Annotated in this window: 55 protein-coding genes and 1 pseudogene (2 of these 56 only partly in view); 32 read left to right on the top strand and 24 right to left on the bottom strand. The window is 70.9% G+C overall.

All coding sequences use genetic code 11. The features are described from left to right. From ACIQK6_RS24735 to ACIQK6_RS24725, 3 genes are all read left to right on the top strand, one after another. Positions 1-196, top strand: the 3' portion of a protein-coding gene (locus ACIQK6_RS24735) for a hypothetical protein (RefSeq protein ID WP_244290766.1). 89 nt of this gene lie to the left of the window's left edge; 196 of the gene's 285 nt are visible here — the last part of the coding sequence; the start codon falls outside the window, past its left edge; it ends in the stop codon at positions 194-196. Positions 197-330: 134 nt separating this feature from the next. Then, the gene (locus tag ACIQK6_RS24730; protein ID WP_329099400.1) at positions 331-1,596 is read left to right on the top strand and encodes an Ig-like domain-containing protein; all 1,266 of its coding nucleotides are present in this window, start codon (positions 331-333) and stop codon (positions 1,594-1,596) included. Between the two features lie 143 nt (positions 1,597-1,739). After that, the gene (locus tag ACIQK6_RS24725; protein WP_329099399.1) at positions 1,740-2,699 is read left to right on the top strand and encodes a GNAT family N-acetyltransferase; all 960 of its coding nucleotides are present in this window, start codon (positions 1,740-1,742) and stop codon (positions 2,697-2,699) included. A gap of 60 nt (positions 2,700-2,759) precedes the next feature. Here the strand turns inward: ACIQK6_RS24725 and ACIQK6_RS24720 are convergent, their stop codons facing one another. Further along, positions 2,760-3,683 (bottom strand): helix-turn-helix transcriptional regulator, encoded by a 924-nt coding sequence (locus ACIQK6_RS24720; protein WP_402695466.1) that lies wholly within the window; start codon positions 3,681-3,683, stop codon positions 2,760-2,762. Between the two features lie 164 nt (positions 3,684-3,847). Here ACIQK6_RS24720 and ACIQK6_RS24715 point away from each other — a divergent pair, with 164 nt between their 5' ends. Further along, the gene (locus tag ACIQK6_RS24715; protein ID WP_402695465.1) at positions 3,848-4,939 is read left to right on the top strand and encodes an NAD(P)-dependent alcohol dehydrogenase; all 1,092 of its coding nucleotides are present in this window, start codon (positions 3,848-3,850) and stop codon (positions 4,937-4,939) included. 66 nt (positions 4,940-5,005) lie between these two features. Here the strand turns inward: ACIQK6_RS24715 and ACIQK6_RS24710 are convergent, their stop codons facing one another. The 5 genes from ACIQK6_RS24710 to ACIQK6_RS24690 all read right to left on the bottom strand — a co-directional run bounded on the left by ACIQK6_RS24710 (position 5,006) and on the right by ACIQK6_RS24690 (position 10,389). Beyond that, a complete protein-coding gene (locus ACIQK6_RS24710; protein WP_329099396.1) occupies positions 5,006-5,605 on the bottom strand; it encodes a hypothetical protein in 600 nt (199 codons plus the stop codon). Next, the gene (msrA, locus tag ACIQK6_RS24705; protein WP_030011412.1) at positions 5,602-6,270 is read right to left on the bottom strand and encodes a peptide-methionine (S)-S-oxide reductase MsrA; all 669 of its coding nucleotides are present in this window, start codon (positions 6,268-6,270) and stop codon (positions 5,602-5,604) included. The genes ACIQK6_RS24710 and msrA overlap by 4 nt, the downstream gene beginning before the upstream one ends. A gap of 73 nt (positions 6,271-6,343) precedes the next feature. Then, entirely contained in the window at positions 6,344-7,504 is a 1,161-nt protein-coding gene (locus tag ACIQK6_RS24700; RefSeq protein ID WP_329099395.1) for a hypothetical protein, read from the bottom strand. Next, positions 7,501-9,078 carry a M48 family metallopeptidase gene (locus ACIQK6_RS24695; protein WP_402695464.1) on the bottom strand — a complete coding sequence of 526 codons (1,578 nt, stop codon included), beginning with the start codon at positions 9,076-9,078 and terminating at the stop codon, positions 7,501-7,503. The genes ACIQK6_RS24700 and ACIQK6_RS24695 overlap by 4 nt, the downstream gene beginning before the upstream one ends. Positions 9,079-9,282: 204 nt before the next feature. Continuing rightward, positions 9,283-10,389 (bottom strand): hypothetical protein, encoded by a 1,107-nt coding sequence (locus tag ACIQK6_RS24690; RefSeq protein WP_329099393.1) that lies wholly within the window; start codon positions 10,387-10,389, stop codon positions 9,283-9,285. Between the two features lie 74 nt (positions 10,390-10,463). Between ACIQK6_RS24690 and ACIQK6_RS24685 the strand changes: the two genes are divergently transcribed. Further along, the gene (locus tag ACIQK6_RS24685; RefSeq protein ID WP_189733055.1) at positions 10,464-11,621 is read left to right on the top strand and encodes a cystathionine gamma-synthase; all 1,158 of its coding nucleotides are present in this window, start codon (positions 10,464-10,466) and stop codon (positions 11,619-11,621) included. A gap of 328 nt (positions 11,622-11,949) precedes the next feature. Here the strand turns inward: ACIQK6_RS24685 and ACIQK6_RS24680 are convergent, their stop codons facing one another. From ACIQK6_RS24680 to ACIQK6_RS24670, 3 genes are read right to left on the bottom strand one after another with little or no spacing between them, the layout of a single operon-like run. Further along, a complete protein-coding gene (locus tag ACIQK6_RS24680; protein ID WP_402695463.1) occupies positions 11,950-12,204 on the bottom strand; it encodes a hypothetical protein in 255 nt (84 codons plus the stop codon). Beyond that, positions 12,201-12,629 carry a sigma factor-like helix-turn-helix DNA-binding protein gene (locus ACIQK6_RS24675; protein ID WP_329099391.1) on the bottom strand — a complete coding sequence of 143 codons (429 nt, stop codon included), beginning with the start codon at positions 12,627-12,629 and terminating at the stop codon, positions 12,201-12,203. Before ACIQK6_RS24675 ends, ACIQK6_RS24680 begins: the two co-directional genes overlap by 4 nt. A gap of 57 nt (positions 12,630-12,686) precedes the next feature. Further along, positions 12,687-13,208: a MarR family winged helix-turn-helix transcriptional regulator gene (locus ACIQK6_RS24670; RefSeq protein WP_030009956.1), complete on the bottom strand. Its 522-nt coding sequence runs from the start codon at positions 13,206-13,208 to the stop codon at positions 12,687-12,689. A gap of 173 nt (positions 13,209-13,381) precedes the next feature. Here ACIQK6_RS24670 and ilvA point away from each other — a divergent pair, with 173 nt between their 5' ends. From ilvA to ACIQK6_RS24655, 3 genes are all read left to right on the top strand, one after another. After that, on the top strand, positions 13,382-14,614 hold the full coding sequence (gene ilvA / locus ACIQK6_RS24665; RefSeq protein WP_329099390.1) for a threonine ammonia-lyase: 1,233 nt from the start codon (positions 13,382-13,384) through the stop codon (positions 14,612-14,614). A 192-nt stretch (positions 14,615-14,806) separates the two neighbouring features. Beyond that, positions 14,807-15,841, top strand: coding sequence for an ATP-binding cassette domain-containing protein (locus tag ACIQK6_RS24660; protein ID WP_329099389.1), 1,035 nt, complete (start codon positions 14,807-14,809; stop codon positions 15,839-15,841). Beyond that, on the top strand, positions 15,838-16,713 hold the full coding sequence (locus ACIQK6_RS24655) for an ABC transporter permease (RefSeq protein ID WP_329099388.1): 876 nt from the start codon (positions 15,838-15,840) through the stop codon (positions 16,711-16,713). Before ACIQK6_RS24660 ends, ACIQK6_RS24655 begins: the two co-directional genes overlap by 4 nt. A 139-nt stretch (positions 16,714-16,852) precedes the next feature. On the opposite strand, the gene greA is transcribed toward ACIQK6_RS24655, so the two are convergent. Next, on the bottom strand, positions 16,853-17,350 hold the full coding sequence (gene greA, locus ACIQK6_RS24650; protein ID WP_329099387.1) for a transcription elongation factor GreA: 498 nt from the start codon (positions 17,348-17,350) through the stop codon (positions 16,853-16,855). A 169-nt stretch (positions 17,351-17,519) separates the two neighbouring features. After that, entirely contained in the window at positions 17,520-17,933 is a 414-nt protein-coding gene (locus ACIQK6_RS24645; protein ID WP_329099386.1) for a DUF4307 domain-containing protein, read from the bottom strand. 107 nt (positions 17,934-18,040) lie between these two features. On the opposite strand from ACIQK6_RS24645, the gene mca reads away from it, so the two are divergent. After that, on the top strand, positions 18,041-18,922 hold the full coding sequence (gene mca / locus ACIQK6_RS24640) for a mycothiol conjugate amidase Mca (RefSeq protein ID WP_329099385.1): 882 nt from the start codon (positions 18,041-18,043) through the stop codon (positions 18,920-18,922). Positions 18,923-18,924: 2 nt separating this feature from the next. Further along, positions 18,925-19,176, top strand: coding sequence for a hypothetical protein (locus ACIQK6_RS24635; RefSeq protein ID WP_329099384.1), 252 nt, complete (start codon positions 18,925-18,927; stop codon positions 19,174-19,176). A gap of 162 nt (positions 19,177-19,338) precedes the next feature. Here ACIQK6_RS24635 and ACIQK6_RS24630 read toward each other — a convergent pair whose 3' ends face one another. Then, complete coding sequence (locus tag ACIQK6_RS24630; RefSeq protein ID WP_402695462.1) at positions 19,339-22,590, bottom strand: tetratricopeptide repeat protein; 3,252 nt, start codon at positions 22,588-22,590, stop codon at positions 19,339-19,341. Positions 22,591-22,790: 200 nt separating this feature from the next. On the opposite strand from ACIQK6_RS24630, the gene ACIQK6_RS24625 reads away from it, so the two are divergent. After that, entirely contained in the window at positions 22,791-23,519 is a 729-nt protein-coding gene (locus tag ACIQK6_RS24625; RefSeq protein WP_329099382.1) for a DUF4344 domain-containing metallopeptidase, read from the top strand. Positions 23,520-23,625: 106 nt separating this feature from the next. Here ACIQK6_RS24625 and ACIQK6_RS24620 read toward each other — a convergent pair whose 3' ends face one another. Both ACIQK6_RS24620 and ACIQK6_RS24615 read right to left on the bottom strand, forming a co-directional pair. Then, a complete protein-coding gene (locus ACIQK6_RS24620; protein WP_329099381.1) occupies positions 23,626-24,045 on the bottom strand; it encodes a PIN domain nuclease in 420 nt (139 codons plus the stop codon). Continuing rightward, positions 24,045-24,287, bottom strand: a complete 243-nt coding sequence (locus ACIQK6_RS24615; protein ID WP_266353134.1) for a type II toxin-antitoxin system VapB family antitoxin — start codon at positions 24,285-24,287, stop codon at positions 24,045-24,047. Before ACIQK6_RS24615 ends, ACIQK6_RS24620 begins: the two co-directional genes overlap by 1 nt. Positions 24,288-24,473: 186 nt before the next feature. On the opposite strand from ACIQK6_RS24615, the pseudogene ACIQK6_RS24610 reads away from it, so the two are divergent. From ACIQK6_RS24610 to ACIQK6_RS24545, 14 genes and pseudogenes are all read left to right on the top strand, one after another. After that, positions 24,474-25,274, top strand: a pseudogene (locus tag ACIQK6_RS24610) (thioredoxin domain-containing protein); the annotation flags it as partial. Positions 25,275-25,331: 57 nt separating this feature from the next. Next, positions 25,332-26,990 carry a recombinase family protein gene (locus ACIQK6_RS24605; protein WP_402695461.1) on the top strand — a complete coding sequence of 553 codons (1,659 nt, stop codon included), beginning with the start codon at positions 25,332-25,334 and terminating at the stop codon, positions 26,988-26,990. Positions 26,991-27,794: 804 nt separating this feature from the next. Further along, a complete protein-coding gene (locus ACIQK6_RS24600; RefSeq protein ID WP_329099379.1) occupies positions 27,795-28,058 on the top strand; it encodes a hypothetical protein in 264 nt (87 codons plus the stop codon). Then, a complete protein-coding gene (locus tag ACIQK6_RS24595) occupies positions 28,039-28,560 on the top strand; it encodes a DUF6879 family protein (protein WP_329099378.1) in 522 nt (173 codons plus the stop codon). Before ACIQK6_RS24600 ends, ACIQK6_RS24595 begins: the two co-directional genes overlap by 20 nt. Positions 28,561-28,563: 3 nt before the next feature. Further along, a complete protein-coding gene (locus ACIQK6_RS24590; RefSeq protein WP_402695460.1) occupies positions 28,564-29,418 on the top strand; it encodes a helix-turn-helix domain-containing protein in 855 nt (284 codons plus the stop codon). An 88-nt stretch (positions 29,419-29,506) separates the two neighbouring features. Beyond that, positions 29,507-29,701 carry a hypothetical protein gene (locus ACIQK6_RS24585; protein WP_329099376.1) on the top strand — a complete coding sequence of 65 codons (195 nt, stop codon included), beginning with the start codon at positions 29,507-29,509 and terminating at the stop codon, positions 29,699-29,701. After that, complete coding sequence (locus ACIQK6_RS24580; protein ID WP_329099375.1) at positions 29,701-29,958, top strand: hypothetical protein; 258 nt, start codon at positions 29,701-29,703, stop codon at positions 29,956-29,958. Before ACIQK6_RS24585 ends, ACIQK6_RS24580 begins: the two co-directional genes overlap by 1 nt. 90 nt (positions 29,959-30,048) lie before the next feature. Further along, positions 30,049-32,112 (top strand): thioredoxin domain-containing protein, encoded by a 2,064-nt coding sequence (locus ACIQK6_RS24575; protein ID WP_402695459.1) that lies wholly within the window; start codon positions 30,049-30,051, stop codon positions 32,110-32,112. Positions 32,113-32,353: 241 nt separating this feature from the next. Continuing rightward, positions 32,354-33,694, top strand: coding sequence for a glycosyltransferase (locus tag ACIQK6_RS24570; protein ID WP_329099373.1), 1,341 nt, complete (start codon positions 32,354-32,356; stop codon positions 33,692-33,694). Beyond that, the gene (locus ACIQK6_RS24565) at positions 33,691-35,409 is read left to right on the top strand and encodes an ArnT family glycosyltransferase (RefSeq protein WP_402695458.1); all 1,719 of its coding nucleotides are present in this window, start codon (positions 33,691-33,693) and stop codon (positions 35,407-35,409) included. The genes ACIQK6_RS24570 and ACIQK6_RS24565 overlap by 4 nt, the downstream gene beginning before the upstream one ends. A gap of 6 nt (positions 35,410-35,415) precedes the next feature. Continuing rightward, the gene (locus ACIQK6_RS24560) at positions 35,416-36,585 is read left to right on the top strand and encodes a glycosyltransferase (protein ID WP_402695457.1); all 1,170 of its coding nucleotides are present in this window, start codon (positions 35,416-35,418) and stop codon (positions 36,583-36,585) included. A gap of 23 nt (positions 36,586-36,608) precedes the next feature. Further along, the gene (locus ACIQK6_RS24555) at positions 36,609-39,053 is read left to right on the top strand and encodes a galactose oxidase-like domain-containing protein (protein ID WP_329099371.1); all 2,445 of its coding nucleotides are present in this window, start codon (positions 36,609-36,611) and stop codon (positions 39,051-39,053) included. 166 nt (positions 39,054-39,219) lie between these two features. Then, positions 39,220-40,323 carry a M4 family metallopeptidase gene (locus tag ACIQK6_RS24550; RefSeq protein WP_402695456.1) on the top strand — a complete coding sequence of 368 codons (1,104 nt, stop codon included), beginning with the start codon at positions 39,220-39,222 and terminating at the stop codon, positions 40,321-40,323. A 3-nt stretch (positions 40,324-40,326) separates the two neighbouring features. Continuing rightward, on the top strand, positions 40,327-40,593 hold the full coding sequence (locus tag ACIQK6_RS24545; protein WP_329099369.1) for a protealysin inhibitor emfourin: 267 nt from the start codon (positions 40,327-40,329) through the stop codon (positions 40,591-40,593). A gap of 94 nt (positions 40,594-40,687) precedes the next feature. Here ACIQK6_RS24545 and ACIQK6_RS24540 read toward each other — a convergent pair whose 3' ends face one another. Next, complete coding sequence (locus tag ACIQK6_RS24540) at positions 40,688-41,392, bottom strand: hemolysin III family protein (RefSeq protein WP_402695455.1); 705 nt, start codon at positions 41,390-41,392, stop codon at positions 40,688-40,690. Positions 41,393-41,612: 220 nt separating this feature from the next. On the opposite strand from ACIQK6_RS24540, the gene ACIQK6_RS24535 reads away from it, so the two are divergent. Continuing rightward, complete coding sequence (locus ACIQK6_RS24535) at positions 41,613-43,469, top strand: phosphoenolpyruvate carboxykinase (GTP) (RefSeq protein WP_329099367.1); 1,857 nt, start codon at positions 41,613-41,615, stop codon at positions 43,467-43,469. A gap of 80 nt (positions 43,470-43,549) precedes the next feature. Here ACIQK6_RS24535 and ACIQK6_RS24530 read toward each other — a convergent pair whose 3' ends face one another. The 4 genes from ACIQK6_RS24530 to ACIQK6_RS24515 are packed head-to-tail and all read right to left on the bottom strand — an operon-like array spanning position 43,550 to position 48,042. Further along, positions 43,550-44,161, bottom strand: a complete 612-nt coding sequence (locus tag ACIQK6_RS24530) for a hypothetical protein (RefSeq protein ID WP_329099366.1) — start codon at positions 44,159-44,161, stop codon at positions 43,550-43,552. Then, complete coding sequence (locus ACIQK6_RS24525; protein ID WP_402695454.1) at positions 44,148-45,767, bottom strand: substrate-binding domain-containing protein; 1,620 nt, start codon at positions 45,765-45,767, stop codon at positions 44,148-44,150. Before ACIQK6_RS24525 ends, ACIQK6_RS24530 begins: the two co-directional genes overlap by 14 nt. Beyond that, a complete protein-coding gene (locus ACIQK6_RS24520) occupies positions 45,764-46,951 on the bottom strand; it encodes a toxic anion resistance protein (protein WP_402695453.1) in 1,188 nt (395 codons plus the stop codon). Before ACIQK6_RS24520 ends, ACIQK6_RS24525 begins: the two co-directional genes overlap by 4 nt. Beyond that, the gene (locus ACIQK6_RS24515; protein ID WP_329099363.1) at positions 46,948-48,042 is read right to left on the bottom strand and encodes a hypothetical protein; all 1,095 of its coding nucleotides are present in this window, start codon (positions 48,040-48,042) and stop codon (positions 46,948-46,950) included. The genes ACIQK6_RS24520 and ACIQK6_RS24515 overlap by 4 nt, the downstream gene beginning before the upstream one ends. A gap of 143 nt (positions 48,043-48,185) precedes the next feature. Here ACIQK6_RS24515 and ACIQK6_RS24510 point away from each other — a divergent pair, with 143 nt between their 5' ends. Then, a complete protein-coding gene (locus ACIQK6_RS24510) occupies positions 48,186-48,608 on the top strand; it encodes a hypothetical protein (protein ID WP_329099362.1) in 423 nt (140 codons plus the stop codon). A gap of 45 nt (positions 48,609-48,653) precedes the next feature. Here the strand turns inward: ACIQK6_RS24510 and ACIQK6_RS24505 are convergent, their stop codons facing one another. From ACIQK6_RS24505 to ACIQK6_RS24495, 3 genes are all read right to left on the bottom strand, one after another. Further along, positions 48,654-49,304 (bottom strand): RDD family protein, encoded by a 651-nt coding sequence (locus ACIQK6_RS24505; protein WP_329099361.1) that lies wholly within the window; start codon positions 49,302-49,304, stop codon positions 48,654-48,656. A 210-nt stretch (positions 49,305-49,514) separates the two neighbouring features. Continuing rightward, a complete protein-coding gene (locus ACIQK6_RS24500; protein WP_329099360.1) occupies positions 49,515-49,910 on the bottom strand; it encodes a hypothetical protein in 396 nt (131 codons plus the stop codon). Positions 49,911-50,033: 123 nt separating this feature from the next. Then, positions 50,034-51,245 (bottom strand): pyridoxal phosphate-dependent aminotransferase, encoded by a 1,212-nt coding sequence (locus ACIQK6_RS24495; RefSeq protein ID WP_189733007.1) that lies wholly within the window; start codon positions 51,243-51,245, stop codon positions 50,034-50,036. Positions 51,246-51,546: 301 nt separating this feature from the next. On the opposite strand from ACIQK6_RS24495, the gene ACIQK6_RS24490 reads away from it, so the two are divergent. From ACIQK6_RS24490 to ACIQK6_RS24480, 3 genes are all read left to right on the top strand, one after another. Next, the gene (locus tag ACIQK6_RS24490) at positions 51,547-51,702 is read left to right on the top strand and encodes a hypothetical protein (protein WP_329099358.1); all 156 of its coding nucleotides are present in this window, start codon (positions 51,547-51,549) and stop codon (positions 51,700-51,702) included. Positions 51,703-51,715: 13 nt separating this feature from the next. Then, positions 51,716-51,949, top strand: a complete 234-nt coding sequence (locus ACIQK6_RS24485) for a hypothetical protein (protein ID WP_329099357.1) — start codon at positions 51,716-51,718, stop codon at positions 51,947-51,949. A 1,106-nt stretch (positions 51,950-53,055) separates the two neighbouring features. Beyond that, a complete protein-coding gene (locus ACIQK6_RS24480) occupies positions 53,056-53,532 on the top strand; it encodes a macro domain-containing protein (protein ID WP_402695452.1) in 477 nt (158 codons plus the stop codon). A gap of 11 nt (positions 53,533-53,543) precedes the next feature. Here the strand turns inward: ACIQK6_RS24480 and ACIQK6_RS24475 are convergent, their stop codons facing one another. Then, positions 53,544-53,903, bottom strand: a complete 360-nt coding sequence (locus ACIQK6_RS24475; protein ID WP_402695451.1) for a hypothetical protein — start codon at positions 53,901-53,903, stop codon at positions 53,544-53,546. Between the two features lie 188 nt (positions 53,904-54,091). Between ACIQK6_RS24475 and ACIQK6_RS24470 the strand changes: the two genes are divergently transcribed. Continuing rightward, positions 54,092-54,643 (top strand): GNAT family N-acetyltransferase, encoded by a 552-nt coding sequence (locus ACIQK6_RS24470; protein WP_329099354.1) that lies wholly within the window; start codon positions 54,092-54,094, stop codon positions 54,641-54,643. A gap of 18 nt (positions 54,644-54,661) precedes the next feature. Here ACIQK6_RS24470 and ACIQK6_RS24465 read toward each other — a convergent pair whose 3' ends face one another. Then, positions 54,662-55,114, bottom strand: coding sequence for a nitroreductase/quinone reductase family protein (locus ACIQK6_RS24465; protein WP_402695450.1), 453 nt, complete (start codon positions 55,112-55,114; stop codon positions 54,662-54,664). A gap of 106 nt (positions 55,115-55,220) precedes the next feature. Here ACIQK6_RS24465 and ACIQK6_RS24460 point away from each other — a divergent pair, with 106 nt between their 5' ends. Beyond that, positions 55,221-55,792 carry the 5' portion of a LysR family transcriptional regulator gene (locus ACIQK6_RS24460; protein ID WP_329099352.1) on the top strand. The gene runs 370 nt beyond the window's last position, so 572 of the gene's 942 nt are visible here — the first part of the coding sequence; it begins with the start codon at positions 55,221-55,223; its stop codon lies off the right edge, out of view.

The raw sequence follows: 55,792 nt of genomic DNA, 5'->3' as shown, positions 1-55,792 counted from the left end.
GTCCGCCGTCCGCGAGGACGAGTCGGAGGCCCTCGCCTACCTCGTCGACCCCACTGACCTGGTCGTGGACATCCCCGGGGTGGAGCTCGCCCAGGCCTCTTGGAGCAGTGAGCCCGTCGAATACGACCCCGAGTCCATGGAGTGGGACCTGGACGAGGAAGATGGGGACTTCGACGAGGAACCCGACAACGCCTGACCGTGTGGTGGACCACATCCCAACGGAATGTGGAACCGGCCGGCGCCGTTAACGCGTTGTCATGACCAGGCAGGGGGTGCACCCCCTGCCCGGCCCACCCCGGGGACGGCCAGCCTCCGGGGGATCCGGCAACGATGGAGTGGCGTGTGAGGACGGACAGTATGCGGCGGAACAGGTCCCTGGTGGCCATATCCGCCGTGCTCGGTGGGGTACTGATGCTCACGGCGTGCGGCGGCGGAGACGACGCGAAGCCGAAGGGCTCCGAGGCGAGCAAGGCCGCGGATGTCGACGCGGCGGCCGCCAAGGACACCTCCAAGGCCAAGATAACCATCACGCCGAAGGACGGGGCCACGAACGTCGGCCTCAACGACGCGGCCAACGTGGCCGTCGCCGACGGCACCCTCACCCTGGTCGAGCTGAAGACCAGCGAGGGCACGGCCGTGGCCGGCAAGATCGCGGCCGACGGCAAGAGCTGGAAGCCCGACGCCGCGCTGAAGCGCTCCACCAAGTACGCCCTGGCGGCGACCGCCAAGGACGCGGACGGCCGCGAGGCCCACGAGAACGCCTCCTTCACCACCATCTCCCCGGAGAACAGCTTCGTCGGCTCGTTCATCCCGGACGACGGCCAGACGGTCGGCGTGGGCATGCCGGTCTCGATCACCTTCAACAAGCCGATCCAGGACAAGAAGGCCGTCCAGGCGGCGATCTCGGTCAGCTCCAGCAGCGGCCAGGAAGTCGTCGGCCACTGGTTCAGCGCGCAGCGCCTGGACTTCCGCCCGGAGAAGTACTGGCAGGCGAACTCCACCGTCACCATGAAGCTGGCGCTGGAAGGCGTCCAGGGCGCTCCCGGCGTCCAGGGCGTCCAGAACAAGACCGTCACCTTCAAGATCGGTCGCAGCCAGACCTCCCAGGTCGACGTGAAGACCAAGAAGATGACGGTCACCCGGGACGGCGCGGTCATCAAGACCATCCCGATCTCGGCTGGCTCCCCGGACAACCCGACCTACAACGGTCAGATGGTGATCTCCGAGAAGTTCAAGGAGACCCGGATGGACGGCTCCACCGTCGGCTTCAAGGACAGCGAGGGCAAGGGCGAGTACGACATCAAGGACGTCCCGCACGCCATGCGCCTGTCCCAGTCCGGCACCTTCCTCCACGGCAACTACTGGGGAGCCGACTCGGTCTTCGGCAGCGCGAACACCAGCCACGGCTGCGTCGGCCTCAACGACGTCAAGGGCGCGGGCGACCCGAACCAGCCCGCCGCCTGGTTCTACGACAACTCGCTCATCGGCGACGTGGTCGAGGTGATCAACTCCCCGGACAAGACCATCAAGCCCGAGAACGGCCTCAACGGCTGGAACATGGGCTGGGCGGAGTGGAAGGCCGGCTCGGCCGCCTGACCTCCAGCACGCGCACGAAACACGGACGGCGGGGACCCCTCACGGGATCCCCGCCGTCCGTGTTTCGTGCGCGGCGCCGGGCCGGGGCGACGTGGCCGAAAAGCGCCCCGCGCCGGCCCCGGGGCGCGTCTAGTGTCGGCGACATGATGATCCACTCCCTCGACCTTCCTCCGTCCGACGACGCGATCGACGCCTGGCTGGCGGTGCTGACCGACGCCGCGGCCGCCGATCTGCCGCAGCTGCCCGTACCGTCCCGCAGGGAGGTTGTCGGGCGGCTGTCCGTCAGGCCGGCGCGCGGCCGGCCCGTGCTCTGGACGACGGACGGGGGCGCGGGCGTAGCGGCCCTGGTCCTGTTCACGGACGAGGGCAACACGCACACCGCGTTCCTGGACGTGCTGGCCGTACGGCCGCAGGAGCGGCGCCGGGGCGTGGGCACCGCCCTGTGGGAGCGGGTCCGCGAGGAACTGCTCGCGGACGGCCGGACCTCGGTCGCCACCCTGCTGGATCTGGGGGGACCGGGGCAGGCGTTCGCGGAGTCGCTGGGGTTCGCGAAGGTCCTGCCCATGACCTGGTACGAACAGGAACTCCCCGCCGACCGACCCGCGCAGGTCCCGGCTACCCCCGGATACGAGCTCGTCACGTGGCACGGCCTGGTCCCCGACGCCTGGGCGCCGGCCGCCGCCGCGGCCCACGAGGCGATGGAGGACGCGCCGAGCGGGGACATGGACGAGCGGATCCAGGCCTGGACGGCGCAGCGGCTGCACGCCGTGCAGCAAGTGATCATCGACCGGGGCGGAGAGCTGATCACGGTCGCAGCCGTGACCGGGGCCGGCGAGGTGGCGGCGTACACCGAACTCGTCCTGCCGGACCCCTCCGGCCCGCGCGCCCTCCAGTACGACACGGTGGTCGTCCCCGGCCACCGCGGCCACGGCCTCGGCCGCGCCGTGAAACTGCGCATGGCGGCCGACGCAGCCGCACGTCACCCGGCGCTGCGCCGCATCGCCACGACGGTGGCCGACGCGAACACCCAGATGCGGGCGGTGAACGAGTCCATCGGCTACCGGCGGGGGCGGGAGGCGGGCATCTTCCAGATCAAGCTGTAGCCGGATCCGGGACGCCGCCGACCGCGCCGGTCACCGTGCGGGCGAGCGCCCCACCGGTGGTTACGCCGAGCGCGCGGGCGCCTGCCCGGGGGCCTGCCCGGGGGCCTGTCCGGGCGCCTGCGCGGCCGGCGGCGCGGCCGACGGGGCCGACCACGACGCCAGCAGGCGCAGGGCGTCCGCCGACGGGGAGCCGGGGGCCGCGTGGAAGGTGACCAGCGACTGCGCCGGGTCGTCCGGGAGCCTCAGCGTCTCGAAGGACAGCCGCAGCTCACCCACGAGCGGGTGCCGCAGCACCTTCTCCCCGTGCGTCTTGCCCGCCACCGTGTGCGCCGCCCACAGCCGCCGAAACTCCTCGTTCTTCACCGACAGCTCCCCGACCAGCGCCGACAGCTGCTCGTCGTCCGGGTTCTGGCCGGCGTACATCCGCAGGTTGCTCACCACCTCGCACGCCCGGCACTCCCACTCCCCGTACAGCTCCGCCGTCGCCGGGTCCAGGAACACCAGCCGCACGAGGTTGCGCTCGGCGGCGGGCAGCGCCCCGAAGTCCCCGAAGACCGCGGCGGCCAGCCGGTTCCAGCCGATGACGTCCTGTCGGTGCCCCACCAGGTACGCCGGTACGCCGCACATCGCGTCCATCAGCGTGCGCAGCTCCGGCCGCACTTGCTGCGGGCGCCGGCTGTGGCGGCGCCGGTGCGCCTTCGGCCGCGCCAGGTCCATCAGGTGGGCCCGCTCGCTCCCGTCGAGGCGCAGGGCCCGCGCGAGCGCGTCCAGGACCTCCACCGACACGTTGTGCCCGTCGCGCTGTTCCAGCCGCGTGTAGTACGCGACCGACACACCCGCCAGCTGCGCCAGCTCCTCCCGGCGCAGCCCGGGCACGCGCCGGCGGCGCCCGTGGTCGGGCAGGCCCACGTCCTCGGGGCGCAGCCGCGCACGGCGGGAGCGGAGGAACTCGCCGAGGCAGGCTCGCTGATCAAGCTGGTCCATTCCGCAAGTATCCCCGGGCGGTGCGCCGGGGGGCAGCCGTGAGCCTGACCCCGCCAGGGGTAGGTTCGCCGGTCGTAGGCAGGACAGGGGGATGGCTGTCCGTCGCACGGACCGGCAGCGTGGGGGTTACCGCAGAGGCACGACCCCGTTCGAGGAGCACCCCCATGTCCGTCACCCACGCCACCCAGGGCACGCAGGCCACCCAGGCCACGCAGGGCACGCAGGTCGCCGCGTACGCCGCCCCCGCCGCCAAGGCCCCGCTGGAGCGCACCACCATCACGCGCCGTCCCGTCGGCGAGCACGACGTCCTCATCGACATCAAGTACTCCGGCATCTGCCACTCCGACATCCACCAGGTGCGCGACGGCTGGGGCGAGGGCATCTACCCGATGGTCCCCGGCCACGAGATCGCCGGTGTCGTCTCCGAAGTCGGTGCGGCCGTCACCCGGTTCTCCGTCGGGGACCGGGTGGGCGTCGGCTGCTTCGTCGACTCCTGCCGCACCTGCGCGTACTGCCTGCGCGGCCAGGAGCAGTACTGCGCCGAGGGCATGACCGGCACCTACAACGCCCTCGACCGGGGCGGCGAGCCCACGTACGGCGGCTACTCCACCCACCTCGTCGTCGACGAGAAGTACACCGTCCGCATCCCCGACGGTCTCGCCCTCGACGTCGCCGCCCCGCTGTTGTGCGCCGGCATCACCCTCTACTCCCCGCTCAAGCACTGGCAGGCGGGACCCGGCAAGCAGGTCGCGGTCGTCGGCCTCGGCGGCCTCGGCCACATCGGCGTGAAGATCGCGCACGCGCTCGGCGCGGAGGTCACCGTCCTGTCGCAGACCCTGCGCAAGAAGGAGGACGGCCTGAAGCTGGGCGCCTCCCACTTCTACGCCACCGGCGACGAGGCCACCTTCGAGGAACTGGCCGGCCGCTTCGACCTGATCCTGTCCACCGTCTCCGCGCCGCTCGGCCTGGACGCCTACCTGGGCCTGCTGAAGGTCGACGGCGCGCTGGTGAACGTCGGCGCTCCGGAGGAGCCCGTGGCGCTCAACCTCTTCTCCGTCATCGCCGGCCGCAAGACCCTCGCCGGATCGATGATCGGCGGGATCGCCGAGACCCAGGAGATGCTGGACTTCTGCGCCGAGCACGGACTGGGCGCGGAGATCGAGCTGATCGCCGCCGGGCAGATCAACGAGGCGTACGAGCGGGTGCTGGCGAGCGACGTGCGCTACCGCTTCGTGATCGACGCGTCGACGATCTGACCCCGGGACGGGACGCGGCGGGCGGGGCGGCCGGCGGCCGGCTGGAGTCACCCGTTCCGCGCGGCCTCAGTACCCCTTGGGGTGCGCGGACAGCCAGTCGGAGTGCCGCCCGCGCATCAGGTCCCGCTCCTGCCGCGTGGCGAGGACGACATCGGCGCCGCCGTCGTACGGGTGGTGGATGCGGGTGAGGTCCGGGTCCGTCACGAAGATGCCGGGCAGCGTGTCGTCCGCGACGGCGCGCAGAAGCGGGTCGAGGCAGCCGCGCCGCCAGCGGCGACGGTCGGCGTAGAAGTACCAGCGCGTGTGGAAGGCCGGATCCGGGTCGTCGGCGTCGTCCAGGGTCGTCCACAGCGTGCCCTCCGGGTGGAGGGCAGCGCGGCGTGCCGAGTGGGCCGTCGGCTCGGACGGGTCGGCCCAGTCCGTGGTTACCACGTACGCTTCGCCGCCCGCGAAGAGCTCGTCCAGAACCGTGTTGTACCGGTCCAGGAGCACCGCGTACTCTGCCTCGCCGTCCGGGTAGCGCTTTGACTCCGGCAGGCTGTGGAAACGCACCCACCGGTCGGCGTACACGGTCTTCAGCTCGTGCGGCAGCAGCGGGCCGGGCGGCCTGTGCCGCTGCCACACACGGGTCAACCCAGCGTGCGCGGGGTCGACGGGGGCGCTCACGCCCCGGGGGCCTTCGCCACACCGATCGGGCAGGACACGCCCGTGCCGCCGATGCCGCAGTAGCCGCCCGGGTTCTTGTCCAGGTACTGCTGGTGGTGTGCTTCCGCGGGCCAGAAGGGGCGCTCCGCCGCCGGCAGCACCGCCGTGGTGATCGGTCCGTAGCCCGAGGAGGCCAGGACCTGCTGGTAGGCCGTGCGGGAGGCCTCCGCCGTCGCCTGCTGGTCGGGGGAGTGGGTGTAGACCGCCGAGCGGTACTGGGTGCCGACGTCGTTGCCCTGGCGGAAGCCCTGGGTGGGGTCGTGGGACTCCCAGAACAGCTTCAGTAGCGCCGCGTAGGAGACCTGCGACGGGTCGAAGACCACGCGGACCACCTCGGTGTGGCCGGTCAGACCCGAGCAGACCTCCTCGTAGGTCGGATTCTCGGTGAAGCCGCCCTGGTAGCCGGCCAGCGTGGTCCACACCCCGGGGGTCTGCCAGAACTTGCGCTCCGCACCCCAGAAACAGCCCAGACCGAAGTCGGCGACTTCCAGGTGCGCGGGGTAGGGGCCGGACAGCGGGTTGCCCAGCACGGTGTGCCGGTCGGGCACGGCGAACAGCGGCTCCGCGCGGCCCGTCAGGGCCTCCTCGCGGGTGGGGAGCTCGGGCGTACGGCGGTACGAGAACATGGATTCCCTCCTTGTGGGAGTGACAACGTGCGGAGGGCGGGCCGGGATTCCCCGACCCGCCCTCCGCCCGCCGTTACGGCTCCAGACCCGGCGTGACCACGCGCACCGCCCAGTCCCGGGCGTGCACGTAGCGGGACTTCGGCCAGTAGCGCCAGGGCATCGCCCCGATGTGTCCGTCGATGTGGCGGAACTGCTCGACCGCCTCCGCGTCCCGGTCCTGCCAGAACAGGAACCACGCGAGCGGGTGGCGCAGCCGGATCGACCGCCGGTCGTTCGGATCGGCCGCCGCCAGGTCGACGAGGGCCGCATCGACCGCCGCGAGGACCTCGGGCTCCTTGAAGAAGGTCTCCGGCTTGAGGTCCGACTCGTGCAGCTCCTGCTCGACGAAGGCGATGAGCGGCAGCACGGACAGCAGCTCACCCGGCTCGGCCCCGGCGGCGCACTCGCGGGCGAAGGCGAGCGCCCGCTCGTGCGAGCCGCGCCACTTCTGGCTCCAGTACTGCATGGCGTTCGTGTGGGCCGACAGGTTCTTCGGGTCGCGCTTGATGATCTGCGACCACAGCTGCTGGTACTCCTCGTGCGAGTAGCCCAGGCCCTGGCTGATGGACTGCTCCACCATGTACGGAACCGGGTCCGCGGGGTCCGCCAGCCGCTGGGCCTCCCGCGCCTGCTCCTGCGCCTTGAGCAGCAGCTCGCGGAAGATCCGGAACTGCTCCTGGGTGGTGTGGCTGGCCCGCGCCGAGCCCCGCACGTTCCACGCGACGAGGACGCCCGTGTCCGCGTTCACCAGCGCTGCGGACGGGTCCGACGGCCTGGCCGCGCGCCAGGCCAGCAGCCAGGCGTCGTCCTCGGCAGCCAGCTCGGACAGGGGGCGCATGCGCTGCCAGCGCTCCTCCCAGTCCTGCCCGGCCGCCTCCAGATAGGCCGCGGCCGCTTCCCAGTCGCCGCCCTTGACCGCCGCGACGGCGGCGGTCTCCTCGGGCGACACGGGCCACGCGTTGTCCGTGTCGAGCTCGTCCTCCGGCACGAAGCCCAGCGCGACGACCGCTGCGGCCTGCTCGGCCTTCCGCTTCGCCTTGATGGAGGACGTTTCGGCGTTCGTGGCCTCGGTCCGGCCCTCGATGACGGCGATCTCGGCCTCCAGCCGCTTCGCCTTGCGGATGAAGTAGACGCCGCGCAGGACCTTGAACGCGCCGAACAGCAGCACGGCGCCCAGGATGTAGAGGCCGATCACGGGGCAAGCACCAGCTTTCGCAGGGGTTCGGTGTCGGGCAGGTCGGCGACGGCCGCGTCCAGGGCGGCGCCCAGGCGGTCCTGGAAGCCGTCGGCCGGGTAGCTCAGCGAGGCCGACTCGGACCAGGACAGCTGCCAGCGGGCGGCGCCGCGCGCCGTCAGCTCGACGGTGACCAGCTGGTTCAGCGTGCGCCGGACCACCGGGCGGGCGAACTCGCGGGCCGTGCGGCCGGTGGCGGCCTGCGCCTCCTCGGACTTCGGGAACCGGTCGGCGATGCGCCAGCGCACCGCCGGGTCGGCGTCGAACGCGTCGAGCACGGCATCGAGCCCGGGGCCGGCGCCCTCGGCGGCGAAGGCCTCGCGGATGTCCTCCGCGCCCTCACCGACGTACTTGGTCATGGACTCGTGGACGAGGTCCGCCCAGTCGACCCGCTTGAGCGCGAGCGCCTCCGGGCTGAGGACGGCCGGCTCCAGCGCGGCCAGCGCCGCGTCGGCGTCGGCCAGCAGCTCCAGGGCCGGCCGGGTGGCCTGACCGCCGCGGCCGTCGTCGGGCAGGGCCTCGATGCGGGCCACGCGCTCGGCGAGCGCGGGGTGGGAGTCGTAGGGGGAGGCGGGCTCGGTCGACAGTTCCTCGCGCAGCTCGTCCAGGTCGGCCGAGCGCGCCGCCAGGAGCCGGCGCAGGCCGCCGAAGACCTCGCCCGGCTGGGGCAGCAGGCCGGCATTGACGCCGAGGGTGGCGTAGGAGCCCATGTAGAAGTTGTGCGCCGAGCCGAGGGCGTTCAGCTCGCGGAGCGCGGACGCGGCGGAGTCGCGGCCGGCGACCCGGACCGAGGCGAGGTCGGCGGCGAGTTCCTGGCGGCGGGAGGTGGAAAGGGTGGCGCGCATGTAGAAGTTGCCGTACGCGATGTAGATCTTGGCCATGGCGCGGTACATCGCACCCTCGCCCGTGGTGTCGACGCCCTTGGCCTTCTTGCCCTTGGCGATCCGCTTCTCGTCCTTGCGCTCCTGCTTGGCGCGCTCCTTGGCCACCTTCTTGTCGGCACGGTCGTGGAAGTAGCCGATGGTGCGGATCAGCTGGCCGCGGCCACGGGCGATCAGCGGGGTCAGGCGCGTGTCGAAGTTGGCGTAGTGGCCCATCTCGTGGGCGAGCACCGCGCGCAGCTGCATCTCGTCCAGGCCCGTCATCAACGGCAGGCCGACGTAGAGGCGGCGGGTGCCGGGCCGCAGGCCCAGCAGCTTGGCGTCCTCCTCGACGGCCGCGTTCACCTCGTCGATCAGCACGATCTCGTCGGGAGCGCGGGTGCCGACCTGCTGCGCGATGTCGCGTACGACCGCCCACAGTTCGGGCTCCTGCGCCTCGCTGACCGTGATGCCGGCCAGGGGCTCGTCCTTCGGGGTGCGCAGCATGAACAGGCCGCGCACGATCGGGACGGCGAGGACGACGGAGACCAGCAGCAGCTTGAACACGATCGGGCCGTGCAGCGTGGTGACGACGGCGTAGTCGATGCCGCCGAGGGCGGCCAACAGGAACACGCCGAGCAGGTAGAAGCCTGCGAGCAGGACGAGAGCGCGCAAGGCGCGCAGTGAAGCGCCCATATGGACAGATCCCCCCACGGGATGAAGATGGTGCTGAAGCAGGTGGCACAGGTGGCAGGGCAGAAGGCCGCCACCGCCGCATCATGCGGCCTGTGATTACTTACGGCAACTTTATTGGCCGAAGCTTCGGTCCATCCCGTGGGGCGGGGGCCGCGGCGGGGCACTCCGCGACCCACCCGTACGCTACTGCGCCAGCGTCGCCGGCGACCCGCCGTTGGCCTCGTACCCCGCCACCGCCAACGCCCGGTGCACCGCGTACGCGGCGGCCGGGTTCGGCGCCTGCGTCCACGGCAGCGCGCCCACGTAACCGTCCACGTGCCGCACCTGCTGCATGGCCTCCGCCCACCGCTCCATGCAGACCAGGAACATCAGCAGCATGTGCCGCACGTGCGCCACCATCGGGTCGTCCTGCCGCGCCGTGTGCACCGCGTACAGCGCGCCCTCCACCGCCCGCGTGACGACCGCGCCCCGGAAGAAGCTCGGGCTCAGCACGATGTCCGGCTGGTTCTCGTGTAGCGCGAACAGCGGCAGGGCCGCCAGCAGCGATCCCTGCGGGGCCCGCGCCGCGGCCGCGTGCGCGAAGGCGTCGGCCTGCTCCCGCGAGCCGTGCCACTGCGCACCCCAGTAGTGCAGCGCCGCGAGATGGGCGCCCATGTGGCCCGGGGCCCGGTCCATGACCTTCGCCCACAGCTCGTCGAACTCCGCCTCCGGGTACGCAAGTCCGCGCGCGATCGCCAGCTCCGTGATGTACGGGACCGGGTCCTCAGGGGCCAGCAGCGCGGCCTTGCGGCACGCTTCCCGGGCCTCCTCCAGGATGATCCGGTGGTCCTCCGAGCCGACCCCGCCCGAGTGCCGCCACGCCTGCTGCACCAGCAGTTCCGCGTGCACCTGCGCGCCGCCCGGGTCCTCATCGGCCTCCAGCCGCCACGCCTTCAGCCACTGTGCGCCCGTCCCGGGCTGCGCCATCAGTTCCAGGGCCGCGGCCCCGCCGAGGGCCTGCACGCGCTGCCAGCGCCGCTCGCCCTCCCGCGGGGTCCCGGCGAGCAGCTGCGAGGCCGCCTGCCATCCGCCGGTGCGGCGCACGTTGTCGAGGGCGGCCATCAGGTCCTGGTCGGGCCCGGGGAGGCGGACGTCCAGCTCTTCCTCCCGGTCGAATCCGTAGTTCGCCGGGTCGGCGGCGTCGGGGCTGGTCGGCGAGACCAGGCGAATGGCACCGCGCCGGCGCCGTATGTACGGACTGAGCACGAGCATGATCAAGAGCATCCCGAACACCACCCACAAAATCTCCATGCTTCCAGCGAACCAGACCGAGGGGGGAGCAGGCCAATAGGGGGCCCGGTACCGGGCGGGCATAGCATCGGACCATGAGCGACGACAGCCACGAGCACCAGAGCTTCGAGACCCGCGCGATCCACGCGGGCAATACGGCGGACCCGCTGACCGGCGCGGTCGTGCCCCCGATTTACCAGGTTTCCACCTACAAGCAGGACGGCGTCGGAGGGCTCCGCGGCGGCTACGAGTACAGCCGCAGCGCCAACCCGACCCGGACCGCGCTGGAGGAGAACCTCGCGGCCCTGGAGGGCGGCCGCCGCGGTCTCGCCTTCGCGTCCGGACTCGCCGCCGAGGACTGCCTGCTGCGTACGCTGCTCGCCCCGGGCGACCACGTGGTCATCCCGAACGACGCGTACGGTGGAACGTTCCGCCTCTTCGCGAAGGTCGTCTCCCGCTGGGGCGTGGAGTGGTCGGTGGCCGACACCTCCGACCCCGAGTCGGTACGGGCGGCCCTCACCCCGAAGACGAAGGTCATCTGGGTCGAGACCCCCTCCAACCCGCTGCTCGGCATCACCGACATCGCCGTGGTCGCCGACATCGCGCGCTCGGCCGGCGCCAAGCTGGTCGTGGACAACACCTTCGCCTCGCCGTACCTCCAGCAGCCCCTGGCGCTGGGCGCGGACGTCGTCGTGCACTCGCTGACCAAGTACATGGGCGGGCACTCCGACGTGGTCGGCGGCGCGCTGGTCGCCGCGGACGCGGCGCTGGGCGAGGAGCTGGCCTACCACCAGAACGCGATGGGCGCGGTGGCCGGGCCGTTCGACTCCTGGGTCGTGCTGCGGGGCATCAAGACCCTGGCCGTGCGCATGGACCGGCACGCGGAGAACGCGGGCAAGATCGTCGAGCTGCTCAAGCGCCACCCGAAGGTCACCAAGGTCCTCTACCCGGGCCTGCCCGAGCACCCGGGTCACGAGGTCGCGGCCAAGCAGATGCGCAACTTCGGCGGCATGATCTCCTTCCAGGTCGCCGGTGGCGAGGAAGAGGCGGTCGCGGTCTGCGGCCGCACCAAGATCTTCACCCTGGCCGAGTCCCTGGGCGGCGTCGAGTCCCTGATCGAGCACCCGGGCCGCATGACGCACGCGTCGGTGGCCGGCTCGGCCCTGGAGGTCCCGGCGGACCTGATCCGCCTGTCGGTCGGCATCGAGAACGCCGATGACCTCGTGGCGGACCTGACCCAGGCCCTGGGCTAGTCCTGCCCCCCCGCCGGGCCCCACCGGGGCCCGGCGCCCCCTCCCGGCTCCTGACGGGCCCACCCCAGCCTCGCCGGGGGGTGGGGGGGGGGGGGGGGGGGGGGGCCCGGGGCGCGGGGGGCGGGGGGGGGGGGGGGGGGGGGGGGGGCGCGGCCCCCCCCCCCCCCCCCCCCCCCCCCCCCCCCCCGGCGAGGCTGGGGTGGGCTCGGCGGAGCAGGGAAGGGGCCGGTGGGGCTGGGGTGGGCTCGGCGGAGCAGGGAAGGGGCCGGTGGGGCTGGGGTGGGCTCGGCGGAGCCGGAATCGCTCGGCGCCGCCGGGTGGGGTGGGGTTACCAGCCTTGGAGGGGTGGGGAGACTCCGCTCGGCGGGGTGAGCCAGGGGCGGGTCAGGGAGGCCCACACCACGAAGACCACCGCGGCAGCGAAGAGCACGGCCCAGCCGAACCGCCGCAGCGCCCGCCGCCGGCGCAGCAGCCGGTCGCCCCGGGCCGCGGCACCCGCCGCGAGCCCCGCCGGCACCGGCGGGTACGGGCCCTCCAGGAGCCTTTTGACCTGGGCTTCCTTCCGGTCCGGGAGTCCGCTCACGCCGCCTCCCGGTTCCTCAGCGCGTCCACGGCCCGGTTGCACAGCACCCGTACCCGCTCCACCGGCATCCCGAGCTGCGCCGCCGTGACCTCCTCCGCGACCCCTTCGTAGAGCCGCAGGACGAGTACGAGCCGCTCCGGTGGGCTCAGCACCGCCAGCACCCCGGCCCCTGCGCCACCGTGATGGCGCCAGCCGGTCCGGGCGAAGGCCGTGCACAGGTCCTGGCGGGTGAAGTCGTACGGGTCGTCCCCGCGCAGGCGCCGCCAGTTCGCATACGTGCGGGCCAGCGCGCCCGCCAACAGCCGCCGGGCCGACTCCGGTTCACCGGTCAGCAGGACCGCGACATGCAGGAGACGCCCGGCCGCACCCGCGACGAAGGCCTCGAACTCCGCGTAGGAGCCCGCCTGTTGATCAACCGCCCGCATAGTCCACATAGTGCGGGCAGCGGGGCCGCTCAGGTCAAGAGGCCGGACCGACTCCGCTCAGGAGGCGGGACCGGCTTCGGCCACGGCCGCCATCAGTTCCGACAGCGACAGGTTGAAGCGCGTCAGCAGACCGGTGAAGGACTCCCGCTCGCCCTCGCTCCAGCCCTCCGTCACCCGCGCCATCAGCTCGCGCCGCGAGGAGCGGACCTCCTCCAACCGGGCCAGCCCCCGCGGGGACAGCGCGAGCACCACGGCCCGCCCGTCCTCGGGGTGCGAGGTCCGCTTGACCAGACCGCTGTCGACCAGCGGCGCGACCTGTCGGGTCACCGTGGAGGAGTCGATCCCCATACCGCCGGCGAGCGCCTTCACGCCCATCGGGCCCTCCAGGTCGAGCCGGTTCAGCAGCAGGTAGGCGGCGCGGTCCATCGAGTTGCGGGCCTGGCCCACACCGCCCAGACGGGTCTGCTCGGCACGGCGGGCGAAGACCGCCACCTGGTGCTGGAGCGCGTCGAGGAGACCGGCTCCGGCGGGCGCGTCCGGCGCCGCGGGCAGATCGGAATTGGCCGGGGTGGAAGGCATGGCCGTGGGCTCTCTTCGCGTGGGTCCGACAAGGATGGGGGACAGAGTACGCGGCCGTGCGGCGGCTCGTACGCCTCGTACGAGAACTGGTACGGCCGGTTCGGGCTCCCGCCCCGCAGGTGTCCCGGATGGCGAGATATCGCCCCTCCCGTGCGCCCTGCGAGACTGGCGGCATGAACTACCGCGTGCCCCAGCCCGTCCCCCAGGTCATCCTCGACGACGTCCGGGGGGCCCAGAAGATGCTGTCCGGCGTCTCGCGGGTCACCGCCATGGAGGGCAGCCGGCACCTCTCCGCACTCACCGGCTCCCCGGTCCACCTCAAGTGCGAGAACCTCCAGCGCACCGGCTCCTTCAAGCTCCGCGGCGCCTACGTGCGCATCGCCGGCCTGCGCCCGGAGCAGCGGGCCGCCGGTGTCGTCGCCGCGAGCGCGGGCAACCACGCGCAGGGCGTGGCGCTGGCCTCCTCCCTCCTCGGGGTCCGCTCGACCGTGTTCATGCCGGTCGGGGCGCCGCTGCCGAAGGTGGCCGCGACCCAGGAGTACGGCGCCGACGTGCGCCTGCATGGGCAGGTCGTCGACGAGACCTTCCTGGCCGCCCAGGAGTACGCGGACCGCACCGGCGCGGTGTTCATCCACCCCTTCGACCACCGCGACATCATCGCGGGCCAGGGCACGGTCGGCCTGGAGATCCTGGAGCAGTGCCCGGAGGTGCGGACCATCCTCGTCGGGATCGGCGGCGGCGGACTCGCGGCCGGTGTCGCGGTCGCCGTGAAGGCACTGCGGCCGGACGTGCGGGTCATCGGGGTGCAGGCGGCGGGCGCGGCCGCCTACCCGCCCTCGCTCAAGGCCGGACATCCGATCTCGATCGACGAGCCGAACACGATGGCCGACGGGATCAAGGTCGGCCGCCCCGGAGACATCCCCTTCCACATCATCGGCGAGCTCGTCGACGACGTGCGCACGGTCTCCGAGGACGCCCTCTCCAGCGCCCTGCTGCTCTGCCTGGAGCGGGCCAAGCTGGTGGTCGAACCGGCCGGGTGCAGCACGGTCGCGGCCCTGCTCAGCGAGCCCGAACTGTACGGCGGCGGCCCGGTGGTGGCCGTCCTGTCCGGCGGCAACGTCGATCCCCTGCTGCTCCAGCGGATCCTGCGGCACGGCATGGCGGCGGCGGGCCGCTACCTCTCCCTGCGGTTGCGCGTGGCCGACCGGCCGGGCGCCCTGGCCGGGCTCCTGGCGGTGTTGTCAGTGGTGGATGCGAACGTGTTGGACGTGAGCCACGTGCGGACGGACCCGCGGCTGGGGCTCACGGAGGTGGAGGTGGAGCTGCAGCTGGAGACGAAGGGCCCGGAGCACTGCGCCGAAGTCGCGCGTTCCCTGCACGCCGCGGGATACAAGGTGATGAGCTAGGGAGGCATCCCTGGCCGTCCGCGGTCGTGCTGCGGCCGTCCGCGGTCGTGCCTTTGCCGCGCGCCCTGCCGTATCCGACCGCCCGGACATCCCCCGTTCGGCCGAGCAGGACCTGCTCGGCACTCATAGGATTTGCGTAGAAATGCCCTGAATATCCTGATTCTACTGGCCCGATCCACTGGGAGAATCCCTATGCCAGGCGCTATCTACGCCGAAGGTCTGGTCAAGACCTTCGGCGATGTACGGGCTCTCGACGGCGTGGACCTCGACGTTCCCGAAGGCACCGTCCTGGGTCTGCTCGGCCCGAACGGTGCGGGCAAGACCACGACCGTACGCGTCCTGACCACCCTCCTGCGGCCCGACAGCGGCAAGGCCGTCGTCGCCGGCATGGACGTGCTCAGCCACCCCAACGAAGTCCGCCGCGCCATCGGCCTCTCCGGCCAGTTCGCGGCCGTCGACGAGTACCTGACCGGCCGCGAGAACCTCCAGATGGTCGGCCAGCTCTACCAGATGAAGGCCAGGGCGGCCAAAGCCCGGGCCACCGAACTCCTCGAACGCTTCAACCTCTCCGACGCCGCGGACCGCACGGCCAAGACGTACTCCGGCGGCATGCGCAGGCGCCTGGACCTCGCGGCCGCCCTCGTCGTCAGCCCGCCCGTGATGTTCATGGACGAGCCGACCACCGGGCTCGACCCCCGGAACCGCCAGCAGCTGTGGGGCATCATCCAGGAACTGGTCGCCGGCGGCACCACCCTGCTCCTCACCACCCAGTACCTGGAGGAGGCCGACCACCTCGCGCACGACATCTGCGTGGTCGACCACGGCAAGGTCATCGCCCGCGGCACCTCCGACCAGCTCAAGGCCCGTACCGGCGGCGAGCGAGTGGAGGTCGTCGTCCACGAGCGGCAGCACATCGCCACCGCGCGCGAAGTGCTCGCCGGCTTCGGCAAGGGCGAGACCACGGTCGAGGAGCACACCCGCAAGCTGACCGTGCCCGTGTCCGGCGGCGCCAAGCTGCTCGCCGAGGTCATCCGCGAACTCGACGGCCGGGGCATCGAGATCGACGACATAGGCCTGCGCCGCCCCACCCTCGACGACGTGTTCATCTCCCTGACCGGGCACGCCGCCGAACGGGACGCTGAGGAGAACGGCGACGAGAGCGGCGCCGCGCCGGCCGGTCCCGGTACCAAGGGCCGCAAGGCGGCCCGCAAGGAGGCGGCGAAGTGACCCTCACCTCCCCGACCCCGGGCGCTTCCCCGCACCGCGAACTCGCGGCGCCCCGTCCGCGCGGCGGCGTCGTCCAGAGCGTGAACGACTCCCTCGTGATCGCCAAGCGCAACCTGATCCGGATGTCCCGGATCCCCGAGATGATCATCTTCGGCGTGATCCAGCCGGTGATGTTCGTCGTCCTGTTCAGCTACGTCTTCGGCGGCTCGATCAGCGTCGGCGGCAGCACCTCACCCGCCGCCTACCGCGAGTTCCTGATGGCGGGCATCTTCGCCCAGACCGTCACCTTCGCCACCGCCGGCGCGGGCGCGGGCATCGCGGACGACATGCACAAGGGCCTGATCGACCGCTTCCGCTCGCTGCCCATGGCGCGCGGCGCGGTCCTCACCGGCCGCACCCTCGCAGACCTCGTCCAGACCACGTTCACCCTGATCATCCTGGCGATCGTGGCCCTCCTCGTCGGCTGGCGCACCCACACCAGCCTCGGCGAGGTCCTCGCCGGCTTCGGCCTGCTGCTCCTGCTCGGCTACGCCTTCTCCTGGATCGGCGCCCTGATCGGTCTGTCGGTGCGCACCCCCGAGGCGGCCACGTCGGGCGGGCTGATCTGGCTCTTCCCCTTGACGTTCATCTCGAACGCCTTCGTTCCGGCCGAGAACATGCCGCCGTTCCTGCGCACCATCGCGGAGTGGAACCCGTTCAGCGCCACCGTGCAGGCGGCCCGCGAGCTCTTCGGGAACCTTCCGGAGGGCTATCCGGTCCCGGACGCCTGGCCGATGCAGCACCCGATCACGGCGTCCATCCTCTGGTCGGTGCTGATCGTCGTGGTCTTCCGGTCCCTGTCGGTGCGCAAGTACCGCTCGGCGACCGCGTAGGACCCGTACGGACGCCGGACGCCGGGCACGCCGGGCGCGTCGGGCGCCCGTACCGACAACAACGCGCGATGCCCGGCCGGAAGGGTCCGGCCGGGCATCGCGCGTCGTCGATCAGGAAGAAATCGGTGACCTAGGGTGATCAGCCGGTGAAGGGCTTGACGTCCAGGATCTTGACCGAGGCCTTCTTGCCGTTCGGCAGTTCGTATTCGGCGTTCTCGCCGATCGCCTTGCCCAGTACGCCGCTGCCCAGCGGGGACTGGGGGGAGTACGTCTGGAAGTCCGAGGACGCGTACTCGCGCGAGGCGAGCAGGAACTCCATGGTGTCGTCCTCGTCGCCGTCGAAGGCGATCTTGACGAGCGTGCCGGGGGCCACCACGCCGTCCGACGCGGGCGCAGTGCCGACCTTGGCGTTCTCCAGGAGCTGCGTGAGCTGGCGGACCCGGAGCTCCTGCTTGCCCTGCTCCTCCTTCGCCGCGTGGTAACCACCGTTCTCGCGCAGGTCGCCCTCCTCGCGGGCGGCTGCGATCTTCGTGGCGATCTCTGTGCGGGCGGGACCAGAGAGGTAGTCCAGCTCCGCCTTCAGCTGGTCGTACGCCGCCTGGGTCAGCCAGGTGACGCTTTCGCTCGTCTGGGTCACGGGTGCTCCTCGTCGGTACAGGGGACTACTGGCCGCCAGCGGCGGACGAAACCACGAGCCTAACAATTCGGGAAGAAAAGGGGGAGGACCCCAGAGGCTCATTGCCTCGTGGGACGCGACTTCAATCCTCTTTCGGACCTCTACGGACCACTACGGACCGTTACGGACCTCAGTGGGCGGAAGGCGCCGGCTGGCAGCCGACCAGCTCGATCATCGTCGCCCGGCTCGTGGTCTTCAGGGTGACGATCTCGTCCACCCGCGACCGGTCCTGAGCGAAGGTGAAGTCCGCGCGCCCCACCTCGGCGTGCGCCTCGTCCTGGGAGCTCAGGGAGCAGACCCCGGTGACCGAGGCTTCCTTGCGGACCTCCAGGTGCACCTTCACCTCGGTGTCCGAAATCACCTGGAATTTAATCACTTCGGCGCTCACGCTCTGTCCCGCGACGTAGTCCCAGCCGATCCAGCCGATCACGCCCAGCATCGCCGCACCCAGCAGCGATCCGATGATCTTGAGCTTCCGGTCCGCACGCTCGTCCGCCGACCGGCCGTACCGGCCCTCGGGCAGTCCCTCGCGCACCGCGCTCATGATCGTTCCTCTCGCCGGGGACGGCTGGGTCACCCCTGGAATTTTCCGCCCCCCGGTTCGGTCACTATAGGAGCTGAGTGTCGCGCCGAATCGCAGAGGATCCTGTTTTGACCGAGCAGCTTCGACTGATGGCCGTCCACGCCCACCCCGACGACGAGTCGAGCAAGGGCGCGGCCACCATGGCCAAGTACGTGTCCGAGGGGATTCCCGTGCTGGTCGTCACCTGCACCGGTGGCGAGCGCGGCTCGGTCCTGAACCCCAAGCTCCAGGGCGACAAGTACATCGAGGAGAACATCCACGAGGTCCGCGCCAAGGAAATGGACGAGGCGCGCGACATCCTCGGCATCGAGCAGGAATGGCTCGGCTACGTGGACTCCGGCCTGCCCGAGGGCGACCCGCTGCCCCCGCTGCCCGAGGGCTGCTTCGCGCTCGCGGACGTCCACGAGGCCGCCGGCGAGCTGGTGAAGAAGATCCGCGCCTTCAAGCCGCAGGTCATCACGACCTACGACGAGAACGGGGGCTACCCGCACCCCGACCACATCATGACCCACACGATCTCCATGCTGGCCTTCGAGAGCGCGGCCGACACCGAGAAGTACCCGGAGAACGAGTACGGCCAGGCCTACCAGCCGCAGAAGCTCTACTACAACCAGGGCTTCAACAAGCCGCGCACCATCGCCCTCCACGAGGCGCTGCTCGCGCGCGGCCTGGAGTCCCCCTACGGGGAGTGGCTGGAGCGGTGGAAGGAGTTCGAGCGCAAGGAGCGGACCCTGACCACCCACGTGCCCTGCGCCGACTTCTTCGAGATCCGTGACAAGGCGCTCATCGCGCACGCCACCCAGATCGACCCGGACGGCGGTTGGTTCCGCGTCCCGATGGACATCCAGAAGGAGGTCTGGCCCACCGAGGAGTACGAGCTTGCGAAGTCGCTCGTCGACACTTCCCTCCCCGAGTCCGACCTCTTCGCGGGCATCCGGGAGAATGCGTAGCTATGAGCGCTACGCAGGCAGCACTGACCCAGCTCCTTCCGCTGGCGGGTGACACCTTCGACAAGAACAAGGTGACGCCCGGCCTCCTCGGCTTCATCGTGTTCGCGGCCCTCGCCGTCGGCGTGTGGGCCCTGATGAAGTCCATGAACCGGCACATGGGCCGGGTGAACTTCGAGGAAGCCCCGGAGCCGGCCGCCCCGGCCGCCCCGGCCGCCCCGGCCGCCTCCGGCACGGACGGCACGCGGGCCCCGTAGGGCCGGGCGGAACCGTCGTGCGTCCGCCGTCACCCGCCCGGGAAACCGGCGGGGCGGCGGCGCCCCCCGAGGACCCGGCCGCGCCCGGGCCGCCGCTCCCGACCCTCCGGTCGCCGCCGGCTCCCCCCGGCGGGGACGGCGGCCCGTCGGGACGCGAGCGCGTCAGGCCCGCGGGACCCCCATGACCTCCCGCGAGTGCAGGTTCGGGACCAGGCCGAGCCGCCACGCCTGCCAGCCCTCCGCCGGATCCACCCCCCGGCCCAGGACCACCCCGTAGGTCTCCAGGCAGTCCTCCAGCCGGCCGTCCCGCGCCGGATGCGGCGCCTGCGCCAGGCGCCCCAGCTCCGCCCGCGCCTCCTCCGGCGCCGCCGGCACCGCGTACGGCAGCATCGTGCACCGCAGGAACCGCGCCCAGTCCTCCCCGCGCCGGTCCCCGTACGCGATGAACAGCCGCACCGCCTCCTCGCACAGACCCAGCGCCTGTGACAGCCGGCCGTTGCCCGCGTCGATCACCGCCAGCTCCAGACACGTCCACGCCTCGCCGTGCGCCAGCCCGATCCGCCGGAAGTCCGCCCGCGCGTCCACCAGCAGCTGGCGGGCGAAGCCGGAGTTGCGCAGGTTCCCCGTCTGCGCCGCCCGCTGGTCCCGCGTCACCCGGCCCGAATGGTGGCGGGCGTACGCCAGCCCGTACACGTCCCGCATCCGCGAGAACATCGTCCGCGCCCGCTCCAGCTCCCGTACCGCCTCGTCGCGCTCGCCCCCCACCTCCAGCGCCTGCCCGAGGTAGTACTGCGTCCACGCCTCCCCGCGCGCGTCCTCCGCCTCCCGGTGCCGCGCCAGCGCCTCCCGCAGCCCGTCCACCGCCGGCCCCGGATCCCCGTCCACCACCCGGGCCCGGCCCAACTGCGTCAGCGCCCACGCCTCACCACGGTCGTCGCGGGTCCGTCCGTACAGGTCCAGGGCCAGCCGCAGCTCGACCTCCGCCCGCTCCACGTCCCCGAACCGCAGGTGCACCTGACCCAGCTGGAAGTGCGCCCACGCCTCCCCGTGCACGCTCTCGCTCTCCCGGTGCAGGGCCAAGGAGGTCTCCAGCAGCCGCGCCGCCTCCGCCAACCGCGCCCGGTCCCGCTCCACCGCCGCCAGCGCGTGCAACCCCCACGCCCGGTCACCCGCCAGCTCCGGCGGCTCCTGCAGCACCAGCGCCTCCCGGATGCGGACCGCCGCCTCCGGAAGATTGCCCTGGTGGTGCAAGGTGATCCCGAGCGAGACCAGGGCCATCGCGGCCGCCGCCTCCTGATCGGCCTCCATGTACTGGTCCACCACCGAAGTCAGCGTGGAGCGGGCCTTGTCCAGCTCGCCCAGCTGGCGCGCCGCGATGCCGGTACGCCACTGCACCGACCGCACCAGCCTGCCCTGCTGCCCCTTCAGCCCGTTCTGGCCCGCCGCCACCACCTGCGTCAGCTCATCGATCTCACCCAGCCGGTACAGGTCCCCGCGCAGCAGACAGAAATCGCACAGCGCACCCAACAGATCCAGCACCGCCTGCTGATCCACCCCCTCCGAATGCCGCAGCGCCGCCGTGATGAAGCTCGACTCGTCGTCCAGCCAGCGCAGCGCCGCATCCAGCGAGGTGAAACCGTGCCCACCGACCGGCCCCTTGAGGAAGGTGTTCGCCCGCGTCGACATCTTCCCGTCGACCATCCGGATCACCGAGTCCGCGAGCCGCGCGTAATCGCGGATCAGCCGCTCGTGCGCCGCCGCGGCCTGCGCCCGGTCCTCGTCCGCCGCCGACCGTGCCGCCGCGTACGCCCGCACCGCGTCGTGCATCCGGAACCGCTGGCCGCGCACCCGCTCGATCAGCCCGGCCTCCCACAGCTCCTCCAGCATGCGCAGCGCCGCCGCCTCCGGTACGTCCGCCAGCGCGGCCGCCGCCGCACCGCCCAGCGACGCCCGCCCGGCCAGCGGCAACCGCCGCAGCAGCTGCCGGGCGGGTTCGGCCAGCCGCGCGTCCGCCGCCCGCAGCGCCGCCTCCACCGGGTGCGCCACCTCCCCGCCGGCCAGCGCCCGGCCCCCGCCCGCCAGCGGAGCCAGCAGCCGCAGGGCGAGCGGTAGCCCGCCGCTCAGCTCCACCACCGCGGCCGCGTCCTCCTCCGCCGCGCCCGCCAGCCCCGCCACACCCTCCTGCGGTGCCCGGAGCAGCTCCGCCGCCTCCTGCGGCGCCAACCGCTCCACCGGCAGCTGGTACACCCACGCCGCCAGATCCGCCGGCAGCTCCAACGGCTCCCGCGCCGTCACCAGCACCAGGCTCTCGGAGCGCTCCGGAACCAGCATCCGCACCTGCGCCGCGTCCACCGCATCGTCCAGCAGCACCGTCACCGCAAGCCCCTGGAGGTGTTGGTGGTACAACTCGCCCAGGCGCCGCACCTGCTGCTCCGCCGACGCGCCCTCCCGGAACAGCAACTGCTCGCGGGGCGCTCCCAACCGGTTCATCAGGTGCAGCAGCGCCTCCCGGGTGGCCAGCGGAGCCTCCCCGAACGCCTCCCCGGCCGAACCGCCCCGCAGGTCCACCACGCACGCGCCCCGGAACTGGTCCCGCAGACCGTGCGCCGCCCGCAGCGCCAGCGCCGTACGACCCACCCCCGGCTCACCGTGCAGCACCACCACCACCGGCCGGGTCTCCGTGCTCGCCCGGGCCGCCTGCACCCACTGCGCGATCCGCGTCAGCTCCGACCGCCGCCCCACGAACACCTCCGCCGGAGCCGGCAGCTGCCCGAAGGAATGCTCCAGCGCATTGCGCCGCCGCGCCTCCGCGCTGCGGTCCGTACCCCGCAACCGCGGCGCGGGCCGCGGCGCCGGCCGGGCGACGGCGGGCCGGGCCGCCCGGGCCGCCGCGGCCACCGCACGCTGCTGCTCCAGGAACGGCCGTATCCCGCGCACCTCCAGCGCCGACAGCCACTGCAGCCTCAACTGCTCCGGCCCGCCCGGCCGGCCCCGTTCCCCGGCCCGCCGGTTCGCGGCCGGCAGGTGTAGCGCCGTCACCTTCACCGCGGTCGCCACCGCCCCGGAGATCCCCACCACGGCCCCCGCGGTCAGCGCCGTACCGGCCGCGACCCCCAGCGACAGGTCCGCGCCCACGGCCGTGGCCGCCGCGACCGCCGTCACCAGCAACGCCGTGGAATGGTCGCCCCGCCGGAAGGCCTCGCCGAGCGACTGGTCCCCGGCCGCCGACTCGTCCAGAGCCCGTACGTACGCCTCGTACTCCGGCGCCGCACTCGCGGCGAGCGCGTCCAACGCCTCCCGGCCCCGAGCCAGTAGCGTCGCCCGGTCGATGCCCGTACCCGGCCCCCGCTGCGCCGTGTCGTCCACGGCCCGCTCCAACAGCCGCTCGGCCTCACCGCGATGGCTGTCCCGCATCGGCATCCCCCTCAGAGAGCTCCGGCAACGAGCCCCAAGTGTCCTGCGGGACTCCTCCGAGCGCGAGGGAATCTGAGCTAGTTCAGAGGGAAGTGTGCACTCTCTCCTACAGTCGGGTCGAAATCAGTCAACTGGCATATCCGGAGGGCAATATGACGCTACATCGCTTACGTGCCGCGTTGGTGTCGACCCTGTGCGCGATGACACTGCTGCCGGCGCTGTCCGGATGCGAAACCCCGCCGCCCGCACGGGGCTTCGTACCCCGTCACGAGGAACCGGCCGAAGCCGACCGCGCCAGCGCCGACTTCCTCCAGCGGAGCAAGCTCCTCGAGCTCGTCACCGCCGACCTCAACGCCTACCTCGACGTCCCCGACCCGATCACGGTCGTCGCCCGGTCCTGCGCCGGCGAGGGCAGCGGCTACGACCCCGCGAACCAGCAGATCGAGCTCTGCTACGACGACCTGACGGAGGACCGGAAACTGTTCGAAGAGGCCGACCGCGGCCCGGCGGACGAACCCCTCTCCGAGGTCGTTCGGGAGACCCTCCACCACGAGGCGGGCCACGCCCTCATCGATGCCCTCGACCTCCCCGTGCGCGACCGGGGCAGGGCCGAGGAGGACGCCGCCGACCGCTTCGCCCAGCTGATGCTCCTGCGCGCCCCGGAGGGCGACCACGCCCTGCTGACCGCCGCCCGCGCCTACGACCTCGCGGCCGCGGCCGACCCCGCCCCGGCCCCCGACGACGAACACGCCCCGGACCCGGCCCGCGCGGAATCCCACCGCTGCGCGGCCTACGGCCACGCCCCGGCCCGCCACCCGGACCTCGCGACCCCGGCCCGCGCGAACTGCCCGGCGACCTGGACCGCCACCCACGACACCTGGACCGCGGACCTGACCCCGCTGCTGCGGAAGGGGGCGACGGCCGGGTAGCGAAGCGCACGCCGGGTGTCCGGGTCCTCGTCAGCCAGACGATTGCCGATGCCGGGCCCGCAGGCTCCCCGTAGGCCAGTGGTATCCATGGCGATCTCGGCGCCGTTCAGCGGTCGACGCTGCCCGGCGGCACGACCCATTCGGTGGGTTGGCCGGTGAGTGAGGCGATCATGTCGAAGTCGCCGTCGTAGTGGAGGACGGTCAGCCGGTTCAGTTCCGCTGTGGCGGCGATGAGGAGGTCGGGGAGCGACAGCGCCCGGTGGAACCCCGCGTTGAGAGCGTGGCGCTGCACCTCCAGTGCGCGGGTGAAGGTGTCGTCGCCACTGGAGAGGTAGTCGAAGGCGTGGAGCCAGGTGCTGATTCGTGTCGCCTCGGCGGTGTCCCGGGCCGAGTGGATCATCTCGTACTCGGTGGGTTGGCAGACTGCGAGCAGATAGCGCTCGTGGAGGGGCTTCAGCACCTCCCGCACGCCGGGCTTCGTCCAGCGCGCCAGAGCTGATTTGTCGATCAGGAAGCGGCCCTGCATCAGGCGGCCCGGCCGCCATCGCGCTTCAGGGTGCCGTCGGCGTTGCGGGGGCCGGTGCTCTCGATGATCTCGCTGAAGTCGAAGTCGCCGGCGTCCATGGCGTCGAAGCCCTCTTGCCGAAGGTGCCGTTTGACGGCGTCTTCCATGGCGAGCCGTACGGCCTGGGCCTTTGTCTTGGTGCCGAAGATGCGCATTGCCTCGGCGACCATGGCCTCATCAAGGTCGATGACTGTCCTTGCCATGCCGGCCTCCTCGGTGATCAGATACACCAAACGATATCATCTTTGCTTGAATGGCGATATCGTTTGGGGGTGGGCCGGGTGCGATCCAGTTCACCGCGCAAGCTGCAGCAGGTGCGGACTCGACATGGGTACGGGCTGCCCGGCGCCCTTCGGAGCTGATCCGTTCCCGTGCGGCAGGATGGGCCCATGTCGAACCGCCTCGCGAACGAGACCTCTCCCTACCTCCTCCAGCACGCCGACAACCCCGTCGACTGGTGGCCGTGGTCGCCCGAGGCCTTCGCGGAGGCGCGTGAGCGCGGGGTGCCCGTACACCTCAGCGTCGGGTATTCGAGCTGCCGCTGGTGTCATGTGCTCGCCGGCGAGAGCTTCGAGGACGAACTGACCGCCGCCTACATGAACGAGCACTTCGTCAACATCAAGGTGGACCGCGAGGAACGCCCCGACGTCGACGCCGTTTACATGGAAGCCGTGCAGGCGGCCACCGGGCAGGGAGGGTGGCCCATGACCGTCTTCATGACCGCCGACGCCGAGCCCTTCTACTTCGGGACCTACTTCCCGCCCGAGCCCCGGCAGGGGATGCCCTCCTTCATGCAGGTGCTCGAAGGGGTGCGGACCGCCTGGGTGGGGCGGCCCGAAGAGGTCGCCGAAGTCGCGCAGCGGATCGTACGCGACCTGGCCGGGCGGGAGTTGGACTACGGGAAGGCCGGGACGCCCGGGGCCGAGGAGCTCGCGCGGGCGCTGCTCGGGTTGACGCGGGAGTACGACGCCGTGCACGGCGGATTCGGCGGGGCGCCGAAGTTCCCGCCGTCCATGGTGCTGGAGTTCCTGCTGCGCCACCACGCGCGCACCGGGTCCGAGGGCGCGCTCCAGATGGCCGCGGACACGTGCGAGGCGATGGCGCGCGGCGGGATCTACGACCAGCTCGGAGGCGGGTCCGCACGGTACTCCGTGGATCGGGAGTGGGTAGTTCCGCACTTCGAGAAAGTAGCCGTCTAAGGTCCATTACTTCCGTACCATCTCCCCTGAGAACAGAGGGGGGTTGTGGTGCGCGAGGATCACGCGACGCTGGTTGGGTTGGGGCTCAGCCCTGAGGACCTGGAAGCCCTGGGACTGGACAAGCCCGCGACGGCCGAGCCGTCCGGACTCATGGACGCCTACCTGCGACGAAGCAACAAGAAGGAAGACCTGGCCACGCTGCGGGGGCACTTGCGGGACGTGGTGCGCTGGGCGCAGACGAACGGACTTCAGATCCGGCACGTCTGGTTTGAACAACTCTCGGCTTCCAAGACCTACGTAAGACGCCGGGAGTTCGAGAAGGCCACCCAAGCGATCGTGGACGGTAAGTCCAAGACGCTCGGAGTGTGGAAGACGGACCGCTTCGACCGGCGCGGTATGGGAGCGGTGGGCCGGATGCTCGACGAGTTCGACCGCCGGCAATCCCGGCTCGTCTCCGTTTCCGAAGGGCTGGACTCATCACAGGGTGGCCGCATGGTCTTCGCGATCCTGAGCGAACGCGCCAGGGAGGAAGCGAAGGACATAGCGAAGCGCGTGAAGATCGGCCATGACTCGCACAAGGCGGAAGGCCGAAGGGGAACGGGCAGGCCCCCGTTCGGTCTCTACAGCGCGCCCGGAAGCGGCAAGGTCGAACCCCATCCCGAAGAGTACGACACAGCCCGCAGGCTGGCGGACCTCTTGCTCGACAAGAAGACGACGAAGGACACCGCCCACCAACTCAACGAGGAGGGGTACCGGACCCGAAGCGGTGCCACCTGGTCGCCCACGGCGGTGAGCAAGCTGGCTCAGTCGCCGCTCTTCGCGGGCATGGTTCCGGTCCGGCGGCGCAAGACAGACGAGCACGGCAACCCCTTGGACAGTTGGGAGGGGTACGGCGAGCCTCTGCGCAATGAGAAGGGCGAAGTCATCATGTGCGGCAAGGGGGTCGTGACGCCGGGCGAGTGGTTCAAGATCAAGGCGCTCATTGCCGAGCGGACCGACGAACGGTGGGCGAAGGGGAAGCCGGAAGCGAAGTATCTGGGCACGGGGAGCTACCGATGCGGGCGGCTACGGGACAAGAAAGGCGCGGGGGAACTTGAGTCGTGTGGTGGCTCGATGAGCCACCGTGGCGGGCGCTACCGGTGTGAGGTCCGGCAGACGCGGGGCAAGTCCATCTGCGAGGGAGTGGTGACCCTCGCCGACCGCATCGACCACGCGGTCGGACAGGCCTGGATCCACCACATCACGGCCCTTGAACCTGGTGACCCGGTGGTCATCGAGATAGCCCGCCGGTGGCTCGCCTTCGCAGACCCCGAAACGCAGGCGAAGAAGGACGAGGCTCAGAAGGCCCTTGAGGCCGCCCAGCGGCGCGTGAAGAAGCTCGAAGACGACTTCTACGTGTACGGGAAGATGGACGAGGAGCGCTTCGAGGAGCTGAGCGAAGGGCAGCGCGCCGTTATCGAGAGCACCACCGCGACCCTTGAGGCATTGGACGCGGAGGCAGATCTCTCGCCCCTCACACAGGTCGACACCCTGCGTGAGGCGTGGGAAGCAGCGGATATGGCGGACAAGCGGATGCTCCTGAAGTGCGCCCTTGGGAAGAAGGGCATCACAGTCAAGCCCGCCGCGCGGCAGGGGGACCACACCCCGATTTTGGAACGGCTTGAGTTTGACTGGCTGTCGAAGAAGGACACAACCACCGAGAAGTGAGTTCGACGCACAAGGCTGGACCTTCAGGCCTGGCCTCTTCTTCCTTTCCGGCGGGCAATCTGCTCACCAGTCTCTGAGTGAGGGAGTCTGCGCCCCATGCGAGCGTACTGGGACAGCGCGGATGAGTCCGATGCCTCTCCGCGTGGTGACGAAGTGGCGGAATGACGGTTTGGTTCTGTTCCATGCACAGAACTAAAACACCATCTATAAGAGGTAACCCGGATTCAGGGTCACTTCATCACTTCGTCACCGCTCGCGCTTCCCGCCGCTCAGCCGCTGCCCCGGCTGCCTTGCCCGCCGCGAAGAACGCTCGGACGCATGGGCTGCCCACAGTGTTTGGCGCGAGCCTGCAGGTAGGGGGAGAGCGGCCCGGAAGTTCCCGCGCGTGCCCGCCAGCGATCCCGGCCCCAGCTTGGAAAACGCGCGCTGGGTGTGACGCCTTTTTTGGGCGCTATCCCTTGCTGCGACTGGGAAAGGCCTGATTCGCGCATCGGAGAAAGACGCTCTTTAGGGGGTCGATCAGTCCCGCTAAGCACACCCCAAGCCCCCGATAGCTGCCCCTTGTCGGGTGGTTGTCGGGGGCTTTCGGGGTTTCTGGGGTTCGATTTCAAGGGTGCACGCGGGGCCAGCTGGGGGAGACCTCCGTGTTCCCGAGGGTTTCACCTCGTTGGGCTCGCGGCGGCCTCGTCCCAGGGCGACGGGGCAATCAAGTGCCGGTATCTGAGGCGGTCTTGACGGGCACCTCCTGGTGAGTGAGAGTCATGCAATCGGCGGCAATCCGATCGACGCAGGGAGAGGGCAGCCATGAAGCTCAGGTTCCTCGGGATCATTCCGAACACGCCCGTTGACGACTCGCCCACCATCTGGCTGGACGAGGACACGGGGGATCTGCTGATCCAGTCGTATCGGGCCACCGAGGAGGAGGTGAAGGCATGCCAGGAGATCGGCTCCATCCCCGGTCACAGCACGGACGTGCCGGATCACGAGACGATCATTCGGCTCCCCGCTGTGATGCTGAAGTACATCCCCCGACCGGAGGACGGCAACGGTGAAGTACCCCGTACGTGACGGGATTTCCAAGGCGCGGCGCTCCGCCGTGCACCTGGAGATGCGCGACAGCTACACCCCGGACGATCCGGAGTTCGCCCGTTGGCGCGCCGGCCATCGGTACAACGGCGACCCGGCCAAGCTGCCGGACTGGTGGGGTACGTGGCGTGACCTAGTGGCGGAGACGACAGCGCGCGGAGTCGTCATGCGGCGGGCCCGCATCGTTTCGGAGCCGGTAACGGACTACATCAGGTATGAGCACGACATGACGTTCGCCAACGTCGCAGCGGGTGAGCTGGTCCGCTGGCTGCCCCGGCGTCGTGCCGCTGACGTCCCCTTGCCGGGAACTGACCTGTGGATGTTCGACGGCGAGTCCGTGCTATTCACGTACTTCTCTGGCGTCGGGGAAGTTGTTGACCGCGAGTGGCGGACTGAGCCGGCCGTCTGCGAACTCGTCTCATCCGCATTTGAGTTGGTGTGGCAGCGGGCTACGCCTCACGAGGAGTACAACCCGGTTCAGTGAGTCATGCCCCAATCAGCATCATCTAGCGTCCAGCAAGCCCGGCAGTTCCTTGCCGACCGCCTACGCGAGGTGGTCAAGGATGCCGGGCTTGACGGCAAAGACTTGGCCGCGCTGTGCGGCTGGCACCCCTCCAAGGTGTCTCGGATCTCGACAGCGAAGACGCAGCCCAGCGAGGACGACATTCGCGCGTGGTGCGCAGCTTGCGGCGCTCAGGACCAGACTGAGGACCTGATTGCCTCTCTACGGGCCGTTGAGGGCATGTGGGTGTCCTGGCGTCGGATGGAGCGCACCGGCCTACGACGGGCGCAAGAATCCTTGCGGCCACTGTTCGAGCGCACCCGCTGGTTTCGGGCCTACTCCTCCTGGCTCGTGCCCGGCCTGATCCAGACGTACGGCTACACCGAAGCTGTCTTGCGTGCTGTCCAGCGACGCCGCGTGCCAGTCGATGACGTGGCCGACGCTGTGGCCGTTCGCATGGAACGGCAGCGGGTGCTCACCGAGGGGCAACGCCTTTTTGCTTTCCTGGTGGAGGAGTCCGTGTTGAGGAACGGCTACGGCGACGTCGACACCCAAGCGGAACAGCTAGAGCGCCTTCTCTCCCTCGCTGAAGGCGAGTTGCCCAACGTGACCTTGGGCGTGGTCCCGGCGCAGCTCGGGCGGGCACGTATGCCCGTTGAAGGGTTCTGGATCTACGACAAGGCGCAAGTGAGCGTTGAGCTTGTGTCCGGCTACCTCACGATCACGCAGCCCAGCGAGGTAGCCGCCTACGCCGACACGTTCGCCACGCTGGCCGACATGGCCGTCCACGGCGACAAGGCCCGCGCGCTGCTGGCCAGAGCGCGTGACTCCCTCGTGTAATCAGCACGCAATCACGTGCAATCGGCTGTGAGCCGAGGCGCTGCCGTTCCTAGCGTTGTCGCCAGACGGACGATGCGAAGGGGGCGGCATGAGCGAGCCAAGAACGTATCCGAGTGCCTCAGTGACTTTGCCGCTGAGGCTGGGCCCGGACCCTGCCCCCGTGCCGGGGTGCGCTGGGTGCACGGAGCTGGCCAACGTTCGTGATCGGGCGCGTGCCGGGGGCGACCTGACGACCGTGACCGACTGCAACGTTTACTTGCGGCGGCACCCCGAGGGGCACTGATGGCTCGCACAGTCATGCGCTACGTGGACCACACCATCAGACACGTGCCGGACGGCGGGATCACCGCACAGCTCTTCTGCATGGCCGTGGGATGCGGCGAAGATTCCGGCCCTCAGGGTGTTCCGGATGACGCTCAGGACTGGGCCTTGCGGCACACGGGCCGGACCGGTCACGGTCTGTTCCGGCGCGAGTACACCGACCATGCGCGCGTGAACCGCGCCGACCAAGACCCCGGCCCGCAGAGCGACGGTGAGTAAGACAGCTCAGCGGGTCGGCACCGGCCCCGGTCGTGTGCTGCCCCTGTGGCGCATGGGCGGGGCGGAGGTGGTGTGCGCAAGGATGGGGGTATGCCGAACCGACTTGCGCAGGCCACATCCCCGTACCTCCTCCAGCACGCGGACAACCCCGTCGACTGGTGGCCATGGGAGGCCGGCGCGTTCGAAGAAGCCCGGCGGCGCAACGTCCCCGTGTTCCTGAGCGTCGGCTACAGCGCGTGCCACTGGTGCCATGTCATGGCGCACGAGTCCTTTGAGGACGACGCCGCCGCCGCGTACATGAACGAGCACTTCGTATCCGTCAAGGTGGACCGTGAAGAGCGGCCCGACGTGGACGCCGTCTATATGGAGGCAGTGCAGGCCGCCACGGGACAGGGCGGCTGGCCCATGTCCGTCTTCATGACGCCGGACGGGGAGCCGTTCTACTTCGGCACGTACTTCCCGCCGGAGCCCCGCCATGGGATGCCGTCCTTCCGGCAGGTACTCGAAGGCGTCCACAGCGCGTGGACGAGTCGGCGCGACGAGGTGGGCGAAGTCGCCGCGAAGATCACCAGGGACCTCGCCGGGCGGGAGCTGAGCATCGAGTCCGCAGGGTTGCCTACCAACGAGACTCAGGCCCTGGCGCTCCTCCAGCTGACCCGGGACATCGAGCCCGCGAGCGGCTGGTTCAAGGGAGACACCAAGTTTCCGCCGTCGATGGTGGTCGAGTTCCTGCTGCGGCACCACGCGCGTGCCGGCTCCGTGGCAGCGCTGGAGATGGCCGAGGGGCTGTGCGGCGCGATGGCTCGTTCGAGCCTGTACGACCAGGTGGGAGGCGGGTTCCACCGGTACGTACTCACGCCTCGCCCGGATGGACCTTTGGTCCCGCACTTCGAAAAGATGCTCTACGACAACGCGCTGCTCTGCCGGGTGTACGCGCACCTGTGGCGCGCAACCGGGTCCGAGCTCGCGCGCCGGGTCGCGCTCGAGACCGCCGACTTCATGGTCCGGGAGCTGCGCACCGACCAGGGCGGCTTCGCCTCCGCGCTCGACGCCGACAGCGAGGATCCGCTGACCGGGGAGCACGTGGAGGGGGCCTACTACGCCTGGACGCCCGCCCAGTTGCGCGAGGTGCTGGGGGAGGGCGACGGGGATCTGGCCGCCCTGTACTTCGGGGTGACCGAGGAGGGGACCTTCGAGCACGGGACCTCCGTGCTGCAGCTGCCCCAGGACGGGCCCGCGGTGGAGGCGGACAGGCTCGCCGGGATCAAGGAGCGGTTGCTGGCCGCGCGGGTCCGGCGGCCCGCGCCCGGGCGGGACGACAAGATCGTCGCCGCGTGGAACGGGCTGGCGATCGCCGCGCTCGCCGAGTGCGGGGCGTACTTCGAGCGGCCCGACCTGGTGGAGCGGGCGACCGAGGCGGCCGATCTGCTGGTGCGCGTGCACCTGGATGGCCGGGCGCGGCTGTCGCGCACGAGCAAGGACGGGCAGGTCGGCAGCAACGACGGGGTGCTGGAGGACTACGGCGACGTGGCGGAGGGCTTCCTCGCGCTGGCGTCCGTGACCGGCGAGGGGGTCTGGCTGGAGTTCGCCGGGTTCCTCGTGGACCTGGTCCTGGACCGGTTCACCGCCGAGGACGGGTCGCTGTACGACACGGCGCACGACGCGGAGAAGCTCATCCGCAGGCCGCAGGATCCGACGGACACGGCCGCCCCGTCGGGGTGGACGGCCGCCGCGGGCGCGTTGCTCTCGTACGCGGCGCACACGGGATCGGAGGCGCACCGTACGGCGGCGGAGCGGGCGCTGGGGGTGGTGCAGGCGCTCGGGCCGCGGGTGCCGCGCTTCATCGGGCACGGGCTGTCGGTGGCCGAGGCGCTCCTCGACGGGCCGCGCGAGGTGGCGGTCGTCGGCCATCCGGAGGACCCTGCGCTGGCGCTGTTGCACCGGACCGCGTTGCTGGGGACGGCTCCCGGGGCAGTGGTGGCGGTCGGCCTGCCGGGTGCGGCGGACGGTGATGGCGGCGAGTTCCCCCTTCTTGCCGAGCGCACACTCGTGCGCGACCTCCCGACGGCGTATGTGTGTCGACATTTCGTCTGCGCGCGGCCTACGACGGATCCGGTCGAGCTGGCCGAGCAGTTGGGTGCGATTTGCCCCTGAAGCTGCCGGAGTACCGTCAATTCCGGTTGCACACACATGAGTTGAGAAACGTGCTTTTTATCTGCGATGCGGCTGAGTGTCATGTTCACTGCCTAATCTCTTAGCTTCGGGAGTTACCGAGACTGCGCACTGGGGGGTGCGCGCAAGGGGGAAGCGGGGGCGGCGGGCCGGGGGGCCCGCCGTGCGCCCCCGGGGGGTTTGCTGATCGCCGCCGGGGGGCGGCGGGTCTGTGGGGGACCTTTTGTACACATCTGTGTTCATCGCTGTGATTTCCCTGGCGCTCTTCTGGATGGCCGCCTTCACGCTCTGGTGGCAGATGCACGCGTGGCGGACCCCCGAGGTGCTCGCCTCCACGCGGTTCGACCGCCCCGACGGGGAGGGCCGCCTCGCCTTCTCGCTGTTGCTCCCCGCCCGGCACGAGCAGGCGGTCCTGGAGCACACCATCGACCGGCTGTTGGAGTCGAGCCACACCGACTACGAGATCATCGTGATCGTCGGACACGACGACCCCGGGACGGCCGCCGTCGCCGAACGGGCGGCCGCCCGCGCGCCGGCCCGCGTCCGCGTGGTGGTCGACCACCACGAAACGAAGAACAAGCCGAAGGCCCTCAACACCGCCCTCCCGTCCTGCCGCGGTGACATCGTCGGAGTCTTCGACGCCGAGGACCAGGTCCACCCCGAGCTGCTCGCCCACGTCGACCACGCCTTCCGCTCCACCGGCGCAGACGTGGTCCAGGGCGGGGTCCAGCTCATCAACTTCCACTCCAGCTGGTACAGCCTGCGCAACTGCCTGGAGTACTTCTTCTGGTTCCGCTCCCGGCTGCACCTGCACGCCGAGAAGGGCTTCATCCCGCTCGGCGGCAACACCGTCTTCGTACGTACCGAGGTGCTGCGCGAGGCCGGCGGCTGGGACCAGAACTGCCTCGCCGAGGACTGCGACCTCGGGGTACGGCTGTCGTCGGTCGGCAAGAAGGTGGTCGTCGCCTACGACTCCGACATGGTCACCCGCGAGGAGACGCCCGGCTCGCTGGTGAGCCTGCTCAAGCAGCGCACCCGCTGGAACCAGGGGTTCCTCCAGGTGTACCGGAAGAAGGACTGGCAGCAGCTGCCCGGGCGCGGCCAGCGCTGGCTGGCCCGGTACACGCTGATGACGCCCTTCATGCAGGCCGCGTCCGGAGTGATCATTCCGCTCAACTTCGCCGTCGCGGTCCTCCTCGACGTGCCCGTCGGCATCGCGATCATCACCTTCCTCCCCATGATCACGGCGTTGGTGACCTTCGTGTTCGAGATCGTCGGCCTGCACGACTTCGGCCGCCAGTACGGTCTGCGCGTCCGACTCGTGCACTACGTCAAGCTCGTCGTCGGCGGCCCGTTCTACCAGGTGATGCTCGCGGGTGCCGCGATCCGTGCGGTCTGGCGCGAGCAGCGCGGCCGCAACGAGTGGGAGCTCACCAGCCACACCGGCGCCCATCTGACGGCGACCGGCACCGCGCCGGCCACCGCGCCCGCGCCCGTCCCCGTCACCGCCGCATCCGGTGTCGTCTCCGCTTCCACCGCGATCCGAGAGGACAGCCGCCAGTGACCGCCATCCTGCCCACGGCCACTGATCCCCAGCCCGAGACCGAGCCCGAGACCGAGACCGGGACCGAGCCCGAGACCGGGACCGGGACCGGGACCCGTACCGGCCCGGCCCGGCGGTCGCCCGCCGGCGGCCTCGGGGTGCGCCCGGCCGCGCCCGCCCGGCCGCTCGTGCGCTTCCGCTCCTCCCGCCCCGACCTGCTGCTGTGCGGCGCCCTGGTGCTGGTGATCGTGCTGGTCCAGGGCTGGAACATCACGAACTTCCCGACCCTGAGCGACGACGAGGGCACCTACCTCGCGCAGGCCTGGGCCGTCCAGCAGGGCGACGGCCTCGCCCACTACACGTACTGGTACGACCATCCGCCGCTCGGCTGGATCCAGGTCGCGGGCCTGACGTACCTGCCGTCGCTGTTCGTGCCCGACTGGATGACCGTCGCGCCGATGCGGTTCTCTATGCTCGCCGTCTCCGCCACCAGCTCCGTGCTGCTGTACGTCCTGGCGCGCCGGCTGTGGCTGCCGCGCTGGGCGGCCGGGCTCGCGACGGCCCTCTTCGGGCTGTCGCCGCTCTCCGTGGTCCTCCAGCGGGAGATCTTCCTCGACAACCTCGCCGTGATGTGGATGCTGCTGGCCTTCTGCCTCGCCGCGTCCCCGAGCCGCCACCTGTGGCACCACTTCGGCTCCGGATTGGCGGCCGCCACCGCCGTCCTCACCAAGGAGACGATGCTGGTGGTGCTCCCGGCGCTGTTGGTGACGATGTGGCGCCACAGTCACCGCGACACCCGCAAGTTCGCGGTCACCGGAGCGATCACCGCCTGCGCGCTGATCGGGCTGTCGTACCCGTTGTACGCCCTGCTCAACGGCGAACTGCTGCCCGGCTCCGGGCACGTGTCGCTCATCGACGGCATCACCTACCAGATGGGTCGCGAGGGCTCCGGCTTCATCCTCACGCCCGGCTCCGGCTCGAACGGCGTGTTCCGCTCCTGGCTGTACTACGACACCGTCCTGCCGCTCGGCGGGCTGGCCGGCGCCGTCCTGCTGCTGGCCACCGTCCGGTGGTCGGTCACCGCCCGCGCGCTGGCCGGCCCCGCGCTCGCCGCCGTGATCCTCGCCGCCGTGGCGATGCGGCCCTCCGGCTACCTGCCTGCGATGTACGTGATCCAGGCGCTGCCCTTCCTCGCGCTGGTCCTGGCCGGGGGCGCGGCCAGCACCACGCACGCCGTGCTGCGCCGCCGCCGCGGCCCCGGGGAGCGCAGGCCGCTGGTACGGGCGCGCTGGGCCCTGCTCGGCGTGCTCGCCGCGTCGGCCGCGGTGTACGTGCTGCCGCGCTGGTACGACGGCAACCGCACCGCGCTGACGGTGGACGCGAACGCCCCGTACCGGCAGGCCGCGGCCTGGCTCGGCAGGGAGGTCGCCGATCCGGCGAACACGCGGGTGCTGCTGGACGACGCGCTCTGGCTGGACGCGGTGCACCACGGCTTCGAGCCCGGCCCCGGCGCGATCTGGTTCTACAAGGCGGACCTCGACCCGGCCGTCACCAAGACCCTGCCGCGGGGCTGGCAGGACATCGACTACGTGGTCTCCTCGCCCACCGTGCGCCGCGACGCGGTGAACCTGCCCCACGTGAAGGCGGCGCTGGAGCATTCGGCGGTGGTGGCGACCTTCGGGTCGGGCGAGGACCGCATCGAGATACGCCGGACCGACCGTACGAGCGGGAGCTGAGCGCGCATGAGCGAGGACCTGGGGCCCCTCCGTGCCCCGATCGATGCGGACCTCACCCTTCCGCAGGCGGTGACCGGCAGCGTCACCCTCATCATCCCGACCTTCAACGAGGCGGGGAACATCGCCGAGTTGCTGCGCCGGCTCGGTGACGCCCTGCCCGATCCCGCAGACCTGTCCTGCGAGGTGCTGTTCGTGGACGACTCCACGGACGACACCCCGGCCGTCATCGAGAAGTCCGCCGCCGACCACCCCTTCCCGGTGTCCGTCCTGCACCGGGAGACGGCCGACGGCGGGCTCGGCGGCGCCGTAGTCGAAGGGGTCAAGCGCGCGGACACCGACTGGATCGTCGTCATGGACGCCGATCTCCAGCACCCGCCGCACCTGGTCCCCGAGCTCGTCGGCGAGGGCGTGCGCACCGGCGCAGACCTCGTCGTCGCCTCCCGCTACATCAGCGGCGGCAGCCGGGCCGGGCTCGCCGGGAGCTACCGCATCGCCGTCTCCCGCGCCGCGACCTGGCTGACCAAGGGGCTCTTCCCGCGCGCGCTGCGCGGGATCAGCGACCCGATGAGCGGCTTCTTCGCGATGCGCCGCTCCGTCGTCACCGCGGAGGCCCTGAAACCGCTGGGCTACAAGATCCTGCTGGAGCTGGCGGTGCGCTGCCGCCCCGGCAAGGTCGCCGAGGTGCCGTTCGTCTTCCAGGACCGCTACGCGGGGGAGTCGAAGTCCACCGCCCGCGAGGGCATGCGCTTCCTCGCCCACCTCGCCTCGCTGCGCTCGGCCGCCCCGCTGGCCCGCATGATCGGCTTCGGGCTGATCGGGCTCTCCGGCTTCGCCCCGAACCTGGCCGCGCTCTGGCTGCTGACCCGCGCGGGGATGCACTACCTGCCGGCCGAGATCGTCGCCAACCAGGCGGGGGTCCTGTGGAACTTCCTGCTCATCGAGACCCTGCTCTTCCGCGATCGGCGCCGGCACCGCCACTGGGCCGACCGGGTTGGACGCTTCGCGCTGCTCGCCAACGCCGATCTGCTGCTGCGCATCCCGCTGATCGCGGTGTTCGTCGCCGAGCTCGGGATGGAGGTGCTGCCCGCCACCGCCCTCGCGCTGGTGACCACCTTCGTCCTGCGGTTCGCGGCCACCGAGGCCCTCGTCTACCTACCTCGCCACAACAGGAGTTGAGCCGCACAGAAAGGAACCTTTCGATGCGTCTGACGATCCGTCGGAGGGCAGGGCGGCGGGCCGCCCTGCTCGCCGTCGGGGCGATGACCGCGAGCCTGCTGCTCACCGCACCGCAGCAAGCCACGGCCGGTCCGCCCAATCTGCTCTCCAATCCCGGTTTCGAGACCGCCGGATCCGCCGGCTCCGACATGCCGTCCTGCTGGTCGAAGTCCGGCTGGGGCGACAACGACTTCACCTTCTCCACCGTCGCCGACGCGCACGGCGGCACCAAGGCGATGAAGGTTTCGCTCACCCGCCGCGTGGACGGCGACCGCAAGGCGCTGGTCACGGAGAACAGCACCTGCGCCCCGACCGTCACGCCGGGCAAGCAGTACGACCTGTCCGCCTGGTACAAGTCGAACACCCCGGACGTGTCGGTGACCGTGTTCCGCCGCGACACGACGGCGGGTTGGCAGTACTGGACCGACCTGCAGAACCCGCCCGTCAGCGCGGCCTGGGCGCGTACGGAGGTCCGCACACCGGCCGTTCCACCGAACACCGACAAGATCGCGTGGGGCCTGTCGGTCTACGGGGTGGGCACGCTCACCACCGACGACTACGCATTGGAGGAGGTGGGCGCCGTCCCGCCGCAGCCGTCCTGTTCGGGGACCGCGGAGGAGTGCGCCAAGGGCAAGTGGCAGGTGATCCCGGCGCAGAACCCGGTGCGTTCGATGCACGCGGTCGTCCTGAACGGGGGCACCTCCCAGGCCGGAGGCTCTGGGGGCGGCAAGGTGCTGCTGATCGCGGGCTCGGGCAACGACATCGCCCAGTTCAACGCGGGCACCTTCACCTCGGCCGTCTACGACCCGGCGAACGGGTCCTTCAAGACGATCCCGACCCCCGTCGACATGTTCTGCGCGGGCCACGTGCAGCTGGCGGACGGCCGGGTGTTGGTGATGAGCGGCAACAAGGGGTACCCGTCGGCCGACGGGTCGATCGGCTACCAGGGACTGAAGGACTCGTACACCTTCGACCCGACCACTGAGAAGTACACGAGGACGAACGACATGAACGGCGGGCACTGGTACCCGTCGGCGACGATCCTCGGCAACGGTGACGTGATCTCCTTCGGCGGGCTGAAGGAGGACTCCACGGGCAACGTGACGGCGGAGAAGTTCTCGGCGGCGCAGAACAAGTGGCTGCCGATGAACCAGGTCAACCAGACCTGGTCGTACTGGGGTCTGTACCCGTCGATGATCCTGATGCAGGACGGGCGGCTCTTCTACTCGGGCAGCCACACCTTCGGCAACGGCACCCCGGGCACCGGGGCCTCGATCTACGACTACGACGCCAACACCATCACCGACGTGCCGGGCCTGCGGAACAAGGACGAGCGGGACGAGTCGGCGAGCGTGCTGCTGCCCCCGGCCCAGGACCAGCGGGTGTTGACCATCGGCGGCGGCAACAACGAGCGCAATCCGGCGGCCAACCGGCTCACCGACATCATCGACCTCAAGCAGCCCAGTCCCGCCTACACGGCCGGCCCGCCGATCCCGCAGGGCCTGGTCGACCAGGGCCAGGGCAAGCGTCCCCAGACCGGCGCCGAGGGCAAGATGTTCGTGTCGGCGGTGCTGCTGCCGGACGGCAAGGTCCTGGAGACCGGCGGCGGACTGCACGACCGGGCCGACCCCGTCTTCGAGGCCTCCTTCTTCGACCCGACGACCAGCACCTACCAGGCGGGTCTGGCCACCGACCCGATCCCGCGGACCTACCACTCGGCGTCGTTCCTGATGCCGGACGGCCGGGTCATGTCGGTCGGCGACAACCCGGGCAACGGGACGTACAACCACAACGTGTCGATCTACACCCCGCCCTACCTCTTCAAGGGCGCCCGCCCGCAGATCACCTCGGTGATCGACACGCAGTGGGTGTACGGGGACACGCAGCGGATCACCGTCAACCGGCCGGTCGCGAAGGCGGAGCTGATCCGTCCGGCGGCGGTCACCCACTCCTCGGACCCGAACCAGCGGTTCGTGGACCTGCCCATGACCGTCGACGGGACCACCATCGACCTGAACGTCACCAGCAACCCCAACCTGGCGCCGCCTGGCTGGTACATGCTCTTCGCGGTCGACGCGAACGGCATCCCGTCGATCGCGACCTGGGTGCACCTCGGCGGCCCGTCCGCGCTGGCGGCCGCCCAGGAGCAGCCCGCCGCGCACGTGCACGCCTTCGCCGACCGGCTGGGTCCCGCCAAGGACAACCCGGCGAAGCGGGACTCCGCCCCGGTCGCACCGAGTGCGGCCGGCTGCGACCGGCACTACGGCACGGCCAACGTGTGCGTACCGACCCGCTTCCCGGCCGAGGTGCGGGCGACGACGAAGGCCCGCTGCGCCTGGTTGGCCTCCCACCAGTACCCGAAGCGCCTCAAGGTCAACGGCAGCGATCCGCTGCGCCTGGACCCCGACCACGACGGCCACGCCTGCTAGGCCCCGTCGTCGAAGTCCCGGGGGCCCGAGAAGGACGGGGCCCGGCCGCGCACGGCGGCCGGGCCCCGACATACAGGGCTGTTCGGCCCAATCGGGCGGGGCGTGCGGGTGAGATTCCGGGGCGATGCGTGACCCCGGCAGTCCGGGGGCGCCACCTTCGTTCGCTGTGGACACCACTCATACCCCCGTCAGCGGGGAACACAGGGCACCGGAATCCGAGCGCTGCGTCTGCGGCATCCTGCCCCCCTTCGTGCTCGAGCGACTGACCGAAGACGACGACCCCAGGGTCCGCGAGGCCGCCGAGAAGACCCTCTCGATCGACGCCGAGCTCCGACAGAAGCGAAAGGAAGCGCCCAGAGAGGTGGAGGGGGCCGTGCCGACGGGCGCGGCCGTCCTCCAGCGGACGGTCTTCGACACGCACAACACCATGCAACTGCCCGGCGATCAGGTCAGGGCCGAGGGGGAAGACCCGGTGTCGGACGGCACGGTCAACCGGGCCTACAACATCCTCGGCCTCACCTTCACCTTCTTCGAGGAGGCGTACGGCCGTCGTTCGATCGACGACGCCAACCTGCCGCTGGACGCGACCGTCCACTACCGCCGCAAGTACAACAACGCCCTCTGGGACGGCCAATCCATGATCTTCGGTGACGGAGACGGCTTGGTCTGGAACGACTTCACGCTCGATCCCGCCGTCATCGCCCACGAGATGACCCACGGAATCACGCAGTTCACCGCGGACCTGGTCTACGAGGACCAGTCCGGCGCCCTCAACGAGTCGGTCTCCGACGTCTTCGGCAGCCTGGTCAAGCAGTTCGCCCGTGGCCAGACCGCGGAGGAGGCCGACTGGCTGATCGGTGCCGGCCTCTTCACCCCCCTGGTGCGGGGGCAGGCCCTGCGCTCGATGAGGGCGCCCGGTACCGCCTTCACCGACGACCGCGTCTGGCGGGGCGGGGATCCGCAGCCGGCCCACATGGACGGGTTCGTGGAGACCGACCTCGATGGGGGCGGCGTCCACATCAACTCCGGTATCCCGAACCACGCCTTCTACCTGATCGCGACCGAGATCGGGGGCTTCGCCTGGGAGCGGGCGGGGCAGATCTGGTACGACACCCTCACCTCCGGCGAGCTCCCCCGGCGCGCCACCTTCCGGCAGTTCGCCCAGGCCACGACCGAGGCCACGAAGAAGCGGTTCGGGCAGGGGCTGGAACTGGAGGCGGTCCTCAAGGCGTGGGCCCACGTCGGCGTGAACGGCAACAACCATGGCTGATCCGTGCGCATCCGCGTGACGAGGAGCGGCGGCTTCGCCGGATTCCCGGCTACGGCGGAGCTGGAGACGACGGGGCGACCCGACGCGGCCGAGCTGGAGCGCCTCGCGACGGCGGTCCTCGCCCAGGCGGGGCCGGGGCCCGCCGGAGGCGTACCGGACGGCTACCGGTACTCCGTGACCGTGGACGACCGGACCGTCGAATTCGCCGACCCGAAGATCACCGAGGAGCAGGAGGAGCTGGTCGAACGGGTCCTGCGGGACGGCGCGTAGCCGGGCCACCCGCACGTTCCGGTGGCCGGTCCCCCGGCCACCGGAATGCGGGTCCCGGCCCGCCGCAGACCGGCGAGAGCGAGACCCGCGTCGCTCAGTACTGATACGCGGCGAGCGAGATGCCGACGTAGTGGGCCACGAAGGCCGCGAGGGTCAGCGAGTGGAAGACCTCGTGGAAGCCGAAGAACCGCGGGGAGGGGTTCGGGCGCTTCATGCCGTAGATGACCCCGCCCACGCTGTAAAGGAGACCGCCGACGACCACGAGGACCAGGACGGCGATGCCGCCGGTCCGCATGAAGTCGGGCAGGAAGAAGACCGCCGCCCAGCCCATGGCGATGTAGCAGGGCGTGTAGAGCCAGCGCGGGGCGCCGACCCAGAAGACCCGGAAGGCGATGCCGGCGGCGGCCGCGATCCACACCGCCCACAGCAGGGTCCGCCCGGTGGAGGGCGGCAGCAGCAGCACGGTCAGCGGGGTGTAGGTGCCCGCGATGATCAAGAAGATGTTCGCGTGGTCGAGCCGCCGCAGGATGGCCTCGCCGCGCGGCCCCCAGGTGCCGCGGTGGTAGACCGCACTGACGCCGAAGAGCAGGCAGGCGGTGAGGATGTACACCCCGCAGGCGACCCGTGCTTTCGTCGAGTCGGTGAAGGCCATCAGCGCCAGGCCCGCGATGACCACGGCGGGGAACATCCCGGTGTGCAGCCAGCCGCGCATGAGCGGCTTGGCCTCCGGTGCGGCCGGTGCGGCCGGAGCGGCCGGAGCGGCCGGGTCTGCCGGGGAGGCTGCGGCATCAGAAGTCATGCGCGCCATGCTACCTACGGGTCCGTAGGTTTCCGTTAGTGGTCTTTACGGAAGATTGACGGACGTGGCAATGCTCACGTGAGAGGCCCTCTGGACATATGCGCACATCCACCGGATGATCAGATGAGTGCGGTCGACACCGGATGAGCGGAGCGCGAAGCGTCCGGGTCGCAGCCCCCACGGGGCCTACACCAAACAAACCCCTCAACAAGGAGCAATCGTGGCGCGCGACATCGCGGCTCCCACTTCCATCCCGACGACCCACCAGGAGCTGATCTCCTGGGTGGACGAGATCGCAGCCCTGACCCAGCCCGACCGAGTCGTCTGGTGCGACGGCTCCGAGGCCGAGTACGAGCGCCTGTGCGAGGAGCTCGTCGCCAAGGGAACGTTCAAGAAGCTCGACGAGACGAAGCGCCCGAACTCCTACTACGCCGCCTCCGACCCGTCCGACGTCGCGCGCGTCGAGGACCGGACCTTCATCTGCTCCGAGAAGGAGGAGGACGCGGGCCCGACCAACCACTGGAAGGCCCCTTCCGAGATGAAGGCCCTTTTCACTGGTGAGGGGGGCTTCGCGGGGGAGAAGGGCATCTTCCGCGGCTCCATGAAGGGCCGGACGATGTACGTCGTCCCGTTCTGCATGGGCCCCCTCGGTTCCGAGCTCTCCGCGATCGGCGTCGAGATCACCGACTCCGCCTACGTCGCCGTCGCCATGCGCACCATGACCCGCATGGGCAAGCCCGTCCTCGACGAGCTCGGCACCGACGGGTTCTTCGTCAAGGCCGTCCACACCCTCGGCGCTCCGCTCGCCGAGGGCGAGGCCGACGTGCCGTGGCCCTGCAACACCACCAAGTACATCTCGCACTTCCCCGAGACCCGAGAGATCTGGTCCTACGGTTCCGGCTACGGCGGCAACGCCCTCCTCGGCAAGAAGTGCTACGCCCTGCGCATCGCGTCCGTCATGGCCCGCGACGAGGGCTGGCTCGCCGAGCACATGCTCATCCTCAAGCTCACCCCGCCGGCCGGCGAGGGCGAGACCGCGGAGCCGACGTACCTTGCCGCCGCCTTCCCGTCCGCCTGCGGCAAGACCAACCTCGCCATGCTGGAGCCCACGATCCCCGGCTGGACGGTCGAGACCATCGGCGACGACATCGCCTGGATGCGCTTCGGCGAGGACGGTCGCCTCTACGCGATCAACCCCGAGGCCGGCTTCTTCGGCGTCGCCCCCGGCACCGGCGAGCACACCAACGCCAACGCCATGAAGACGATGTACGCCAACACCGTCTTCACCAACGTCGCGCTGACCGACGACGGCGACGTCTGGTGGGAGGGCATGACCGAAGAGGCGCCCGCCCACCTGATCGACTGGAAGGGCAACGACTGGACCCCGGAGTCCGAGACCCCGGCCGCCCACCCCAACGCCCGCTTCGCCGTCCCGGCCTCGCAGTGCCCGACGATCGCCGCCGAGTGGGAGGACCCCAAGGGCGTCCCGATCTCCGCGATCCTCTTCGGCGGCCGCCGCGCCTCCGCCGTGCCGCTGGTCACCGAGTCCTTCGACTGGAACCACGGCGTCTTCATCGGCTCGAACATCGCCTCCGAGAAGACCGCCGCCGCCGAGGGCAAGGTCGGCGAACTACGCCGCGACCCCTTCGCCATGCTGCCGTTCTGCGGCTACAACATGGGCGACTACATGGCCCACTGGGTCAAGGTCGCCGCGGACAAGGACCAGGCCAAGCTCCCGAAGATCTACTACGTGAACTGGTTCCGCAAGAACGACGCGGGCAAGTTCGTGTGGCCCGGCTTCGGCGAGAACAGCCGCGTCCTGAAGTGGATCGTCGGCCGCCTCGACGGCACCGCCGAAGGCGTCGAGACCCCCATCGGCATCCTGCCGACCAAGGACTCCCTCGACCTCGACGGCCTGGACCTCCCGGCCGAGGACCTCGACTTCCTCCTCACCGTCGACAAGGAGGTCTGGCGCGAGGAGGCCGCCCTGGTCCCCGAGCACCTCAACACCTACGGCGACCACACTCCCAAGGAGCTGTGGGACCAGTACCACGCACTCGTGGAGCGCCTGGGCTGAGCCAGGACGCGCCCTGAAGAAGGGCCGATGAACGTGGGAGCCCCCGACCAAGCGGCGCCCACCGCAGCACATGACCGACCTCAAGAGCGTCCGCGCTCCTCCAGGTAGGCCGTGTGCGTCTGTTGACGGCGGGCCTCCACCTCGTGGAGGCCCGCCGTTACGCGTTGCGCCTCCTCGCGCAGGAGCCCCAGCTGCCGCTCCAGGTGCTGCTCCGGCGACTCCCCGCCCGGTGCCATCCGGCTCCACCAGCGGGTCCGGTTGTACGCGTCCACGCTCTCCGGCACGTCCTGCCGGACCGCCCGGGACACCGCGTGCACCGCCTCCGGCTCGCCGGCCAGCACATCGGCCACCCACCCAGGCTCCAGCAGCGCCCCGTACAGCTCCAGCAGTTCGGCGAGCGTCTCCTTCGCCCCCGGGGGCAGCTCCACCCCGTCGACGTACACCCGCAGCCGCCCGAGGTCCTCGCCCAGGACGCCGAGCTCCTCACGGGGGTCGAAGGGCGGCGGCGCCGTCCGCTCCGGCGGGGCGATCAGCGCGCCCGCCCCGTACAGCCCCGCGACCACCACCGGCCAGTACGCACCGGCCGCCCCGGCGAGGGTGAGGGCCACGCCGGCCAGGCCGCAGGCGGAGCCGGCCAGGTTCTTCTTCGACTCCAGGTACGTCAGGACCCCGGTCGCCCTACTGGTAGCCACGGATCTCCTCGAAGGCTCCGGCCAGCGAACCGGTTCCGCCGGTGGCGTCGAAGAGCCGGCCGCCGGTCAGTTCGGTGATGTGGCTGAGCTCCTTGCGGTCCGAGTCGCCGAACAGCACCGCGAAGACCGGCGTCCGCTTCTGCGCCTCGGGCAGCGCCGCGTAGAAGGAATCGAAGTGCCCGGCCCCGACGCCCTCCGTGTTCTCGCCGTCCGTCATCAGCACGATCGAGGTGAAGGCGTCCGCGGGACCCTTGCCCAGCTGCTGGTACGCCGCCTCCAGGCTCCCGTAGATCGCCGTACCCCCGTCCGGCTCGAGCGACTTCACGTCGCGGCGGATCGCGTCCAGGGCCGGCCCCGGATTGCCCGGCTCCACCACGTGCGTGTTCACCTTCTTCACCTTCGACCCGAAGGGCAGCAGCGTCACCTCCTCGCGGTCCCGGAACCGCTGCCCGGTGCCCGAACTCCCCGAGCCCGTGAGATCGGTCAGCGCCGACTTCAGCCGCCCGATCCGGTCCTCCTCGCTCATCGAACCCGAGGTGTCCAGCACGTACACCGTCCGCGAGGGCCGGCGCAGCTCGTTCTCGTAACCAGCCAGCAGCCCGTCGGCGACGACCCGCGATCCGGGGAACGGCAGTTCGCGCCGCTTCTCCTGGTCCAGCCCGGCGGCCGGGGTCACCCCGGGCGCGACCGGGCGGCGGAAGGTCCGCTCGGTGATCGCCCGCTGCGCCTCCGGGCCCCGCAGATGGTCCGTGAGCGCCCGCCCCGCATCACGGGCCCCGGCCGGGGCCGAGGTCAGCAGCGTCAGCGGATAGTGGGCGGTGACCACACCGTCGCGCGGCCGGACCACCGTCAGGGGAGCTGCGGCGCCCTTCGCGTCCCGGTTCATGGACAGCAGCACCGACTCGTAGTTCACGAGCGCGTCCACGTCCCCGCGCTTGCCGTACGCGGTGACGAGCCAGCCCGAGGAGCCCGAGGTCAGCTTCTGCCCGGCGAAGAACTCCTTCAGCCGGGGCGTGGCCGCCTTCACGTCCGCGTCGCTCAGCGCCGCCTGTGCGCCCGACAGCCCCGAGGCCACCGAGACCAGCGCGGAGAAACCGGAGTTGGAGCGCACCGGGTCGGTCATCCCGTACGTCAGCTTCCCGGCGGCGACGGCCTCGTGCACCGCCGGCCAGGTGACCTCCCCGGGCTTCCAGCCCAGCCGGGCCAGCGCCTCCGGCTTCACACCGAGGGCGACGGGCGAGGACATCACCGGGGTCTCGCTGGAGAGCTTCCCGGCGGCCTCCGGCCGCAGCCGCAGGTAGTCGTTGGAGGACAGCCAGATCGCGTCGTACTTGCCGTCGGCCTGCCCGGAGGCGACCTGCTCGGCGGCGTCCAGCGTCCCGGACCAGGTCAGCTTCACCGTGACCCCGGTCGCCTTCCGGGCCTGCTCCAGCACCGGCTCCATATCCGCCAGCTCACTGGAGGCCAGCACGCGCAGCGTGCCCTCCTTGTAGGCCGTCTCCGCCGGCTCGGCCGCACCCCCGGAGGTGCAGGCAGTCGCCGCCGTGAGCGCGGCGAGGGCGAGGACGAGCGCAAAGCCCGTCCGGACCCGCTCGGCCGCGCTCACCGGGCACCGCCCTCGAGCGCACCGGCGGTCCGCGTCCGCGCGAGGTACGCCGACGCACCGTGCAGCTCGCCGGCCAGCGCCTCCACCGTCGCCGCCATGTTCTGCGTCGCCTGCACCTTGAACGGGTCGATCGCGTCCAGCGTCTTGTAGATCTGCGCGAACGCGGTGCGCAGCGTCTCCGCGCCCACCGCCGGATCGGCCGCGATCCGCTGGATCTCGCCGCTCTGCGTGGACAACATCTCCGCGTTGCCCCGGATCAGCTCCTCGGTGGTCCCCTTCAGGGCGTTGACCTGCTCGATCACCGTGCGCTGGTGGTCGAGGGCCGAGGCCAGCATCACGGCGATCCGCAGCGCGGACACGGTGGTGGTGGCGGCCCGGTCCACGCCCTTGATCAGCTCGTCGTTGCTGCGCCGGACCACGTCCATCGCCAGGTAGCCCTGCGCGCAGACGGCCAGCTGGGTCAGCAGGTCCTGGTGCTTCTGCCGGACCGGGAAGAGCACGTCCGCGCGCATCGCGTCGGCCGCACCCGGATCGGTGTGCTCCGCCTCGGCGGCCCGCTGCTCGACGGCGCCGTCCAGGGCCTCGGTCAAGGACGCGTACTCCTGGAGCTTGCCCATCGTCTCCCACAGGCGAGAGCGCTCGGTGTGCAGGGCCGCGTTGTCGCGGCGCAGTTCGTCCTGACCGCTGCGGAGCGAGCCCACGATCTTGTTGAGGGTGGCCTGCGAGGAGGCGTACTTCGCCACGTGGTCACGGAACTTGTTGCCGCCCGGCAGCTTCGCGAGCAGCTTGCGGGCGCCCTTGGCGGGCGTGTCCCGCGGGTCGAGGTCCTCGACCGTGCGCCGCAGCTCGACGAGGGAGCCGGCGACCCGGGCCTGGGCGTCACCGCCACCGTCCCGGTCCAGCGAACGCACCGCCCGCTCCAGCATCCGGTTGGACTGCTGGGCGGCGCTGCGGATGTCGGCCTGGCCCAGGGCGGCTATCTCGCCGATGCGTTGGGCGAACTCGGGGGAGCGGGTGTCGATCGCGGCGAGCGAGTCGACGTACTCCCCGGCCCGGCGGGCCATCTCCTCGCGAACGCCTTCCGGCAGCGGGACCAGCCCGGCAGCCTGCTCCTTGCGTACGGGGGCGACGGGCTCCGGAGGGCTCAGGTGGAAGGACGTGTCCTCGGGCGGTGTCAGTGTCATGGCGTGTCCCCCTGGCCCTTGGCGCGCTGGGCCAGCGCCATCAGGATCTTGACGGTGGGCGTGCCGACCTGGCGGATGCCGGTCAGCCCCGTGTTGAGGTAGGCGGTGTGCGGAGCCGTCGCGGCGGCGAACTCGGCCACGCCCTCCTGCGGGCGGAACCCGCGGAGCACGGCCATCTCGCGCAGCTTCGGATCGGTGGCGAGGAGCGTGCCCAGCTCCCGCGCCCGCTCGGTCAGCGGCACGAAGGTGTGCGCCGAGTTGACGGTGGTGTCCGGGTAGAGCACGACCATGTCGCCCGGATCCTGCTTCTGCATCAGCAGCGAGGCCACCTGCGACTCGTACACCAGGATCAGCGGCTCGCCGCTGCCGCTGATGAAGGCCCGGAAGGGGTCGTCGGTGCTGGGTTCCAGCGCGCCCTGGACGGAGATCAGCTTGCGCATGAGCGGTGCGGTGCGGGCGATGCCGGCGTCGTCGGCGACCACGGTGTTGCCGTTCGCCACGTTGGACGTGGCGGCGAGGAAGAGGGCGCCGGAGTTGGAGGAGGACGGGTCGGTGGTCTTGATGAACACCGTGCCGGTCAGCTCGGCGTGGGCCGCGGAGCCGGGCAGCTGCTGCCAGGTGCGGTCCTCGCCGGAGGCCTTGAGGAAGGGGCCCATGAGCAGGGTGCCGGAGTTCTTGCCGGTCATCTTGGCGAGGCCGTTGGCGGCCAGCACCTCGGCCGCGCCCGAGCGGGCGATGACGACGAGGGGGGAGAAGAACGGCTTGGTCTCCTGGGCCCCCTTGAGCCCGGCGGCGGCCGCGACCTCCTTGGCGGGTTCACTGCTGCTGGGGAAGGCGAAGTCGAAGTCCTTGAGGGCGAGTTGGTCCATTGCCCAGGAGCCCGAGGTCTCCGTCTTGACGGTGTAGCCCTTGGCGGCAAGGGCCTTGACGACGTCGGGGTCGCGGAAGAATTCGGACTTCTCCGAGCCGATGACGCCACGCACGGTCTTCGTTGCCGTGGTTTCTGGGTGATCCTGCCCCTGGAACGCGACGACGTAGAGCACGCCGCCGATCAGGAGGAGGCCCAGGACGATTCCTAGGATGCGTCTCACGGGTGCAGCGTGCTCGCGGAAACCCACATTCCGCGCCAACTTGAATGAACGTCAGGTGTCCAGGCGGTCCCACTTCGAAATGCTGTGTGGGCCCTCGGGTGCTGGTGGGCGGGGCGGCGGCCCGGGAGGATCGGGGCATGGGCGTGAGCACGTTGAAATGGCAGGGTTGGCTGGTCGGCCTGGTGACGGTGGCCGGGCTGCTGGTGTTCGCCCCGCTGGGTCTGTACGTGTGGGCGAGCGGCGGCGATCCGCCGCAGCCGCCGCCGCGGGCGGCGGTGGAGGACGTACGGGTCACCGGGTGCCGGATCGATCCGGCCAGCCGCCGGGTGGTGGCCGCGGTGGAGGCGACCGGGCGGGCCGAGGGCCTCGGCGCGTACGTCGTCACGGTGGAGTTCCGCGACCGCGCCGAAGCGGATCCGCAGGGGCGGGCCGCGCAGGCGCTGGTGAAGATCCCGGGCGTGGCACCGGGGGCGACCGAGTACGGGGAGGCGGTCGGCCCGGTGTGGCCGGTGGCGACGGTGCCCTGGTGCGGGGTCGCCGGCGCGGAGTTCGCGCGGGCGGCCTGAAGGGCGTGGTGCAGTCAGCCGCCACCGGTCCTCACCGTGGGGCGATCAGCCGTTCTGGTTCACCTTGATGACGACGGTGCTGCACACCTTGTCGGCGAAGGTCTGCTTCTTCTCGTCCCACAGCGGCCAGAAGTAGCCGAGGTAGCAGGCGGCACTGTCGAGGATGTGCGCCAGCTTGCGGACGAGCGCCATGCCGAAGCCGAGGGTGGCCCCGTCGGCCTCGCGGTGCAGGCTGATGCCGACGATCTTCTTGCCGATCGTCTGGCCGGTGGTGCCTTCCCGGTACACCTGGAAGATGCCCATGCCGATGAGGTACAGCACGCCGATCAGGCCGAGGATGCCGGCGATCGCCTCGGTCGTCTCGTCGCTGGCGATGGCCGCGCCGATACCGATCAGGGCGTACATCGGGCCCACGATGATCAGTCCGTCGAGCAGGGTCGCACCCAGGCGCAAGCCCCAGTGGGCCAGCGGCGGCATCCCCGAGCCGGGCATGCCCGGCATCCCCGGCATGCCCGGCGGCGGGTAGGCGCCGTACGGCGGCGGGGCCTGCTGCGGGTAGCCGTACTGCGGGGCGGCGCCCTGCGGCGGCTGCTGCGGGTAGCCGTACTGCGGGGGCACGCCCTGCGGGGCCTGCTGACCGGGCTGACCCTGCGGGGGCTGCTGGCCGTAGGGGTTGTTGGGGTCGCCGAAGCTCATGCGCGAACCTCTCCAGAATGCTCGAACGGGGACGAAGCGGAGTGGAGGAGATGGAGCATGTGGAGCGGCCTCCCCCGGGCAACCGCGATCTTTCAGCCCTCATCGTGTTCGGAGCACCGGATTCTGTCCAATTTCCGCCCCTGCCGCAGGCCCTCGCGCAGGGAACGTGGCACCCGGTCCGGAGCCTCCGCGGCCCCGGACCGGGGCCGTCTAGAGGGCGCCGGCCAGGTCCGGGGACTTCAGGGCGGCGGCGTGTGCTTCCATGCGCTCGGCGGCGAGGATCGCGACGGTGGTGTCGGCGCGGGACGCGGCGACGAGGAGCGCGCGGGCGGCGAGGTCGTGGGCGCGGTGGTGCAGCGCGGCGATGTCCTCGGTGGAGTGGCGCGGCGCGCGGGCGGGTTGGGCGCCGCCGCGCAGTCGGGCGACCTGGGCGGCGATCTCGGTGGCGGCCTCGTCGAGCCCGAGCTCGTCGGTGACGGCGAGCAGGGCCGCGAGGTGGCCTGCGAGCTGGATGTCCAGTGCTTCGCCGCGGCTGCTGTGCGGGTAGTCGGCCGGGGCGGTGCCCATGCGGTGGACGACCGGCTTCGTGCGGATCGGCTCGTACATGAGGTGGCCTCCTGCGTGGTCAGGAAGCCATCCTACATTGGATCGGTTCTAAAGTTGAGCCAAATCCTGTTGCCGGGAGGTGCGTCTCGCCGGCTGGACCGCGGCGAGACGCACCGTGCGCCGCTACAGCTGGCTGTAGCCGTCGAGGAAGTTCCCGATCCGGGTCACGGCGTCGGCCAGGTCCTTGGCGTTCGGCAGGGTCACGATCCGGAAGTGGTCGGGCTCGGGCCAGTTGAAGCCCGTGCCGTGCACCACCATGATCTTCTCGGCCCGCAGCAGGTCCAGGACCATCTGCCGGTCGTCCTTGATCTTGTAGACGGACGGGTCCAGCCGCGGGAAGGCGTACAGCGCGCCCTTCGGCTTCACACAGGTGACGCCGGGGATCTGGGTGAGCAGGTCGTACGCGACGTTGCGCTGTTCCAGGATCCGCCCGCCGGGCAGGACCAGGTCCTCGATCGACTGCCGGCCGCCGAGCGCGGTGGCCACGGCGTGCTGCGAGGGCATGTTCGCGCACAGGCGCATGTTGGCCAGGACCGTGAGGCCCTCGATGTAGCAGGCGGCGTGCTTCTTGGGGCCGCAGACCGCCATCCAGCCGGCCCGGTAGCCGGCGACGCGGTAGTTCTTCGAGAGCCCGTTGAAGGTCAGCGTCAGCAGGTCCGGGGCGATGGCGGCGGTGTTGTGGTGCACGGCGCCGTCGTAGAGGATCCGGTCGTAGATCTCGTCCGAGCAGACGACCAGGTTGTGGCGGCGCGCGATGTCCGTGAGCCCGCGCAGCATCTCTTCGTCGTAGACGGCACCGGTCGGGTTGTTCGGGTTGATGATGACGATCGCCTTGGTGCGATCGGTGACCTTGCGCTCGATGTCGGCGAGGTCGGGCATCCAGTCGGCCTGCTCGTCGCAGCGGTAGTGCACGGCCGTGCCGCCGGCGAGGGACACGGAGGCGGTCCACAGCGGGTAGTCCGGTGCGGGGACCAGGACCTCGTCGCCGTCGTCGAGCAGCGCCTGCATGGACATCTGGATCAGCTCGGAGACGCCGTTGCCGAGGTAGATGTCCTCGACGTCCAGGTCGATGCCCTTGGTCTGGTAGTGCTGCATGACCGCGCGGCGCGCGGAGAGCAGCCCCTTCGCGTCGCCGTAACCGTGGGCGGTGCCCAGGTTGCGGAGCATGTCCTCAAGGATCTCCGGAGGGCACTCGAAGCCGAAGGCCGCGGGGTTGCCCGTGTTGAGCTTGAGGATGCGATGACCTGCTGCTTCGAGCCGCATCGCCTCTTCGAGCACGGGGCCGCGGATCTCGTAACAGACATTGGCGAGTTTGGTTGACTGGATCACCTGCATGACGGGAGCTTACGGGCCCGGGTGCGGGCTTGACGCGTGTTTTCGAAGAGAAGCCCGAAGGGCGGTTTGCCCCGTTTCGGGTAATGGGTGGGTGGGGGAGTGGTCCCTCCTTGGAATCCGGGGTCGCGCCGGCGTTCCGACCTGCGGAATGAGTGGGGTGCGGGCGCGGGTGAGCGCATGGTGTTGCGCTCGTCACCCCAGGTGGCCGGGTAGATCGGAAGCGGTCGGGTAGGCCGCATGAGTACCCCGGATGAGTACGCACACTCATGTGGGTGTCGGTGCCGCGGTGGAGGCTGGGTGCATGAACCAGGACCAGGGCGCGTGGAAGCCGGCGGACCGCCGCCGATGCACCGAACGGGTCAGCGCGGTGGTCGTCGCCGCGGCGGGCGACCTCATGGCGGCAGGAGCGATCTTCATCGTTTTCCTCCTGCTGGGGTACGTGTACAGCGGCAATTGAGGAGCGCGGGACAGTGGTTTTCGTAGTCGGTGACATGGAGATCGCCACGGTCGGTACGGACGGCGACGACCGAGCGATCGAGTTCTCGGTCAGGCCGGAGGGGGTTCTCGAAGAGGCCCGCTTCGCGATCTTCCGCGAACACGACCAGGACTGGGAGTCGGCCCGCCTCGCCGTCGACCCCCACTCGGGCAGCGTCCCGCTGGCGGCGGTGGAATGGGCGGTGGAGTTCGCCCGCGAGTACCTCTGAGCAGGTGAGGGCTTCGGTGGCGGGGAGTCGGATGGGCGGGGTCGGGTGGGGAACGTGCGGCGGGGGCTTCGGGGTGAGCGGGAGCCGCCTGGCCGGTATCAGGGATGTGTATGGGGGTTTCCCGTCAGTCCCATCGTCCCTCCGGGTCGGGCCGGTCCCTCAAGGGCGCTCCTCCTTCGTCGTCGCGTCGCTTCGCGATGGCCTGCGGCCACCCTTGACCGACCGTCCCGCCCCGGAGAAACGAAAGACTGCCGGGAACCCCCCAAAGGAACGGGCCGGGCGATCCTTTCCAGGGACGGGGCGATCAGAGATGCGCGACCAGGTCGGGCGAGAAGGGGCACGGCCCGGAGGCGGGGCCCATCGAGACCAGGGCCCGTGTCGGGGGAGCGCGTCCAATCGCTACGCGCTCCCCATCCCTCAGCGTCCGACGGCCGTCCGGGCTGGACGTAGGCCGCCCACGACCCGTAGGTGCTTGTGATGGGAGGCGTCTGACGGCTGACTGGGGTGGAGAAGCGTGAGACAGCGGCTATTTCGGCGTGGATGCGGGTCAGGGCACGTGGGTGGGCAGAAGGGCCGACAGCTTGCCCAGTTACCCCTCTTTGGGTGCGGGCCTGTGGGGTGATGCTCGAGTTGACCCGGCTTCATGACGCAGTGGCCGAGCTGCCGGCCGTTCGCCCCCTCTCAGCGGCTCTCAGCGGCTCTCATCGGCGTCGGCCGGACGCTGATCGCGGTCAGGGAGAAGCGCGTAGCGATCTGGGGCGGCCTGTGCCCAGCCCAGGGCGGTCGTCGGACGCTGAGGGATGGGGAGCACGTAGCGATCGGATGCGCTTCCCGCCGACTCGGGCGCTGGTCTGTGATGGGCCCCGTCTCTCGGTCGTGGCGGCCAAGATCTCCTCGCGGCTCTCTGATCGCCCCGTCCCCGAAAAGGAACTCCCGACCCGGAGGGACGATGGGACTGACGGGAAACCCCCGTACGCATCCCTGATGCCGCCCGAGTGGATCCCGACTGGCGAAGCCACCGCCACACCCTCCCGACCCCGACCCCGACCCTGCCCCTCACGCACCCGCCCCTCCCCCTGTCGGTGGTGGCGCATACCGTTCGAAGCATGAAGCCGATCAGGATCATTGCCGGGGACGCGACGAGTCCCCAGGCCAAGGGGCCCAAGGTCATCGCGCACGTCTGCAACGACCTCGGGGGGTGGGGGAAGGGCTTCGTGCTGGCCGTTTCGAAGCGGTGGGCCGAGCCCGAGGCCGCGTACCGGGCGTGGCACCGGGGGCGCAGCGGAAATGACTTCGGGCTGGGCGCCGTGCAAGTGGTGCAGGTGAAGCCCGATACATGGGTGGCCAACATGGTCGGCCAGCGCGGCATGCGGACCGGGAGCGGGGGGCCGCCCATTCGGTACGACGCGGTGGAGCGGTGTCTTGCCGCGCTCGCCGATCGCGCCGTCGAGCTCGGGGCGAGCGTCCACATGCCGCGCATCGGGTGCGGGCTCGCGGGCGGCACGTGGACGCGCATCGAGCCGCTGATCACCGGGACGTTGTGCGCGCGCGACGTGGAAGTGACCGTGTACGACCACGGGTGAGTCGCGCGTCCTCAGTGGCCGGCGGCCGGTGAGTGGCGGACCGGCCATGCCGGCTTCGGGAGGCTGGGCGTGCGGCGCCTGCCGGCTTCGAAGGCGAGCCAGACGGCTCCTGAGGCGACCGTCGTGAGGAACGGCGGCGCCCAGGCGGTCAGCTGCCAGACGGCCGCGACGTCCAGGGTGCTCGCCAGCGCCGCAGCCGGAGCGGCGGCGAGGGCCAGCAGCAGGGTGATCCTGGCCCAGAGCGGCAGCTTGCGGCTGACCGCGGCGGTCGCGAGGCCCAGGCCCGCGCTCGCCGTGAGGATCACGGCCAGGCCCACGAGGGCGAGCACGAGGGCGATGGTCAGGGCGAGGATGATCAGGATCAGGTCCATGTGGTGCCCACGTCCGGTCTCGTGGCAACCTCGCGACGCAGACGGATCCGCATTCCCGCTGCTCGGCAGGTTCACCGGAAGCAATACTGTCAGAGGTATTGAACGTGTTCAACACTGTCCCCGGTGTCACCCTCGGGCCCCGGTGTCGGCAGCGCGGTCCGGCCGCGGGGGCGTGGCACGATCGTGGGATGGAGTACCGGTACGCCGCTGAGGCCGATGCGCCCGCCATGGCTGAGCTCTTCGCCGCCAACCACCACGACGCGCTGACCGAAGGGCAGCGGGCGGAGCAGGGTTTCGTCCAGGGTCGCTTCGACGTCGGCGTGCTGCGGGCGATGGCCGGTGCGCGGGAGTTGCTGGTCGCGGACGACGGGGGCCGGATCGTCGGGCTGCTCGCGCTGTCGGCGCCCGCGACCCTGGTCGACCCGTCGCCGCCGGTCGCGGGTCTGCTCGAGGCCCAGGAGGCCCTGGAGTGGCAGGGGCGCCCGCTGGCCGAGGCGCGATGGCTGCTCTACGGGCCGGTCGTGGTCGCCGCCCCCCACCGGGGGCGCGGCGTGGCCCGGGCGCTGTTCACCATGGCCCTGGCGGCGGCCTCGGAGCGCGCCGAAGCCGTGGTCGCCTTCATCGAGGCCGGGAACGTGCCGTCCTGGAAGGTGCACGTCGACGGCTTCGGCATGGTCCCGCTGGGCGACTTCGTCGCGGGCGGGCGCACGTACACCGCGGTCGCCGCGCCGACGTTCTGACCCTTGCGGGCGGGGCGCTCAGCCCGCGCGGTCCAGGATCACCAGCGGGATCTCGCGGGGTCGGGCCGCGGCGCGGTCGTCCTCGAACGGGGGCCACAGGGCCGTCATCATTTCCCAGTACACCTCGCGTTCCTGGGGCGTGGCGGTGCGCGCCCGGGCCGTGAAGGCGGCGGCGCCGACCTGGAGGCGGACCTCCGGGTGGGCGGTGAGGTTCAGGTACCAGCGGGGGTGGTCCGGGGCGCCGTTGGCGGAGGCCAGGACGATGTGCCGGCCGGCGTCCTCGCCGTAGATCAGCGGGGTGCGGACGGCGCGGCCGGTGGCGCGGTCGAGCGTGGTCAGCAGGAGGGTGCGGACTCCGTGCCAGAGGTGCCCGTCGGCTCCCGCGGTACTCACGTAGGCGCGGACGTGGTCGAGCCGTGGGCCGGGTCGCGGGTCGGTGGGGTGGTCCCAGTCGACGTCGAGTGCGTGCATTTTCCTGTCCTTAGGGTCGTGTCCTCCTCGCGGCTAACGAGCATTAACGATTCTGGATGCGCCCGACCCGTAGCGCACGGCCACAGGTCTGGACCAAGCTCGTCGTATGGATCTGGAGCTGAGGCACCTCAAGATCGTCCGGGCCGTCGCCGACGCCGGGAGCCTGACGCGGGCCGCCACCGCGCTCGGCCTCGCGCAACCCGCGCTCAGTACCCAGCTCAAGCGCATCGAGCGGGCGCTGGGCGGCACGCTGTTCCTGCGGGGGCGCGACGGCGTACGGGCCACCGCCCTCGGTGAGCTGGTGCTGGAGCGGGCCAGGGTGCTGCTGCCCGCCGTGTGCGAGCTACAGGAGGACGCCCAGCGGTTCGCCCGCCAGGAGGCGCACGGCTACCGGCTCGGCGGCACGCACGGACCGCTGCTCGGCGGGCTCGTGGACCGGCTCGCGCACGAGGAGCCGGGCGTGCCGGTGACGACGTACACCTCCTGGTCGGAGAAGGAGGTCGCGGCCGGCGTCGCCGACGGCCGGCTGGACTTCGCGATGGTCGGGGTCTGCGGGGAGAGCGCGCCGCCCGAGCCGGGGCGCCTCGCATGGATGGAGGTGGCGCGCGATCCCGTCTACGTGATGCTGGCCGAGGACCACCCGCTGGCCTTGGCACGGGCCCCGCGTGCCGAGATCGA

The organism is Streptomyces sp. NPDC091682, from assembly GCF_044756625.1.
Taxonomy (GTDB): domain Bacteria; phylum Actinomycetota; class Actinomycetes; order Streptomycetales; family Streptomycetaceae; genus Streptomyces.
Note: the sequence above shows the minus strand (reverse complement) of the source record. Positions and strands in the feature narration are given on the sequence as shown.

Excerpts from the sequence above, each read along its gene's own strand:
- ACIQK6_RS24730 (WP_329099400.1), top strand. The coding sequence starts at position 331 with ATGGAGTGGCGTGTGAGGACGGACAGTATGCGGCGGAACAGGTCCCTG.
- ACIQK6_RS24725 (WP_329099399.1), top strand. The coding sequence starts at position 1,740 with ATGATGATCCACTCCCTCGACCTTCCTCCGTCCGACGACGCGATCGAC.
- ACIQK6_RS24720 (WP_402695466.1), bottom strand. The coding sequence starts at position 3,683 with ATGGACCAGCTTGATCAGCGAGCCTGCCTCGGCGAGTTCCTCCGCTCC.
- ACIQK6_RS24715 (WP_402695465.1), top strand. The coding sequence starts at position 3,848 with ATGTCCGTCACCCACGCCACCCAGGGCACGCAGGCCACCCAGGCCACG.
- msrA (WP_030011412.1), bottom strand. The coding sequence starts at position 6,270 with ATGTTCTCGTACCGCCGTACGCCCGAGCTCCCCACCCGCGAGGAGGCC.
- ACIQK6_RS24690 (WP_329099393.1), bottom strand. The coding sequence starts at position 10,389 with ATGGAGATTTTGTGGGTGGTGTTCGGGATGCTCTTGATCATGCTCGTG.
- ACIQK6_RS24685 (WP_189733055.1), top strand. The coding sequence starts at position 10,464 with ATGAGCGACGACAGCCACGAGCACCAGAGCTTCGAGACCCGCGCGATC.
- ACIQK6_RS24675 (WP_329099391.1), bottom strand. The coding sequence starts at position 12,629 with ATGCGGGCGGTTGATCAACAGGCGGGCTCCTACGCGGAGTTCGAGGCC.
- ACIQK6_RS24670 (WP_030009956.1), bottom strand. The coding sequence starts at position 13,208 with ATGCCTTCCACCCCGGCCAATTCCGATCTGCCCGCGGCGCCGGACGCG.
- ilvA (WP_329099390.1), top strand. The coding sequence starts at position 13,382 with ATGAACTACCGCGTGCCCCAGCCCGTCCCCCAGGTCATCCTCGACGAC.
- ACIQK6_RS24660 (WP_329099389.1), top strand. The coding sequence starts at position 14,807 with ATGCCAGGCGCTATCTACGCCGAAGGTCTGGTCAAGACCTTCGGCGAT.
- ACIQK6_RS24645 (WP_329099386.1), bottom strand. The coding sequence starts at position 17,933 with ATGAGCGCGGTGCGCGAGGGACTGCCCGAGGGCCGGTACGGCCGGTCG.
- ACIQK6_RS24635 (WP_329099384.1), top strand. The coding sequence starts at position 18,925 with ATGAGCGCTACGCAGGCAGCACTGACCCAGCTCCTTCCGCTGGCGGGT.
- ACIQK6_RS24630 (WP_402695462.1), bottom strand. The coding sequence starts at position 22,590 with ATGCGGGACAGCCATCGCGGTGAGGCCGAGCGGCTGTTGGAGCGGGCC.
- ACIQK6_RS24625 (WP_329099382.1), top strand. The coding sequence starts at position 22,791 with ATGACACTGCTGCCGGCGCTGTCCGGATGCGAAACCCCGCCGCCCGCA.
- ACIQK6_RS24620 (WP_329099381.1), bottom strand. The coding sequence starts at position 24,045 with ATGCAGGGCCGCTTCCTGATCGACAAATCAGCTCTGGCGCGCTGGACG.
- ACIQK6_RS24615 (WP_266353134.1), bottom strand. The coding sequence starts at position 24,287 with ATGGCAAGGACAGTCATCGACCTTGATGAGGCCATGGTCGCCGAGGCA.
- ACIQK6_RS24600 (WP_329099379.1), top strand. The coding sequence starts at position 27,795 with ATGAAGCTCAGGTTCCTCGGGATCATTCCGAACACGCCCGTTGACGAC.
- ACIQK6_RS24590 (WP_402695460.1), top strand. The coding sequence starts at position 28,564 with ATGCCCCAATCAGCATCATCTAGCGTCCAGCAAGCCCGGCAGTTCCTT.
- ACIQK6_RS24585 (WP_329099376.1), top strand. The coding sequence starts at position 29,507 with ATGAGCGAGCCAAGAACGTATCCGAGTGCCTCAGTGACTTTGCCGCTG.
- ACIQK6_RS24580 (WP_329099375.1), top strand. The coding sequence starts at position 29,701 with ATGGCTCGCACAGTCATGCGCTACGTGGACCACACCATCAGACACGTG.
- ACIQK6_RS24575 (WP_402695459.1), top strand. The coding sequence starts at position 30,049 with ATGCCGAACCGACTTGCGCAGGCCACATCCCCGTACCTCCTCCAGCAC.
- ACIQK6_RS24560 (WP_402695457.1), top strand. The coding sequence starts at position 35,416 with ATGAGCGAGGACCTGGGGCCCCTCCGTGCCCCGATCGATGCGGACCTC.
- ACIQK6_RS24555 (WP_329099371.1), top strand. The coding sequence starts at position 36,609 with ATGCGTCTGACGATCCGTCGGAGGGCAGGGCGGCGGGCCGCCCTGCTC.
- ACIQK6_RS24540 (WP_402695455.1), bottom strand. The coding sequence starts at position 41,392 with ATGACTTCTGATGCCGCAGCCTCCCCGGCAGACCCGGCCGCTCCGGCC.
- ACIQK6_RS24520 (WP_402695453.1), bottom strand. The coding sequence starts at position 46,951 with ATGACACTGACACCGCCCGAGGACACGTCCTTCCACCTGAGCCCTCCG.
- ACIQK6_RS24505 (WP_329099361.1), bottom strand. The coding sequence starts at position 49,304 with ATGAGCTTCGGCGACCCCAACAACCCCTACGGCCAGCAGCCCCCGCAG.
- ACIQK6_RS24500 (WP_329099360.1), bottom strand. The coding sequence starts at position 49,910 with ATGTACGAGCCGATCCGCACGAAGCCGGTCGTCCACCGCATGGGCACC.
- ACIQK6_RS24495 (WP_189733007.1), bottom strand. The coding sequence starts at position 51,245 with ATGCAGGTGATCCAGTCAACCAAACTCGCCAATGTCTGTTACGAGATC.
- ACIQK6_RS24490 (WP_329099358.1), top strand. The coding sequence starts at position 51,547 with ATGAACCAGGACCAGGGCGCGTGGAAGCCGGCGGACCGCCGCCGATGC.
- ACIQK6_RS24480 (WP_402695452.1), top strand. The coding sequence starts at position 53,056 with ATGAAGCCGATCAGGATCATTGCCGGGGACGCGACGAGTCCCCAGGCC.
- ACIQK6_RS24475 (WP_402695451.1), bottom strand. The coding sequence starts at position 53,903 with ATGGACCTGATCCTGATCATCCTCGCCCTGACCATCGCCCTCGTGCTC.
- ACIQK6_RS24470 (WP_329099354.1), top strand. The coding sequence starts at position 54,092 with ATGGAGTACCGGTACGCCGCTGAGGCCGATGCGCCCGCCATGGCTGAG.
- ACIQK6_RS24465 (WP_402695450.1), bottom strand. The coding sequence starts at position 55,114 with ATGCACGCACTCGACGTCGACTGGGACCACCCCACCGACCCGCGACCC.